The following is a 55,913-nucleotide window of genomic DNA, read 5'->3' on the forward strand; positions in this document are numbered from 1 at the left end:
GCTTTAATCCATGATCGAGTTGGGATACGTAACCACTGAATTCCTGGCCTAAAGTTAACGGCGTTGCATCTTGTAAATGTGTACGCCCAATCTTAACGATATTTGAAAATTCTTGAGACTTCTGATGTAAAGTTTCACGTAAAGCTTGAACTGCTGGAATCAGTAACTCATTGATCTGTAAACTAGCAGCGACATGAATCGCTGTTGGAAACGAATCATTTGTAGATTGAGCTCGATTAACATGATCATTTGGATGAACGGGTTTCTGTGCTCCAAGCGGATTACCCAGTTTTTGATTCGCAATATTTGCAATGACTTCATTACAGTTCATATTACTTTGAGTACCAGAACCTGTTTGCCATACCACTAATGGAAATTGACTGTCCCATTGCCCCGTAATCACTTCTTCTGCAGCACCCACAATATAATTCGCCAATTCAGCAGGAATCTGATTTAACTCAGCATTAGTAAGTGCAGCCGCTTTTTTGACCAGCCCCATACCACGGATCATCGCACGAGGAAGTCGCTCACCACCAATTTTGAAATTTTGCAAACTGCGCTGGGTTTGAGCCCCCCACATCGCATCACTTGGTACTTCTACATCACCCATCGTGTCGTGTTCTATACGTGTTTGCATATCAGCCTCAAATATTTCGCTATTTCTTGGAAGAATCATGTTTGATTCGGATTCATCCACCGTTGATTTGATGCTAATCAAAAAAACCATAAATGTAAATGATTATCATTTTAATTATTAAAGGTGCTTTGATAGTATCGCCATTGATCTTCAATCATTTGTTCTAGTGATCGATGTGCTTTCCATTTCAATAATTCAAATGCTTTTAAACTATTCGAACCAATTTGATCTAATTCTTGGAAAACATAATCAGTTTCCTCAATTCGAATTTTTGTTTCAGTCACTTTTTCTACCGTATTAATCAAGTTTTGAATTGAAGTTGGCTGACCTGCGATATCAAATGCTTCGCACGTTGATCTTTGATTAAATAACCACTTTAAAGTTGCAATGACTGCCTCGCACACATCAATGACATGCACAAAACTTCGTTCAACCGTTTGATCTTTTGTCTTGGCATTCTTTTGTAATTGAATGGAATCGCGCTGCATGGCTGCGATTTGTAACACCAAAGGCAAAATATTTTTAGGTAAAGGGGCAACCACTTCACCCAAAACTCCATGTTCAAAAGCACCAGCTACATTTGCTAGTCTCAGGATCGCAATACTCCATTCTTCGTCCGTTTTAGAGGTATCACGGATGATCTCTTCGATCATTTGCTGGGATTTAATATAAGGGTTTGGATTGGCAAAATTGAGAGGATGTTCTTCATTTAAATTCAAACTCGAAGTGCCATAAACCGCCATACTTGAAAGATGCAATAATGTTCGTACACCAGTTCGTTGCATTGCACGCATCAGACTCATAATGCAACTGACATTATCATTATAATATTCAAGCGGTTTTAAGCGAGACTCCTCTAAAGACTTAAATCCTGCAGTATGTATAACAGCACGGATTGAGTACTGCTCAAAAACTTTATTCAGAGCAGGCGTATTTCTAACATCTAGCTTTACAAAAGGTACATACATCCCAGAAATGTATTCAAGACGTTCAAGCGTTTGTAAATTCGCATTGGCAAGATTATCTACAATGACGACTTCTTGACCATGTGCCAATAAGCTTAAAACAACGTGTGAACCTATAAAGCCTAATCCACCTGTCACTAAAATCATTGTATACTACCTTTTTGTTTAAAAGCCTGAACAAGCTATTTTCAGTTTGATCACCCTATGCGAAGTTTTAAATGAGTACGTTATTACTAATTACCTCGGCACCTAGCTCAATCCATGCTTGGCATGCATTAGGACTCGCACAATCATTGCAAGCGAAAGGCGAAATTTTTCGAGTTTTCTTTTATCAAGACGGCGTTCAAGTTGCAAACAACTTACAGTGGTCGCCAGATGATCAAAGAAGTCTCACACAAGAGTGGCAAAAATTAAATATCAAACTTCCTGTTTGCGTAAGTGCTGCCCTAGCACGTGGAATCACTGATGCTGAAAATGCTCAACGCCATCACATTGAGTCCCATAATCTGGCTGAAGGTTTTCAGCTGGTAGGACTCGGTGAATTGGCAGATGCTGTCTCATCTTCAGCACGTCTAGTTCAATTCTAAATTATTCATTTTTCATTGATTGTTGCAATTGAAAGGTAAATTGTGTGAAATCTGTACTGGTTATATTAACCCAATCAAATCTCAACTCGCTACAAGTTCATGAGAGCCTTTCTGCAACCATGGTTTTAGCAACTTTTGGCGCTGAAGTAAAAGTTTTATTGCAAGGCGCAGCCTTAAGTTTACTCCGCTCCGAATTAAGCTTCGAACCCATTAAGCATGCGTTTAAACTGGCTTCTAACCTCGTCGATAGCTTTGAGTTTTACGATCTAAGCCCTATTTTGATTGAATCCAATCAACAAGATAATCCCTTTGTTCAACATACTACGCATGAAATTAAATTTATTGAATTCAATAAAGAGTTAATTCAAAGCTTTGACCATGTGCTGTATTGGTAACTCATATGACCGATAAAACGCTTTATTTAATACAATCTCAATTTGCAAATACTGAACATTGTATTCAACAGGTTCAAAAAACACTGGATACTAATGATGCTTTAGTGCTTATGGGGGATGCGGTGTTGGCATTGTTTACACCATCTGTACTTACGATTCAAAACAAGGTCTACGTTTTAGATCGAGATGCTGAGTTATTACCTTCGCATCTATTGAACGGCGAGTATTTTCAAATTGAAGTGATTGATTACACTACTTTTGCAGATATCATTCTGGGCTTTACACGCTGTATTAGCCTTAAATAAAACAAATTTATTGACTTAGGTTTTACCATGACCACTGAATTATCCCTTGAACTCGATCAAGATGGTCATTTAGTTGACTATACCATTTGGAATGAAAATGTAGCGCAAGTACTCGCGAATACGCTCGAGCTTGAGCTAACAGCTTGGCATTTCGAAGTATTGCATGCGGTGCGTCAGTTCTACGCTCAATTTGGTCATTCTCCTGCAACTCGTCCCTTAATCAAATTTTTAATGAAACACGTCAGCGCTGACATTGATAATGCAGTATTGCAAGAAAAGTTTAAAACAGGTCTAGTTGCTCGCCATCTAAGTCGATTAGCCGGAATACCAAAGCCTGCCAATTGTCTGTAAACCAAAACTACTTTTTGATTTACATAGCATATCGAGTCAGTTCGTAGCTTTAAAAAATGAATTAATCAGTGAAATAGACATTAAAAAACCCGCTATGCAGCGGGTTTAGACATCACCTAGACTAATGATGGTTAAGATGTCGCGTGTCAATCAGGGAAATTGGAATACGTCAACTCAACGCAAAAAATTATAATAAAGTTCGAGTTATCAATTCAGTCCAAATTCATATCAATATCTGACAAATTTGCTAGTTTGCGCTACACCAATCATCAATTGTCATGCCCGATTGTTGAAAACTCGTAGATTGCTGATTTAAATAAAATTGCGCAATACGTTTCATTACATGTGCTTGTTCAACTTGAATGAACTGGTCTGCTAAACCAACAATGTTTTGATAGGCCTTTAACCTTCCGCATAAAGCAAGTTGTTGCTCCATCGCTGTGGCTGTACTGTGTTCATCATCTAAAATCTGCTTGGTTTGTTCGATCAGCTGCATTTCATGATCTAGTTTTTGCTGATACACCATCTGTTGTGCATCAATCAAATCATTCGCTACAACCTGTTGTGATACAAAAAAACTTAAACCTACAAAAATCAACCTCACCCATAACATGCGCATTAGATTCCTAAATCAGGCTCAGCTTTCCAAACATCCTCATAATCATCTCGATCAATCATAAAACGGAAACCTGTTTCCAATGCAAGAAATGGAATGGCATCGGGTAAAATTTCTTCAAGCTCTTTCACCGTCATCGTCTCAAAAAAATCTTCGCCCTCGCCTAATTCACCGCCATAAATAAACCATGCCACTTTCTCACCAGGTTCAGGCTTATTACGCAAACCGACGATTGGCTCTTGATCTAAAGTATGCTTAGCCACAGCAACAACATCATCTTCATTCACTTTGATGTAAGCAGAATCAAACTCCTCACAGACTAATTTTTGCTCTTCAATAAAATCTTGCAACATGGATGATTCCATTTTCATCATAAATTCAGACCTAATTTTAAGCATAGTGTCGTATAAGCACAATCAATCCGACGAAACAATCTGTTTTTACAATGTTTTTTTTGCTATCTTGATTTTGTTACATATTCAAGATTAAATGGGGGGAATTTCATATGAGCAGCAATTCAAATATTTCAGCAACAAATACCGCTTCTCTACATGGTGGTAAACGTGCCAATGCAGGTCGAAAATCACAGTTTTCAGAAAAAACAGTAGTAATGCGTGTTCCTGAATCAAAAGTGATTCAAATTAAAGAATGGTTAAAAATACGACCTGAAGATGATTTCAATCAACAAATTGAAATTTCACCAATCCAATTTAGAACACGTTTAAAAATCGCCTATCCTATTGAATCTGTGGCAGCAGGCTTCCCTTCCCCAGCACAAGATTATGTAGAAGGACATATTGATCTAAATGAATACTTGGTTCACAACGTAGCATCTACTTTTATACTACGCGTAAATTCGTTATCAATGAAAAATGCAGGGATTGAAGTTGGTGATCAAATCTTGATTGACCGGAGTTTGAATGCAGAACATGGTGATATCGTCTTGGCGCTGATTAATAATGAATTCACAGTAAAAAGATTAATGTTAGAAAAACAAAATGATGGAACGATCCTTTTATGGTTAAAAGCAGAGAATCCAGACTACCCTGACATCTATCCTCGTAGCGAAGAACAAATCATGGTCTGGGGTGTAGTGACTTGTATTTTAAAAAAACTGAAATAAATTGATCTAAGCAGTTCACCCTACTCCTATGCAAAATATTTATCATCAAGAGATTTTTGCGCTCATTGATATTAATAACTGCTATGTCAGTTGTGAGCGTGTATTTAATCCAAGTTTAAATGGTCAACCGGTCGTTGTTTTAAGTAATAACGATGGTTGTGTCGTATCTCGTAGTGAGGAAGCGAAAGCTCTCAATATTGGCATGGCCGTGCCATGGTATGAAATTGAAAAAGATATGCTTAAGGCTGGTGTTAAAGTATTTTCAAGCAACTATGCCCTCTACGGCGATATGTCTAGTCGCTTTTTCACTATTTTAGAGCAACACTTTCATGCAGATTCAGATCTAGAGCCCTATTCAATTGATGAATGTTTTATTCGCCTAACACATTATCAAAGTCTTTTTGATTTAGAAAAATTTTGTCGAGAATTAGTCGACCGTATTCAACAATGGATCGGTTTACCTTGTTGTATCGGGATTGGTTACAGTAAAACACAAGCTAAACTCGCCAATCACTTTGCCAAAAAACGTTCTGGTTTTAACCGAGTGTGTTCTTTATTGGATTTGGATCCATGCAGTTTTGATCAATTACTTATAGAAACCTCAGTATCGGAAATTTGGGGCGTAGGTCGAAAAATTAGTAAACAACTTGAAAGTTACGGTATTTATAATTGCTATGACTTAACTTTTGCCAATGAACACTATTTGATGAAGCAGTTTTCAGTGCTCATGGGGCGTACCATTCGTGAGCTAAAAGGTCAGTCCTGTATTTCACTAGAAGATCCTGATTTACCGTCTAAACGAATCTTAGCATCACGAAGTTTTGCATCAGCATTAAAGGATAAAGCATTAATCAAGCAAGCCATGATTTTTCATTTAAGTCGGGCTCATGAGCGTTTAACCAAGCAAGAACAATTATGCGCCTGTGTCCATGTGTCTCTTTATGAAAAAATTCCAGTAAAACCATTCAAGAAATCACATTCTCATGTAATTGGTTTGGAATATCCGACGGATGATTTATTAATCCTGACCCATGCAGCACAACAGCAAATTGATGTTTTATTTAAAGAAAATATACGTTATGTAAAAGTTTCCGTCATGTTTTCTGCTTTGAGTGCTAAAAAAACACATACACATGACCTTTGGCAGCCTCATGATTTAATCCAGCAGCGAGATTCACTCATGACAACAATTGGCGCTATGAAAAACCGCTTTGGAAAGCATTGTATTCAAGTGGGCTATCATACCAATCAACAACAATGGAAAATGAAGCAATTACACCACTCTCCACGCTATACCACCTCATGGTCAGAAATGCTGACTATTGATGACTCACATATGGCGGTTACACAAAACAAATGAATACTTTTGGTCAATTCGGTTTAAAATAGCAGACTCGAAGAATTAAAAGAAAAATGTAATTTTTTAACATTGCCAATTGACTGCAAAGTTCTCAAAATACAGCTCATTGACGACATTGTTTTTTTGCTATTTTTGAAACAAAATATAAATGAAAAAGCTTAAAAACATGCCATAATATGCAAACTTTGCAGACATCTTGCAAGGTTATATTGCAACTTTCATATTGGAGCTGTCTTCATGAGTTCGACCATTTTGGTCATACATGGACCAAATTTAAATTTGCTAGGAAAGCGAGAACCTGAAGTTTACGGACATTTAACTTTAGACGATATCAATCATCAACTCATACAGCAAGCTCAAGAAAGTTCAATTCAACTTGAAACCTTCCAAAGCAATTGGGAAGGTGCCATTGTCGACCGAATTCATCAAGCCCAAATTGATGGTATAAAATTTATCATCATCAATCCTGCTGCACTGACCCACACCTCAGTAGCAGTACGTGATGCCCTATTAGGTGTTGCGATCCCATTTATTGAAGTTCACCTTTCAAATGTTCACGCACGTGAAGCATTTAGACACCACTCTTATCTCTCAGATAAAGCTGTCGGTGTCATTTGTGGACTAGGCGCACAGGGTTATTCATTTGCATTAACTCATGCCGTGCAAAAAATTCAAACTTCTACACATCTTTAACCTTAGGAATACGAATTCATGGATATTCGCAAAATTAAAAAGCTCATCGACTTAATGATTGAATCGGATCTTCAATCTATTGAAGTAAAAGAAGGTGATCAATCCATTGCTTTAGCGCGTCGTAATCCTATCGTAGCCGCTGGTGTTGCACCAATACAATCTGCTGCGCCAGAAGCTCCAGTTGTGAAACCAGCTTCTCGTGGTGCTGTTGAAACCTCACCAATGGTTGGCGTGTTCTATGCTGCACCAAGTCCAGGCGAAGCACCATTTGTAAATGTAGGACAAACTGTTTCAGCAGGCGAAACGCTTGGAATTATTGAAGCAATGAAAATCATGAACCCAATTGAGGCAACTCAAAGTGGTGTGATTGAAGAAATTTTAGTTAAAAATGGTGATGTAATCCAATTCGGTCAACCTTTATTCCGCTACCGCGCGTAATCGTTGGGGGTTGGTATGTTGCAAAAAGTTCTCATTGCCAACCGAGGTGAAATTGCACTGCGTATTACACGTGCTTGCAAAACACTCGGTATTAAAACAGTCGGTATCTACTCGGATGCCGATAAAGATCTCATGCATTTACGCTTTGTTGATGAAGCCGTTTGTATTGGTCCTGGTGCAAGTAGCGAAAGTTATCTAAATATTCCTGCAATTATTACAGCAGCGGAAGTGACTGGTGCAGATGCAATTCATCCAGGTTATGGCTTTTTATCAGAAAATGCTGAATTTGCTGAGATTGTAGAAAGTTCTGGTTTTATCTTTATTGGTCCACGTCCTGAACATATTCGCCTTATGGGGAATAAAGTGTCAGCGATTATGGCGATGCGTAAAGCTGGTGTACCAACCGTTCCAGGTTCAGCTCATGCTGTAACACCAAACAATGCCTTGGCCGAAGCAAAAGAGATTGGCTTCCCACTTATCGTTAAAGCTGCTGCTGGTGGTGGCGGTCGCGGTATGCGAATTGTTGAACGTGTTGATACACTGTTGGAGTCTGTACAAGCAGCTCAACGTGATGCTGAAATGTGGTTCGGTGATGATACGGTTTACATGGAACGTTTCCTTCAAAAGCCACGCCATGTTGAAGTACAGGTGATTGGCGATGGTAATGGTCACGCCGTACATTTATATGATCGTGACTGTTCATTACAACGTCGTCATCAAAAAGTTCTTGAGGAAGCTCCTGCTCCGAACCTTCCAGAAGAAGCTCGTGCTGAAATTTTAGCAGCTTGCGTAAAAGCATGCGAATTAATGCAGTATCGTGGCGCAGGCACGTTCGAATTCTTATTTGAAGATGGTGAGTTCTTCTTTATTGAGATGAATACACGTGTTCAAGTAGAACATCCTGTGACTGAAATGGTAACGGGTGTCGATATTATTGAACAACAGCTTCGTGTAGCCGCTGGTCTTGGTTTAAATCTAGAACAAGATCAAATCAAAGTACACGGTCATGCAATTGAATGCCGTATTAATGCAGAAGATCCAACCACCTTCCTTCCATCACCAGGTAAAATCGAGCAATTCTACACACCAGGTGGTGCAGGCATCCGTTTAGATTCTCATATCTATCCAGGTTATAGCATTCCACCTTACTATGATTCGATGATTGCTAAATTAATCGCACATGGTAAAGATCGCGAAACCGCTTTGGCTCGTATGAAACAAGCCTTAGATGAAATGATCTTAACTGGAATCAAAACCAATATTCCGCTACACAAAGATCTCATCCTTGAAGATAAGAACTTTGCAGAACAGGCTATGGATATTCACTACTTAGAGAAACATTTGTTGAAACAGGTACAAGGACATAGCGAAGCTGAGTAATTACAGCTTTACAAGATGAATAAAAAAGCCTCTTTTTCAAGAGGCTTTTTTATTATTGAAGAATAGACTGCAAAGATTTTAGCTTAAGGCAATATACGATTAAGTTTTGCAAAACATTGTCCACCCTTTTCAGATGCACAGAAATTGATTTGATTCGGATTGTCCCATTTTACAAAATATTGAGACAAATCTCCTGCCTGATCTACTTGATTACCAGAGCAGTCTTTTTCGTTGTTCTCATAATTGACTTGCATGACCAAGGTAGGCAACAAGCCCGAAGAGCTGTCTTGAGATGGTTGATACTCAAATAAACCGACCGACCACTCTTTAGCACTATTCACGACCACCTCATTGTTACCACGGAAATTATAATACTCAACACATTTTTTATTATTTGGAATTTCCATTCCCCATAAACCTAAAATTTCTGGGCGCATGTTGATTCGAATATTATTTTCAGGCTGTTGTAAATCAGCACCTTTAGCTTGCGCTTGGACATTTTGATCGGCAGAAGAAAAAGACGTCATTAATAAAAGTAAAGGTGCAAAAAAAACTGTTTTTTTCATACAACATCTATAGGTCAACGTTTAGAACTAAATTAGCACATTTCAGCAAGAAAACTCATAGAATTAACGTGATAAGAACAATTTTATATAAGAAAATGAATTCCCTATTGATGAACTTTAAATCATCAGCAGTTTAATGCGATCTATTGATTTATTAGTGCAAAAATATATTCTTATCAGAATAATATTCATTCTATACCTCACAGAAAGCTTAAAAATATAAGATTTTATGCAAGGGAATATACGTTAAGTATGACCATATGGATACGAACAGAGCTGATTAAAAACAATGCACAATCTTTTTGGATTGTCATGCTGATCATTACACTTTGTGCTTTGGCTGGAATACTTGGTCGACCTCTCTCATTTCTTGCAATTTTCTGGCCTGCAAATGCCGTACTACTTGGTCTTTTTTTAAGATTTAGTTATCTCAATAATCTTGGTGGCTGGCTTGGGGCCTTTTCTGGGTATATGCTTGCAGACCTAGGTACTGGCAACACTTTACAACTTACTTGGTTGTTAACTCTTGCTAACTTGCTAAACCCATTAGTGACCTTATACCTACTGAACCGATTAAAAATCAATTATCAAGAATTCAATAAAGGTCTTACATTTGTTTACTTATTTTTAATTAGTGCTTTTGGCGGGTGCCTAGCGAGCCCAACCTTTGCGATTTTAACCATCCCTTATGTTCCTAACAGCTTTATGGAACTCAGCCGTATTTGGGTTGATTTTGGCATGTGGTGGAGTGGTGAAATTCTTAACTTTGTCGCTTTTTTACCTATTGTTCTCGCATTACCAAACAAAACTACAGTTCAACAATATTTTGTAAATCAAAAAAATCAACGTTTAAGTTTGCCCTTTGTCTTACCCTTCATATTTGTCGTTGTATCTGTAATTCTAACTCACTTTTTTATTGGCCCTGGCGCCATCATGTTCCCGATCGGAGCACTCATCTGGGCAGCATTAACCTACAATTTATTGTTGGTTGCAATCATCAACTGCTTTGTATGTATGTTCTTATACAACAGCTTAAGTGCATATTATCTAACAGAATCTCCAGAAGCATTTATTTCGACAACACTGTCTGTTCGCATCGGTCTTTTCATGCTGGCTTTAGGCCCACTAACATTATCAATTATTAGTTTGAATCGCCAAAAGCTATATCACCAAATATTATATTTAGCGAACCATGACAGTTTAACAACGACTATGAATCGCCGATATTTTTATGAAGAAAGCGAAAAGACGATAGACTCAACTCATAGGGAGGCGAAATCCAATATTCACAGCGTGTCTATTCTACTACTCGATATTGACCACTTTAAAAAAATTAATGATCAATATGGACATGAAATAGGTGATATTGTTCTCAAAGACTTTAGCAATATCGTCAGATCTCAAATTAGATCAAATGATTTATTCGGTAGAGTTGGCGGTGAAGAATTTGCCATCTTAATTAAAGATAGTAACCTACCAGCCTGCATTAAAATCGCACAGCGTATATGCGACCGCGTGGCAGAAACACCGATTATGATCAGGCAAAATCAACATCTCAATATTAGTGTAAGCATAGGTTTAAGTTATCAACAACTTCCGTCTGGCACCCCATTCCAACAATTGATTAATCGTGCAGATGTTGCCCTTTATCAAGCGAAATCTAAAGGACGAAATAGATTATGCGTGGATCCGCAATTACTATTTACTCAAACATCATAAGTCACTATCTTGCTTCAGTGGGCTTGAGATTTGGTAAAGCGGATAAAAATATGAAACCAATCAACGTTGAAGCTCCTGCAATGATAAAAATATAGCTGCCAGAAATCAGCTCCCAATATTGTCCTGCCAATACGCTTCCAGATGCCACACCCAAGCCCCACATCGTACTATACAAAGCTTGAGCTCTACCCTGCTGCCCAGCAGAAAAGTGCTCAAAAATAATGCGCATCGCCAATAAGTGAAATAAACCGAAACTGAATGCATGCATTGTCTGGGAGAGAAATTGGAGAACAAAACTTTCAGGAAATAAACCAACAATCAAAAACCTAAGCCCAGTCATCCATAAACAGATCGCAACCAACTGACGCCATGTAAAACGATTTAAAAAAAATGATGCATAGGCAAACATCATGATTTCAGCAATAACACCTGTTGACCAAAGAAATCCTGTTGCTGTGGTACTAAATCCAGATGACTGTAAGTAATTGCTATAAAAACTATAGAATGGTGCTTGAGCAAACAACATAATGAACTCAATTAAGAAAATTGCTTTCACAACTGGTTGTTTTAAAACTGGAATAATGGATTCAAGTGTTTTTTGGGCTTTTGGTGCGCCCTTCGGTTCTTTTACTGTAAATGACCATAAGAACGCTAGAAATGAAATACTCAGTAATAAAATCGGGAGATACTGAATATCGATGATTTCAAGAATTAGACCAATAAAGAAAACACCAACAATAAACCCAATCGATCCCCATTTTCTCACTTTGCCATAAAGTTCATTTCGTTTTTCGCCTAACCAAAATAATGTAACGCCTTCAAATTGAGCAAGTATCGCATTTTGAAAAAAGCTGAAGATCAACATTAACAAGGCAATTGATTGAAAATTATTGGGTATAATAAAAATGAGGAACCATATACTCGCTTCCATCCATGTTGCGATTCGCACCAATAGCATTCTTTTACCCGTTTTATCCGCCACCCAACCCCAAATAAACGGCGCAAAAAAACGTGTCATGATTGCAATTGCACTAAGCCACCCAATCTCTAAAAAGCTAAATCCCTGATCTTGCAGATATAGACTCCAATACGGCATGAAGGTACCGACAATCGCATAGTAGAAAAAGTAGAATCCACCTAGTTTTGTTTTAATTGGCAACGCTTGTATCATATTGCAATTACCTGTATTTTCAATGATTTAATACTATTTAATAGTTGCATACATTTGTTACCACTTAGGTGTAATTGCACTTCATCAGTCTACAAATCAGTCTACAAATTTATTTTTTTGTAGACTCTTCATTTTTTGTAGACTGAAGATATTTACGTCTTAGAAAATAATTCTGTGATCATTTTCATCAGAATTAATTGTTAGTAAGTTACTAAAGAAATTTTATACTTTACCTATAAGGTTTCCTACCCAATTTTGCTATTTCTCTTTTTTGAGTATTCAGCGGATAGCATAACTTGCAAAGTATTGAAAAAATTTCAATCTATAGATTGTGTCGCACTAGACTGGGATAATAGAGTTTGATGAGGAGATTATTGCTAAATTGCTAATGTAAAAATTTATAACAATGCATGAGTAAGAGTTTTTATAAATTACAAATATATTAATTTAAATATTATATTAATAATCGATTAATATCAGGCACTCATAATAAATATTTCTAAAACTATAAATCTTGATACATATTCAGGGTATCTATTAAAAAATATAAGGCACATGCTGAGTTTGTCGATAATACTATTGACAATTCAAGGACAATCATTATGTCAAATTTCACAAAGTCAAGTGACTCTAAAACCCAGCAACAGAACCAGCAACAATCAAACCCTGTAGGCGATAATACGCAAAAAGCTCAGCAAGAAAAAAATAAGGAACAGCAATTAAATGCTGAGAACAGACAAACTAAAGATGCTCCGAAAGAGCATACTGAGGTTGAAGTTAAAAAATAACTTATAACTCAGAATTCTTAAATCATTTAAAAGGTTTAACTCCTTTTAGGTGATTAGGATAAATAATGAATATTGTTAAAGTTAAAGTCCATAAAATGTATGAAAACTTTCACAGAAATCCAGCTATTCAATATGTTGGGTTTTTTGATGATAATAATGTATTAATCAGCTTATACGATAACAATAATATTAAACTCATTAATAAAATCGGGACGTTGCAATGGGTAAGTATTGCTACCAATCAAGCTTACTTTGTTGAAATACCAGATCATATTAGTGCCGAGAATTAAACTCATGATGATTAAATACCCTCAAGTAATCCTCGTTTTTCACAAAGAGTCAAACCACAGTGATCGTAGATGTGCTTGGGCAAACTATAATTATCAAGGGAAACTAAATAACATTACGGATTTTTATGGCCAGAATTTATCTCTTTACGATGGCAATAAAGTTGTCATCGATGGTGATATTTGGGTTCTGGAAAGTCATCTACACAAGGTATATAGAGATAGAGGTCGCAAATGAAAAAAATTCTAAGTGCATTCGATTTAAAACGTAATTTATATTTCAGAAAATTAATGCTCGATGGTGATTACAAACAAAATGTATATGATTTAAAGCATAGGAATAATTATGATTTATATGTATATAAATTAATAGATAGTGAATCAGGCAGAAAACTGTACTTTAAAAATTTTGTTATATTTAAATAAATTAGCCCTCATTTAGAGGGCTGATGGATTTTAATAAATGCTTTAACTTTAGCTCTACAATCTGCGTATTGCTCAGAAGTATCAACAATCCAAATTAATGCCTCACCCATTTCGCCAGTCTCCAATTGCTTTAAATCTTGGCAATCAATTAATAGGCTTGCTGGAATTTGCGGTAGCGATGGCGGTTTGGGCGATACGCAAGCCGTCATCAGTAAACTTGCAATCAGTGTAAATGCGGTCAGTAATGATTTTTTGAGTCTCATGTCGAATATCTCTAAATTCAATTTTGATGTTGTTGCGTTCGGCTTCGAGTTCATTTTCAACAATGAATACTTTTGCTTTCCAAGCCTCTAAAGCGCTTTGGTAGGCTTCATTAACTTTGTTTATTCGCTCGACACATTCGGCATCAGCGCCATTAAATTTATTTTGCCAGTGACTTACACGCCATGACTGAATTCCAAGCCCAATAAGTGTGAGTAATAAAAAAGCCGTCAGGGCAATAATGACGGCTTCATAAAACTTTGTTATAAATCCTGTTATTAAATCTTTCATTGTGCCCCCATACATTTACTGTGACGTTCAAGCTGTCGAGTCCAAACGCCATAGCAGTTATTTGAACGAATAGAACAGTCACGCTTTGCTACGTATTTCCATTTGAGTAATGAGTCACAGGCAGCTTTATATTTTTTGGCTTTGAGGTTGCGCAACATCGATGAACTGGACCAGTTTGCGGTACCGTATTGATATGTGAAATCTAAATATAAATCGTATTCATCCTGTGAAATTGGTACATTCAATATGGTTTTATTGAATCGCTGTGCATCTTTATCCATGTGAAGCTTCAGATATTGAAGCGCAGTTTTACGATCAATTGCAGGATCTGTCATCTTGACTCGTACACCGTTTGGATAGACGGTGGTACCGTGGCCAATCGTTGGCACATCCCCCTTCACTGGAATAACAGGTTTTGCTGTATACCCTTCTTTTTTTGCTGTTGCTTCAACTTGTTGTTCACTTGGTCCAGTAATAAAAATGCCGCTTAATAAAGCGGCAGCAACAGTTGAACCAGCGACAAATAATTTAGTCTTGTTTTGCATCCCATTGCCCTCGCAATTTTGCAATTTTCAGTTCATGTTCTTCTTGCTCACGTTGATCTTTACGTTTTTGAAATTGCTTGTTTGATAAGTAGTTTGCAAAACTGATTGCAAGACCAGCCAGACCAATCAAAACACCAATTAAAAACCCCCAGTCCCAAGTAGCAAGCCAGGAAATAATCGTGATGCCTGTGCCTGCTGTAGTCGCTACTGGCCCAGAAGCATCCACCATTTGTGTCGCGTTCGACATTGTGCCCCCTTAAAATCGGCATTAAAAAAGCACCCGAAGGTGCTCTATGGTTGAAAACTTTAACTATCAGCAGTTGCCTGTGTGATTCGTGTTGAATAGTTCCACGAGGTCGGCTTCCATACATCCCGCGCAGCAACACGCACATAATATGTAGTCGTTGATTGCAAGCCGGTAATCGTGCAAGCATTTTCAGTACCTGTCCAACGTGCTGCCGTTGTATCAGGATCAAAGTTCGCATTGGTACTGATCCACACTTGGTAATCTTTCAGATCAGGCACTTCACTTGGAATCCAAGTCACTGTGATCGAATCTGCAGTTGCCGATGTGTACATGTTCAACAATTGTGGTGGCACTGGATTACTGATATTCAGCTCTGCAAAAGTGCTGACAATCGAACCGTTTTTACTTGCAACACGTACTGTATAAGCACGTTGAATACCATCGATTTTTGCTTCATCCATGCTGTATGAATAATCGGTATTCGTTGTATCAACGGTTCGAAGCAATACACCATTCGACCAAATCTGCACAATATAACCTGTCGCACCAGCTGCACTTTGCCATTGAACTTTAAAGCTTGTGCCTTCAAATGCAGACTGCAGCGATAAACCTTTAACACCTGCAGGACGACCACCATTGATTGTGTAACTGTATGCCGTCACTTCATCTAAGGTTTCTTCTTTTTGCTCAAGACCATTGAAGCTTGTGAACTTCAGATAAATCTGCTTACCAACCATATTTGAGTTGAAGTCATATTCAAAAATGGCTCGGTCAATTCGAACAAATGATTCACCTGCATTATGTGAGCTTGCATCATCGAAACGGCCACGAAGCATGCTACTTAATGTATAACGCCCTGATCCATCCAAGGTTGCATCGATATAGTTGATATATTCATCACCAACTTTACACAGTGTTGCATCAACTTCAGCGTCTTCAAGCGTACCACCAAAGATTTGACTAGAAGTATTCAATTGAACTTGCATCAATGTGTCATCTGCATCAATTGCTGAAACTAATGTACCGTAACGCGCTGAACCATAGATAGTGCCGATCATTTCATAAGTCGTATTGTCTATACTTGCCCAGACGTTACAGCCACCCCAATTAATACCACCTGACGCAGCTACCCAAATCTGATTTTTACCATCCGTCAATTCTAAAGGAGGCTCAAAAATTGCCGGTGCATTGACATTACCCGGTTCTTCATTGCCACCTTGGTACCCGTTTGATGATTGAAGATCGTACTCAACTGCTGAACGAGATCCGACAGCAAGTTCTTCAGCGGTAATCGAAAGCCCCCCCTCTTCATCTTCTTCGACACGAGTGATCCGTACTGGGAACTGATTCAAACCTAAAGATTCATCCGTAATCGTTACAATATCCATTGGCTCTAAACGGCAATACTTCCAACCTAACTCAAACTCATATTCATTTCGTACATACAGTTTTCGCTGTAACAACAATTGCACTGCATGACGGGCGATTTTTGGCTCACAGAAAAAGTCAAACTTAACGGGATCTTGTGTACGTAGCCCAAACATTTCAATATTGGCTTGATCCTTTGCTTCAACCGTTTCAGTGTTGTACTGGTTGAAGCGATTCACGTACTCAATTTGGCAGTGGTTGTATGCATCTGTATCACGGCTTCGACGTACACGTACCGGCTGATCTTCACCTAAGAAATCATCATCTGTTAAGTGATATACCGGTTCAAGATTTGGCGTATATGTCACGCCATTTCCTGTCACTGCACTGTCACCGTATGAACGGATTTTCAAACCGTCTGGACTCGGTACCACTGCACAATTCACTGCTTCCACAATCTCATTGATAATTTCAAATGCTTCACGTTGTTCTGTCAAAGCAGGACTGATCAACAAATTAGTGGCTGCACAATACGTTCGAAATTCAGATAAATCTGCCATATTCAAACTAGGTGCTGCACCATAGCGCGGATTGGTGATGAAATCTTCAATCACATCAGCAGGATTGGCATCATGAATTGTTTCTGAAAAGGTAATATCGCTAATCACTTCAAAATTATGATTCGATAATGCTGCACTACCACCAAGATCATAATTGGCACATGCCACATATCCAAGGAATGGATAATGCACTGCTTCATCTGGATGCTTTGATGCTAAATAGCCCCAAACTGGATTGTGATAACCATCGAATAATTCAAAACCGATTTGATCAATTGGCTTGAGTTGCACACCGCCTTCAGTTTTGGTGACGATCTGTTCTTTATCGCGCCATACAATCCCAATATCTTTGATTTTGTTTTCACATAGCCCAAGCATTAAAGATGCTGAATAGGTATATGTTGTGTTTTTAGTCTTTGTTTTACCACCTTTACCACCAGATTTTGTAGTAGTCGTATGAGCAGTCGCTTTGAAGTCTCCATACCAAAACATGTTCGCTGCAACACGATTTTTGCCATAGACCAACGGCTGTGTTAGACCATACGCAGATTGCTGAATGCGCATCGAATTGATGCGCTTATCAGACGTACTGATCGTCGTGCTTCCAAATACTCCACCCATATTATTCTTTTAGCCTCTTCATACGAAAAAAGCCCGCAATTCTGCGAGCTAGACTTCCCTTGGTACCATCCTGCAGGATAACCCCCTGATGGATGTATGAATGAATGATTGTTGGCCATTCGACGACAATTGCACCATGACTGATGCACTTGCCAAAATGATAAAGAACAATATCACCAGGCTGTGGCTCATCGACTTCATAGCACACAGATAAAACGTGCTCTAAATATCTTTGACCGAGCTGGTGCATGTGCCAGTCTGGTGGGTATGGTCGCGGATCTAAATGATCCATCAAGCCCACTTTTTCATAGACTTCACAGATTAACGTTCCGCAGTCCACACCGACACCTTTGACACGACCTTGGTGATGATAGGGTGTGCCGAGCCAGGTTCTGGCTTCAGCAACGGCTTCTAGGTTTTTCAATTGTTTATATCCAGCAAATAGCGTAACGTAGAATACAAGCAATCTGCTTGTTGAGCTGCTGAAATCCAAGACGAATGAACTATGTCTGTTGTCATAGGGTATTCATCCATCCAGCGCTCCAAGACACGCTCTTTAACTTCAAGACCGTATTCATCGACAACCTTGCTTGTGGCCTGTTCAAGCGTCATCCCCTCTTGTACATACTTATTAATAAGCAGGTTCTTGGCATCAACAATACGCTTATACGGTTCACGATATGGGCGAACTTGACGACTTCCGTAAATATTGTCAGTCCAAATACCAGTCGCAGCAATGACTACCTTGCCGCTATATTCAGGCTTTGTGAACTCTTGAATCAGGGCTTCATAGTATTCAATGTTCCACTTTCTACGTGCATCCATTGACCAAAACTTACTACCCTGCGTTGGCATAGAAACAATGAACACACAGTTAGGAAAGTCTCTCCACAATAAATCTTGCATAACCTTGATTCGAGCAATGATATTTGGAGTTGAGACCCCGTTCGCATAATCATTGACCCCCATAGGGAAAATGAAATAATCAAACTCATCATTTGCATTAAAGTCAGGGTTCGATGCAGCAAGATTCGCCATGTAGTTCTTAAAATCAATTCCCGCACCACCAACCTTGTTAGGGTTCCAGAAGGGGGAAGTGCTTGTTGTGAAATAAGTAACCTGCTGCCCACCATAACCTTCGGCTAAACAATTGACTGTGCGGTTCTCTTCAGGAGTATCACCGTAAATTGTCAAAGGAAAATTCTTTGTTCCAGCAAATAGCATATTCATGTCAGCTTGCTGCTCAAACAAATCTTTCAGATAAGGCGCAAACGAAGTCTTGCGTATAGATGAATCAGGTTCAATCTGAGAATCGCCGCAAATCATGGTGATTTTCCTACGCCCAGCACCATTGTTATTTGGTACAGATATAAGATCAAAGGTTCGCTTATTTAAAGCAACATAAGAGTTTAGTTCTCTAATCTCTGCTGTAATTGTTTCTGTTAAACCTGCTGCCGTTGGAGTCCACTGCAAGGCTCGTTCAGTCTGAAATGTACTGTAGATAAAAGGATTTGTTAAATTTGATGCAGGTTTAGCACCTTCGTACATAAACAATTCCGCAGTCGAGTTAACTGGATTTGCTCTAAAATTATCGTAGTACAGGTTCATCTGCACACCCACGGCGACAGGAATTAGCGGCGGCAAACTTAAATTAGTATTCACTTGTTTGTTAGTTTTTGGCTCACCACCAGCCGTCATTATAAATGTTGCATATTTACCAGCGGTCAAATTCTTAGAAATGTATTTGGCACCTATTGGTATTTCTGAGGGTGAAATCGTGACATTACCAACCTTAGACAAAGTTCCAACTATTGAGTAATTGTCATCAAAGAAAGCAATACCGCCCGATTCAGTATCGTCTGTTTGAATTTCAATTGGAAAATCTGAATTGAACGACACTGGCGATGTTATCCTGTACCCGATAAAGTATTCATAGACTGGGGCACCCTCACCGCCTGTTCTAATTCTTCCAGGATGAAGCATGAAATTTAGATCAGACATTTCGTACACAACATCTGTTGGTTGTTTTGGCTTTTCCACATGCAACTTGTCAATTACCGTGTATAGAGAAAACTTAACTTGCGAAACATCCGTGACACTTTGTGGAGCAACGTTTACCACAATGTATGCTTTATTCAGCGTGTTTGATGCAGTAGGAACGGGGTTTGTGCCTGAATTAACCAAACTTAAATTGCCAGACTCCATGTATAAAGTCTTGTTCTCAACTTCCGGTCGAGTTATTTTTACAGCCTTTTCACCAAACTCAATCGGGATTCGCACATGAAATCCACCAGCCACTACACCAGATTGATAATAACTACCTGCAATCAACTCAACATTTTTTTCAGAGTAAAACTTCTTTCTCCGAAAAGTAACTGGTTTGGACAAAGTCTCACTTAGCTCATCTATTGTCTGAGTGACTACAAAATTAACCTCATCAGTTGTTGTAATATTTGTATTTAATCCGAGATACGCTGCATTTGCGGGGATGTAAACTGCTTGCTCAGCTAGACCTGTCGCATTTCTGCGGGTTGTGGTCACAATTGCTTGCCCATTTTTGTCAAACCAGTACATCCCTCCATACTCTGAGTATTGGCTAATGCCTGTCACATACACATCAAAGTTAGGGTTGATTGGAATGAGTTCAGTACACATACCTGTAGCTGTTGGATCGTAAAACCCTTCAACAGTAGAAAAATAGCGTCCCACTTTTCGTGCAATATTGTTTTTATTGTGCACTTTTGTTTGAGATGTTTTTATTAATGCATTTTCACCAATAAAACGTCTTACGACATCTTTATCCTCTACACTTCCTGCTAATTCAGCCAACATATCTCGTACTTCTGAGTGTTTTTTATTACGATTACGAAAGTCGGCAGGTGATGGAATCGGCATAATCTTTACCCCATAAAAAACCCGCATATAGCGGGTATGGATCAATACAAATTTGGTTAAACAGCTGTTTCAGGTACCGGAATAAATGGCGCACCACGGAAACGACTGAAATTATTAAAACGGTTTTGGCATGTCTCAAGACGTTTATCACATCCAGGATAAACTTTGATTCTTTGCCCTGCCTGCGGTGCTTCCAACAATGGCAAAGTCAATAACAAAGCCCCAGATTCATGCATGCGAATGGTTCGCTTTAGACCTGCATTGCCACCGTCCAAGAATTCAATTACGCCTTGCGTGAACCAACCCTGTGGCTGATTCACCTGGCATAGGATTCGTGCTGTAGTACTGCCTGCCTCAATGGTTGTTTGCACAATGAAATTTTGACGCAATAGACCGCATGCCGTGTCAAATAGCGTATTGGTACAGCTTGGCTGATATAGGTTTCTTGGCATTTGCACGTTCAATTCGTCCAGATCTGACGCAACACTGGCTTGAATCGAATTACGATCTAAGTCAGGCTCAATGATTCGACCTTCAAACAACTTAATGGTGCCGGCACTGGTGTCCGTTGGTGTGTTCATGTCCATAAAAATACGTTCCAACTTAAATCGAGCACCATCTAATTGGCCATTATGAAACGCTTGAACAACGTTGATGCCGTTCCATTCATTATCATCAATACAATTAATTCTGATCGATAAATTATCAACCCCAATACCCAGTGACAGGCTAATTCTTTCACGACTGATGATGGGACCACTCGAACTATATGTTTGACCTGCAACTTTCAAATCAAAGTCATAATTCGTATATCGGAATTCATCACCTTGGATTGTCGTGATCGTATACAGATCTGCCATCACAAACTGATCAGCATCAAGCAATTCGATTAATTTTGCAGAAGCTGCTCTCATACTTTATTTCCTAGTGATCCGATCATGTCGACCTTATTGGCTTTCCATAACTTGCTCATAAAGTTGGTGTATTGCTGCTCATCATCAGCAAATCGACAGCGATAGTAATACGTCCCTTTCACCTCAAACTTATGACCTTGTTTCAAAGGCTTTGAAAGCGTAACCATGCCTGACTTGGTGACTTGAGCAGTTGTGTCATCCCAAAACAGATCATCGTCGTTATCACTCCAAAACTGCTGATTATCGTTATCGTTCCAAAACGTTGGATCGACCTGAAAAACAGTTTCTGTTTTGGTATGTGCCAAAGGGATCTGTGATGTATGCATCTGCCTATAGAGCTGATAACTCGTAGTAGTGCCATCACCTGCAAAAGTACATGAGTAATCACTATCATCAGGCATCTTAAAAAGAAAGGAATCGAATGCACCCTGGCGTTCTAAAAAGAAGCTTTCCAGTTGCTGTAGTTCATTCTTTCCTTTTGATTCACGCAGAAAAGCAAATGACATTGAGATTTCATATTTGGGAATGGCTTGATAACTTGCGCGAAGTTCCCGACCATTCACAGACGTCATTATTTTGGTATTAAAAATGGGAGTTTTTGACAACTCCCATTCAAGACCTGGTAATTCAGGAAATAATACATCAGACACAAAAAACCTCCTTAGGTACCGAAATTACGGCGATGGCCCTTTAATCCACTCGCCAATTCACGACCATGCTTTTCAAAGAAACGCTTTACGTCACGTGAGTCAAAGGCTTGAATTGAGAAATGGTTACTCACTTGCTGACTTGGAGTTTGAGGTGTGCCAAAGCCTCCATCTGCACTTAGAGACTTACCTAAGGCACGAATCGTATTTGCGTGCTGCTTAGGTAAAACCATTTCTTCTTCGTGAAGTTGTGTCATAGGGTTTACACCTGCAGGAATATCGTACCCGCCTCGAGCAGATGCTACTTTTCCAACAATTGCAGATACACCCGCGAATGCAGCAATACCAGCAGCCACACCCAATGCAGGACCTACGATTGGTATTGACGAAAGCGCAGCCCAAGCACCAGCCATAGCCTCCCAAGCCGACATCATGATTGACTTTAAGACTTCCATGAGCTTTAAACCTAAACGAGCTATTACACCTGTTGAAGTTGCAGCGGTTTTCATGCCTTCACCAGCCACCACGGCGCCAGTCTGTGCAGCTTGCCCAGCTACTTCAGCCGCCGTCTCTGATTTGATAAACCCTAATTTAATCGCCATACGAGTTGCTAAACTTGCAGCGTATTTTTTCAGTGGTTCACTAATCATGCTTTGAATAAATGCTCCTGCCAGTTCTGTAAAAATGGCATTCATGGCATTTTTCCAAGTCAGCGTGCCATTCATCATGGCTTGAATGCCTTTATCCCATAGACCAGACATTCGTGACGTTAGATTCCCAAACTTATCTTCAAAGTCTTTCATTTGAGCATCAGAAATCATGCCTGGTGCTTGGATATCAGACACCGATCTTTGATGATCTAATGCACTGATTTCATTGGTTACGCCACTTACCCCAGAACTATTCCCAGTGAGTTGACTTAGCTCTTGTTCAAGATCTAGGCGCTCCTGCAATCCAATATGCTTAATGGCATACAACTGTTCTTCAAGTTGCTTTGCAAGACGTACCTTTTCAACATTATTGATTCTTCCAGTATCAAGATCAGCATCCAAACGTGCCATTTCTAGCTCGAATATTTGCTGAGACAAAATCATCTTGCCTTGAAGCTCTTCCTCATGAAGTGCCTTGAGTTTTTCAAGCTGCTCAATTCGAATAGCTTTGATTTTGTCAGCGGCTTCCTGTTCAGCTTTGATTGAAAAAGCTTTCTTATCTTCAGCTGACAATATAGAAGAATCAATATCACTAAGTTCTTTCTTAAGATCTAAAGCAACCTGCTTGCTTTCATCAGCATATTTGTACTGTAAAGCAAGCTTGTTCTTTTCAGCTTCTTCAGCCTTACGGATTTGCTCCTGAAGTGATTTATCAAAATCTGAAGATTCAGTCCCTGCTTCTACACCGTTAACGCCAGCCATGTAACCCTTGACGTTTTTCACGTACTGGCGATTAATTGGACCAATACCGGTACCACGATCAACATTCCCTTCACCTGCATGATAAGCAGAAATAGCCTTGTTGATATCACCATACTTATCTAGCAAGAAACGCATGTATTTGGCTGCGCCTTCAGCAGCTTGTTTTGTGTCGAATGGATCAGATACGCCAAAGCGCTTGGCGGTCATATCCAGCATTTGAAAGTTGCCTTTCGCCGTACCGTATTTAGTCTGAACGCCTTCAACATTTCGACCCTTAGACTCTTGCATGTTAAGAGCTGATAGCATGCCACTCGGCAAGCCATACTTGGCTTCAAAGCCTGAATAGTTAAACTTTTCAGCATTCGCTTTTACACGTGCATTGACCTGCAAGATCTGTTGCTGTTTTTCAAGCTCCTTGGTTTGACGTTTTTGAGTCTCCTCAGCTTTCTTTTCAGCCTCCTCACGCGCTTCAGCTGCTTGTTTACGCTTCCAGTCCGCTTCTTCAGCCTGTTTAACAGCTTCAGGCATTGCACCGTCTTTAGCGGTGTATCCCATACCAGCCTTATCACGAGCATCTGCCATGTGCTCAGCACGCTCACGCGACACACCACCAACGTTCATGTTGTGTTGAATATAGCGTTCTCGTTCAGACTGTTTGTTAGATTCACGAACATAGTCCATCTGCTTTGCAGTCAAATTGGCTAATGCATTTGCTTTATCGTTGATGGAATTGGTGTGTTCCTTATTATCCTTAGTACCTTGTGTCACAACTTGGTTATAAGTCTTTAGAACACCCTGAGCATCAATGACTGCTTTACGCTCTTTAATGGCAGCCGCAGCGGTGTCATCAATGCTTTTTTTATGCTTAGCCTCAACCGTACTTAGGTTGTTAATACCAGTAGCAAGCTGATCAACAGAGATTCTTTTCTGCAGATAAAGATCATATAATTCTTTAGCTGCTTTTTTATCAGCATCTGATGCATCGGAATGATTAACAACCGCACGCACCAAGCCAAGTAATGCAATTTCCTGTTTACGGAAACCTTGCTCAGCTTTGGATAAATCTGCTGTAGCTTGTCGAGTCAATACACGCTGTTGAGCCTTATCAAGCTTTTCATATTCCTCACGAAGTTGAGCAACGGTTTTACCTTGTGTGCTTAAAGATGGAATTGATTCGTCACTGCTACGTTTCATATATAGAAATGCAGCACCCGCAGCCACACCTTGAAGTGCCAACATACCTAAGCCAGCAGGTCCACCGAGCAATGCTGAAGCACTACGTAAGACACCCATCGCCGTAGCTGTACGCATTGCCTGTCCTTGAAGCGCAGACAATTGCATCTGATATGCCATGCCTTGGGCTACGCCGATCACAAACTCTTTAGCCAATACGGCGCATTGAACAACCAGTTTAGCTGAAATAGCAGCACCTAAAGCGATGACTACAGCTTTGATATTGTCAAAGTTCTGCGCAATAGCAGTCACTGCAGGCGTTACTGAATTGATCAGCATTGCCTGGAAGCCTTGGAACTGAAGCTCTAGTGTGTAAAGGTTTTCTTTAGCCTTACCGAGGTTGTCCACCATATCCTTAGACATGATAGCGCCAGCATTCTTGGCTTCTTCACCCCATTTTTTAAAGCCTGCACCGCCGTCTTTGAGTAGTGGAATAAGCAAACTGCCATCATTGACGATCTGCTCCATGTAAGTGATAGTTTCAGCGTGCGATAAATTGGCTTTTTCCAATCCATCGTAATATGCCTGGATAACTTCTGGACCACTTAAATCTTTGAACATATCGATGGTCACACCAATTTTAGGCGCAACATTTTCAAAGAAGTCCATCATTTCGCCTTCACCACGGCGTGCTTCACCGAGCCGATCTAGCGCGTCCTTACCCATCATGCCGAACTGTTCTAATGACAATCCAGCTGTTTGAGCACCCTTGGCAAAGTATTGGAGGTCTTCTACCGATTCACCCAGCATGTCAGACATTTTCTGAACTTCTGAAGCGGTGCTAATTGCATTGCGAGTGAAACTGACCAATCCATCTACAGCTAAGGCAGAACCAATACCAGCAGCAATTTTTTTACCTAGGCCCAGCATCTGCGTTGAGATATTGCTTGAAAGATTATCGAAGGTCTTTTGCACACCAGACACGTCAATCTGAAAGTCCACTTTCTTACCTGTGACTTCAATCTCCTGCGCCGTATCTTTGACAATACTTTCAGCTTCATTCATGCCTTTTTTAAGTTCGGAAGTCTTCGCACCAACGTGCACTTCCACTCGATTGTTGCTCATAATTCCTTTCTCACAGGCATAAAAAAACCGCCGTGAGGCGGTATAGAAAATTTTCAGGTATTAAAAAGCACCCTAAGGTGCTTCTTTAAGTAAGTTTCAAAACTATGGGAGTTACTGTTTTGTTCCTAAGTACAGCACTGCGTTCTGTCTATTGCTATTTTCTGCTACTGCATAAAGTGATTTAATTGATGAATCATAATAAACCACACCCTTTACAGACTGTCCCGCTAAGACACAAGGTGAATAACCAAAAGCTAAATCAACATTGTAGTAAGGTGCATTTTCTTCAACTGCTATTTTCCCTGAGAACGTGCAGCCACTTTGTCCCTTACCTGAAATCACTCCCGTATTTGAAATTGTTAAGGTTGCTTCTTCAATACCTTCAACTATCGCTGATTGACCTATATAAGATCCTGCAATTGTCGTGAGATTGGATACCGAGTTATTTAATTCAGCATCATATAAAGTGTCAAATGTAACCTGATTTGAAGGCGTATAAGTGATCGTTCCATTTAGGCTCTTTTTAGTTTCAAAAGTACCATTAATAGATGTGTCGTAAACTGCACTACCACCAAAATAAAAGTCTTTGCCTTTATTCGCTTTTACTGTGTTACCAGAAACAATTAAGTCACCAGTCATGAAGCCAGTAATTCCGTTAGAATAAGGTGGTGTATATAAAAACCAGAATTTATTATTTTTATCCACCAATCCAACTACATTCTGTTCTTGATTGGTCTTTCCAGTATAAATACCTGAGACTTCAGCCTTAGAAACTGGTGGGTTGTTACCATCATTATTGGAAGATGAAGAATCACCCCCGCCACCTCCACCACAAGCAGCCAAAGTGAAAGCTAAAAAACTCACCCCTAATACTTTTTTCATGGTTATATCCAAGTTATTATAAAGTTCCCGCAAACTTTAACCAACAAAAAAACTTAAATCAATCAGGGCAACCTTAGCCACCCTGAGGAAAGTTCTGCAGATCCGCAAACAGATCATCTTCATCATCGCTTTGCGTATTATCTGAACCGGTACTGTCTTCAATCCCCATAAATGCCTCAAGGATCCGACACAGTCGTTGAATGCCAACATGGCTGGGAGGAAACTGCTTGTGATACGCATTCAATGATTTGACTCTTGGAAAATCCAATTCATTACGCACATAGTCGTAATCCTTGCCCAAAGTCAGTACCAAATGCGTGTACAGCTCCTCCCAGTCTATTCCCCCGAATCAGTGGCCTGCTCGTCTTCACCTGTATAAACCAGACCAGAAGCCCCCATGACCGTTTCAAATACAGCATTAACGTGACCAACATCAAGCAGTTCATCAGCAATAAATTCGCGGGTAATGTCAGGATAGTTACGCTTTAAAGAGCTATGTGCTACATCTGCCACTAAAGCAAAGTCACTTGGATCAAAGGTTTTAAGCTTTGGCATCAGCTTTTCAGCAGCACCCAAGGATAACGGCGCAAAAATCCAAATCTGGCCATTAATTTTAAGCGGATTACCACGTGGGTTTTCGACCTGGTTAAATTGCATATGGTATTACTCCGAAGTAGTCCATTTGAACACACGGCCTAAATCATCGGCCATTGGCTGGAATTCAAACTCAGGTAGATCGTAATCATCCTGTTTTGAGCTAAACGCAAGCTTATTGCTGACACAGCGGAAGAATTCAATTCCAAAGAATTTACCTTTGTAGTCACGCATCAGATCAACACTGAATTCAGGCGTATAACCCATATCCAAGTTACTTACCACACCTGATTTGGCACCTGCCACCATCGCTGTGTATTTAAAGCTGATAAATACCGTTTTACCCACATCAGCTGCTGCAAAGGTATAAACACCTGTCGCTTCATCCACACTATATTGACCTGCAACCGGTGCACTCGCCACACGCTTTAATGGAACTGCTTTGGCATCAGTTACGCCTAAATCTTTCAAGAATGTACCGCTGTTCGGAACGACTGGTGTTACAGATGCTGCAACGACTTCACCATTGATGGTTTGTGTGACTGCAGTAATACCACCTTCAGTGACCACGCCACCAAAGAAAATGGAATTCAGTAATGCGCCGTTGATGCGACCCATGGTTGCTTTACACTTAATCGAACCTTTACCGCGTGCGGCATCCACCGCGAACTGACCACGACCATAGAGTTCTTTTAAGTCATAGCTGATATCAACTGACGTTGACTGCAGTACGCCCACTTCAACGGGTGTGCCGTTGGTGATTGGATTACCATGAACATCCTGTAATGGTGTGGCAAAGATTTTACCGGCACCAAATAAATATTGAGCCATATCGACCTCTTAAAAATGAGAAAACCGCCGTATTGGCGGTCATGGAATTTATGAATTGCTTTAGGTAGTGGTGAGGATCCGTATCGGAATAATGGCAATCCCTTGGTCATCGAGCATGTTTTCAACTGCTTCAAAAACTTCGATCGTACCCTCGATCCAGCAATGCTCGACCAACCCCCCTAAGGTTTGGTATTCGCAGATATCAGGATGATCAGGCGCAAGCTTGGCACGCACCTCATCAATCATCTGATTTAACTGAACGCTCGGCGGTATCGTTGGATTTGATTCATGAATGTAAACGTACACTTCCGCTTCAAGTTCAACCTTGGCATCCAAGCCTTTCACTGGTGCTTCGGTTTGATTGCCTTGGGTCACGAATAACGCTGGTCGGTCATCAGGTGCAACATGATTGAAATGCTTTAAGCGTCGACTGGTGGTTTTAATCCCATCAATACATGAAAGTCGGTCAAACAATGCCTGGTAAATGGCTTCACTATTCACTGCTCAATCCCCTTTCAATTGCAGCATCAATATTCTTCGGCACGATCTTCGCCACGTCATCCAATGAATCACGCATAAAACGGCGTTCTCGAAAGTCTGCTTTACGCGAATGGGCTTTGATCATGATTTGACGTGGTGTGATCGGCTGACCAAAGACTTTCTTGATCATCCGAAGATGTGCCTTAATGGCCATTGCACCTTTAAGCCCAAATTCATGAGCAAAGGCATACGGTACCAAGGCACCACCAGCTCCGACTGTACCCTCGATCCAGTCCTTATCCTCTTCCACCTTGGATGAAACGGATCCTCTTAAACGTCCAGACTGCACATTCAGTCGCTGACCTGTCAGCATATCTTCCTGAATAGTTCGCTGAAGTTTAAGTGTGAGTGCATTTACCGTGCGCCGTATTTCAGCACGTACACGTTCATTGATCTCGTTAAAATCAACATCAGCATCAACACGGTAATCACTCATAAATCACCTACTTTGCAACAGTTTCCTTTTTAGGTTCTGCTTTGGTTTCAACCGCACGTTTAAAACCATGCGGTGCCAGAATGTGTGCAATATCGGTATCCGATTCAATCACACCTTTTTCAACCTTGTATGTGCTGCCTGCAATTTCAAGCGAAGTTGCTTTAAAGTTTTCAGGCGCTTGATATTTAAATGACATGCCTTGCTCCTAAACAACGAAAGCACCAACACCAATACGATTGGGATTGGTTCCATCATTGCCAACTGGAATTGAATTTTTTAATGCCAGGTAACGCTGACCATAAATACTTTGGTTATAAAATGCATCGGTACCCGAACGTGAAAAACTCACGCTCTGACCTGCAATAGTCATACTTGATGCATCTGAAAAGCTGTTACCTGACTTTGATTTATGTGCAACTCTGAGAATATGTGCTGCATATAGACCCACAGCACGTTCTTTCAGATCACCAAATTCAAGCGCCGTTACAACAAGACCAGCTTCTTCTAATGCATCGGCAATTTCAGCATCAGAAGTATTTAATAATGTTGTGTCGTACTTAAACTTTAATTTAAAAGCTTGTGGGTCCATAGTTCACCTTATTCAGTAGCTTGAGCAAGTTTTTCTTGCAGCTGTTCAAGGGTTTCATCGTCAGCAAAGGTGATTTCAAGATCAGTCAACGCTTTACGCACATCATCAATCGTGAGCTCAGCAGTTTTGGATTCATCCTTGCCTTTACCTTCATCAGTTTTACCTGATTGTGCACCTTTACCACGACCTGAAGCAGGTTTTTCAACCGCTTCTGCAATTTCTTCAACAGCCAGCTCACCAGCATCAATCAAATGCTTAGCAAACTTATTTTTTTGAAGTGCTTTGTGGTGATTGGCTTCAACTACTACGGCGATACCTTTAGGTAAAGTCACCAGGCCTGCAAAAACAAAAGCGGCATTAGAGCCGCTGTATGTGTATGAATATTTAGCCATGAGATTTTAATCCTTATGCATGGTCAAGGTAACGAAGTGAATCAACACGCTTCAGCCAAACACCTTGGTATTTGTAGTGGCCTGGCACAAGTACATCCAGGCCTTTCGGTTGCGCCGTCAGGAACTCAACGCTGTTACCTTTGAATTGAATACATGATGGATCACGGCGATAGATGATTGAACGGTCAGCGCCTGCAGTACCTTTGCCATTACCACGACCAGAACCACGAATCGTTAATGGCTTACCCTGAGTGGTGAAGATGTTGTTTTCTTCAATGTACTTCAGGAATGTTTTACCGCCTGAGTTTGGTACCACACGTGTTGAAAGGTGTGAGTACTGCGCTGATGCCATCAAGTAGGTATCAGGCTCTATAGACGCATCACCGTCAAACAGGTCTGCTGAGTCAGCCAGCGAATTATTGAAGTCGGATAAAACCTCTTCAATGGTCGCCGTAGACCAATCATGCTGCCCTGTCACAATAGTGACGCCTGTTTGGTTTAAGAAGCCATTCACCTGTTCAAGTTGACCACTCGCATTGGCTTTGGTGTAACCATACCAAGCCACATTCGACATGTGCTTTTCAGCTGCCAAATTTGCAGCCTGAACTTTATCCGCTTCAAGCGTGAGGTTCATTTGCTGTGCGGTCGCCAATTCAACCACTGAATATTGGTAGCCAATCACACCCACCTTCACAGGTAGGCTTACAGTATCGTATTCAACTTCTGCAAGCGGAATATCATCACCTGTACCAGCATAGTCTTCGCCGATACCCACGCCTTTTTTACGAGACAGAATTTCACCACCACCATAAACCGCATTTACATTGGTCACTGGGATGAACTTGGCATAGTCAAGGACCTGTGCCAGCTGTGGTGTAATTTCGTTTTGTTCTTCGATCTTTACGAAGAGCTGTGCCAATGCATCCATGTTGAACGCATCGCCAACTTGTGCCTGAATGGCATGTGAAATCGGCGTTAAACGCGCTTTCATTTTTGCTAATTTGCTCATGTGTTATTAAGCTCCACGAAGATTAAGAAGGGCTAAACCATCGGCACCTGTCATGGTTTCCCATGCTGCACCTGGTAATATTGTTCCGTCAGTTGCTGAGCTCGACAAAGAACCCAACGGCGCTGCTGTGGTACCGTTTGCAGTTTTTACATAAACCGCAGCAGTAATATCCGTGATTGGCGCTGTAGGCTTGACCCAAATTGCACCTTCAAACATCACAGGCAACATATCAGCCGCTTTATAGGCTTGTTTGCCAGCCGCCGTTTTGCCTGATTTACCAACGCCGTGGCGTACCACCACGCCAAAACGTGTCGGTGTAGCTCCTGTTACAGCCGTTACAGATTTACCATCGGTCGTGCGAACAACCACATCACCATCATTGACTAAAGTCAGACCTGAAAGCGGTAAAGACAGAACAACCTCTTTGGCAGTTAAACGGCCACGCTGACCGACCACCGCATTTAATTGCTGAACCATGATTCAAGTTCCCCTTAAATTGTTTTGTATGCAGCAGACTTGTCATAACCCTTATTTTCTTTAGGGTCCTGATTATTGTTTTGCTGTTGTTGCTGTTGTTGTAATGCATCACCGACTGCATTGCCTGGTGTGGTCGATTTCACGGCTGACAGTGCACGGAATACCGTGTCGATCTGCTCAGGTTTAGCATCACCGACGGCGACACCACCCAGTACAGCGGTCACCAATGTGTCACCTGCTTTGGCTGCAATCACATCACGTTTGATTTGCTCACATGAACAGCCTTCAGTTTTGATACCTGGTACCAATGCAACAGCATCCGCAACCACTGACGCACGTTCAGCCACGACCTGATCAAGTTTTTCAGGTGTCATTTGGTTTTTCTCAAGATCACCGACTTTTTGCTTCAGTTCTGCATTTTCAGTCTGCAAGGTATCAACCACCGCTTGTACAGCTGGCAATTCATCACCGATGGCAAATTGTTTATCACCGACTTTGAGTTTTGCTGCTTTCAAGTTTTCAAGCTGGTCTTCTTGTTGCTTTACAGCATCAGCTAGCGCTTGGTTGTCACCAATCTCAAAGCGAATACCGTTTACTTTAATTTCCATCTTCTTCCCCTTTGGGTTTGGTTTATGGTCACCGACGCGACAATCACCGCCACAGCGACCGTATTTCACCAGCGCCACGTGATTGCCTTTAAAATTGATAAATTTGGCTTGATACGGAGTACCATCTGGCGCCGTGCCTTGTTCAAGGACAAGATCAGCCGCATAGCCTAATGAGATCTCAACGCGCTCATTGTTTTGGATTAAACCGATACTGTTCTGGTCTTTAATGATCAGATCACCGACCAAGAAATCACCCTCTTGGCGCACGTTGAAGCATTCGCCAATGTGGTACTCCTTCCAGTTGGAAGCATTGATTTCATTCTTAGGTGGGTGATAGTCCGTAGCATCTACGCCGTCGAATGACTTTATGACTTGAGGATTAAATAAATCATCTGCTGCCACGTAGACATTGATGACTTGATCCGCTAAATAGCCTTCCAAATTTGGAAATTCATAAGCGTAGTACTGACGAACTTGAGGTGCTTTGGCCAAACGTACGTTGACGCATTTCAGATACCCTTCTTGAGTAAATGAGCGTGTACTTTCGCTTGGTGCAAAGTCACCAATTTTAAGTTGGTAGATGAGTTTCATAAATTGAGCCCATAAAAAAACCACCCGAAGGTGGCTCTTGTTTTATTTAGAATTGCGCTCTTTTAGAAAGTGCCTTCCTACGCGCAATGTATCTGTGCCATACAGCAAATCCAACACACTATCAAAACGCTTTGTGAATTCAGCAATATCCATTGTTGGATAAAATCCATGTGGTAGTGGTGTTGCGGTTAAAACACCATCTCGAGCATTTACATACCACGAGTTGTATTTACTATTTTGAAATTCCCGATTGATCTGCTGAGCCACTTGAATAACTTCTTGTGGGTAAGGTAAAGCTGCTTGTTTGATTTGCTCAATACGAGATTTCAATTCCATTGTTTCCAAGTAATGAACTGCTTCTGCAAAGTGAATATCTAAAAGCTCAGCATAACGTGGAATTTTGAAATGCCGATTATGTCGACTCCACATTTCAGCATATATTTTTCGATTTCCCTGTGAGCGACGATCTACAATTTCATGCAGTAGTGCTTGCTGTTCAGGTGAGATGGATTGGCGACTCTCAAGCTGCTTGGTAACAACTTCACGATCCAAAACATCCAGCACCCACTTACGAAATTGTTTGGCGATTGCTGTCTTAGAGAACATTGCGATTAGATGGCAGCCACGAAGAGAGAAAACACGAATTTCCCTTGTCTGTCCCTTCTCGGTCAATTTGACCGAACAGCTCATCGCTTGAGTAAACTCATCTTCATTGCGTGAATAAATGCGAGTTACACCACTCTGATCTGAGTAACCCAAAGCTTCGGCTAGTTCACTTGTTTTTAGCCAAACCTGACCACCCTGCTGAACAGGTGTAAAATTTACTTCGTTAAAACTTAATGCTAAACTAGACATAGTTAATACTCCTTCGTTAACAACACTAAAGCTCCGCTTCCGCCAAGAATCAGGGGCTTTTTTGTTGTCTGTTGATTTCATGCTTTCGCACTCTCTTTGTTTAATAGAAGCTCAACCGCCTTATTAATTAAATAATTCATTGAGCGTTCTTCTTTTACAGCCTTTTCTTTTAGTTGCTTGTGCAACTCAGGTGGAATTCGTACTGCTACCTGTGTATCTGAACGTGCCATTTAAATCTCCAATAAAGCACCGTGATCACATTAAAGCACACTGCTTTATTGATGTAAAGCACAGTGATGCAATATTATTCTTTATATCACTAGCAGAGTCTTTCGTACATGGCACGTAACGATCCACAAATGAACCTCCGTGTACCCATGGAGTTAAAAGAACGTATTGAAAAAGCAGCTCTTGAAAATGGTAGAACCATTACAGCGGAGGCGGTCTATCGCCTTGAAGAAAGCTTTTCTCAAAACCTATCTGCTGTTGAAAAAATACCTACCGAAGTTCTAATGATGGAGCTATCCAATCGCTTTAAAGGTTATTCCATTGTGGTTATGGATAATAAAGACATTAAAAAAGCACCCTAGGGTGCTTTTTTTAGTCGATCAAAATATCCTCATAATTCGGCAACGCCGTGCATCGGCATTTGATCTTCTGCCCAGGATGACCTCCCTTTGGCGGTGTATCCCATCGAAAGGTTTTACCATGATGGCTTCGGCATAACGGACGTACACGATCATCGTTGGAATCTTGCCAATCGTATGTTTCCACACCCATGGATTCCTGACGCTTCTTATTGATAGCGCCGTTGATCTTACCCATCTGATCGGCTGCAATCAGTCGTGCACGATTGTCTGTGCTATGACCGAGTTTTTTTATTTCCTGAGCCAGTTCCTGATTAGTTTGCCCTGTCTGCAAGGCATTCATCACCAATGCTTCAAGCTTATCAGTGTACTGACTTGGAATCGATTTAATCAAAGATACGTTTGCAGCAATCTGATTATCGATTTCATCCTGAATATCAGCGCCACGGAAAAACGGCGTAAGGTCCACACCAAGAATGGTCTTGGTATGACTAGCAATCTGCTTATCAACATCCTTGCTCGTATCCATAACCACTTTAGTGGCCAAAGATACCGACACTTCCATGGTGTACTTGACCATCTTTTCACGTAACGCCGTGAATATATCCGTCACCCAGCTATCACCAATGTTCTTCCCTACCGTAGGTAATACAAAATCCTTGGTTTGTTCCTGACAATATTTAGAGATTTCCAAAAGCTGACGTGTATAGAACAGCTCGACACGGCGATTGACTTTGACTGCCTTGGGCTTAGCCTTGCGTCCTTTCTTGCTTTTTTTGATCTGCTGAATTTGAGGCTTAAGGATCTGTATGATCGTCGTCATTTGGCTTCACCATGGTTTCCAGCAATTTGATGTGTTTTTCATCAATGACTGAATAAACGCCGTCGATATTAAGCTGACGGGCGATCTGCGGTTCAGTAATGATGCCCATATTGAGATACTTTTCATCACGCTCAGCATTGGCTTTTTCCACCTCCGCTCGGACTTTCGCATCCAATTGCCAAAGCGGATTAAATACGACATCCAGCTCAGGTATTTGACGCCCAAACGTGGACTGACAGATCACAGCGAGAAACTTCATCAAGATCGGCTTAAGGTCCCATTCCTGCTTAGTAGCAATCGAGTCGTAATAATTACGAGTGTCATGCTCACCAGTGGCATTCATGCCTGCAGGTGATTGGCCAAACAGAATCGTATAAGGGATATCTGCGGCACCCGCCGTCTGAACTGAGAATTCACGCATCATGTCAGGCAAGCCTGCGAAGTTATACGTCTTAGAACTGTACTCTTCCTCAGCATCAAGGACTAACATACCGTTCAGACTTTTCATCAAGCCTACAGACATGAAACGTTCCATGACGCCTTTCATATCCTCTCTAATCTTATCGACCAAGTTCGGCGTTTGAATGACATCAATCTTTGATTCATGAATAAGGCTAGCAGATCCACGCTTCACGCTGGCATGATCCAGCAGATCCTCATAGACTTCTTGCAGAATGCTTTGAGGCTCTTCATTCACCACATCAGCATGAGCAATGCGAATTAGACGAGTATGATGAATGCGCTTTTTCGCTTCATTCCCCATTTTCATTTCGTAAAATTCAGGCTGTTTTAGCAATCCACAGCAAGCCGACGGCGGTAAATAACTGTTTTTATCCGCCGTGATATATTTCTTTTTAACGACCGTGAAGAATTCCAAACGGCCTTGACCAAGTTTAGAAATATCTAAAGGTTGATCTAAGGCAGCACCGTCAGCTGTTCCAAGCAGGATGTACACAACGCCGTAGAGGCGAGAAAGGATCAAGCCTGATAAAAGCACATGCTCTAAGTGAAATGCCTTACACGCTTCTTCAAGGCGTTTTAAATCATCACCTTGAATGCCTTCATAGAACCAACCTGCACGAAGCATGTCCGATGCAGGACGATTGACAATACGGCGTGCAAGCCAGTTTTGATACACCGCTTCAAGTTGATCATCGTCAATGTCTTTACGGACAAACTTGCCACCTGTGGCTTTGTCACGCTCGGTACCAATATTGGATACCAAGTTTGTATATGCACCAGCATCGCCAATGGCGTTGATTGCCTGTTTTACTGCGTCAGCTACAAGCGTTTTAATTTTACCGCCTGTATCAGACTTTTTATCTTTAGCCATAAATACCTCTAATCAAATACAGTCGGCTTTTTCGCAAGTGAGTCATTAATCGCATCGATGGTCGGGTCCCATTGGTCATCGTGCTCATGTGTGAAGTCAGCTTTTAGGCCCTCGATTTCTTCAACATAATTCAATAACCACGGCGCACTCACAGGTAGAACGACACGGCGATCTTCAACATAGAACACCACATCCATAGTACGAGTCAGCTTGTCTGTATCACGCTGAATCGCTTTGATCGGTAATGTGGTTTCACGCGAAATGTTTTGAATCAGCATCGTTCCAGATGCTTTATCCTCAATGGCCATGTATCGAAGCTTGCCGATCTTGGTATTGCTTTCCTTGTGCTTATTGATGAAAGCCTTAGCTTCCTTAATCAGCTCAGGTGCTTCCCATTTGCCACGGCGCACGTCGATGATGTACAGGCGATTGTCATAACCAAGCCCTGCACATAAGAACACTGAATAGTCGTTATGCTCTTTGGTTTTTTGCGCCGTATCTGCCCATATCGCACGCCACTTGAGTACTGGTAACTCATGGTATCGATCAAACCATTCAGCCTTAACAAGGTCACCACCGAGCTTTTTAGGCTCTTGCTGGTACTGACTGCTGAACGTATAACGCGACACAGTAGCGCCGTCTTTATCCTGACCGCCTTTCTCTAACTGCAGTAATGACTGTAACGACTCTTTCAGTGGCCAATAACTCTGACGTCCTTTCTCATCACGTTCGACATCACGTGGCACTTTCTTACGAATATGCTCAGGCAATGAGTTGATATAGTCATCATCAATCAGTGCTGGTATCGAGATCTGATGCCATTTCCCTGGCACGTTGCCAGTCATCACAAAGTTGGTCGGATCCTCAACGTGTAAACGCTGCATGATCAGAATAATTGGTGTGGATGATTTGGCTTTACGTGAGTTGACTGTGTTCAGAATCTTACGATTTGCCTTGTTACGTGCCGTCTTACTAAATGCATCTTCAGGCTTGAGCGGATCGTCCAGGATAATCGCACCGGTAAATCCAGCATCTGCCAAAGTACCTGCACGGCGGCCCGTAACCTGACCACCCATCGAGGCGCTATACACATGCCCCGCTTCATAGCCGTCTACAGTCGTTTTCCAGCTTGCCTTAGCATCGGTACTGGTCGAGATCTTCACAGGCCATAAGCCCTGAAAATCGACCGATTTCACGATGTTTCGCGCCGTGGATGACACATCCTCTACAAGTGACTGCGAGAATGACAAATATAAAAATCGTGAACGCTGATTACGTGCGATACCACGTGCAATCAGATTGGTCAGTAATTCAGTCTTACCCGAACCTGGTGGAACGTTAATGACTAAGTTTTCAATGCGACCAGCAATGACTTCATCAATTGCCCATGCAATATATTCATGGTGCCAATTAACTGAGAACTTAAACCCCATACGAGGCATGAAAAAACGGCGTGTGAAAAACAAATGTTCACGTTCGCATTTCTCACGTTCTATCTTTATCTCAAGCGGTCTAGTATTTACTTTCGAGTTCATCTAACACCTGCTTCACTAATTCAGGGCTAGCATCCACGTAGGTAACATTTTCGCTTTGTAATGGTCCACCACCTGCGCCAGTCAATTCTGTTTTATTGGTGTACTTGCCACCGACGTCTTCAGCCACCTGTTTAAGAATGGTCAGCTGTAAAATCGGATTGCGTTTGTTCTGTGGGTTATTCAGTAAATTCTCATAATGACGTAAGCGCACGGCGAGATTCGCCAAGGGCATTTCATCTGTGTTTTTACGGAACTGCTCCCGGGTTTTATAAAATTCGTCAGCTAATGCTTTACTGAGGTTTTGCCCTGTCCGTTTAGTCGGGTCGTATGCCTCACACTGCTGACGTGAAATAGTGATGCCAAACTCTTGTTGGACAAGCTCAACGGTTTCAGTAGGTGTATTCCACTGCGCTAAGCTACGTACGATAAAGAGTTTGTGCTTTTGATTTAGCGTTGCCATTGCTCTTTATCCGTCCAACTTCGTCCAACTTAATGGACAAAAAATTTAAACGACCTTCAGGAAGCAAGTACCACACGCATGGTAAATATCGGCTCTTGAAATTTCAGGTCGCTGTTTCGCTGCATCAATCATGGTTTGAACTTCTTCGCTTGCACCATAACGGCGTACCACACCAGTGAATTCCTCCACGTCATGCCCTTTGATCTCAAGCTTTGGTAAACCTGTTTCACGGTTAAATTGTGGGATACCCCATTCATCACGCTTGTGTGCGATGTGGTAAAGCTCATGCTCAACCAGTGCACAAAATGCAATATCATTCGCCACCTGGGCAAATTTGGCATCAACCGTAACAAGGTATTCAGGAACTTGACCAAACCATTGTTCAAATTGTTCCTCTTGGCGTGCTTTCTTCCATCCACCCATATTGATCATGACTTTCTCAGCTTGACCAACGACAAAGCGCCCCTGTTTGATAAATCCGCCGTTTGCCCACATCACGGCGATCTGTGGCCAGTAAAATGAGTCCAGGTGAATATGATCAGGGTTAAATACTTCAGAATGTTCATTTAGGAATACCGCTTTAATCCATGCCCACAGTTCGGGTGCTGGGATAAAGTTAGGCGTATCTAAATCGAATATTTCTTTTGGTGGGTATGGTCGAACTGGTATGGCTTGTCCGACTTCATTCATAAATTTCACCCATTAAAAAACCTCCCGAAGGAGGTTTATAGAATTATTTAACCTTAGGTTTGAGAACCCTAAATATTGCTATTGGTGTAATGCCATAGGCTGTTTCAGGTCTTCCCGCAAACATCCTCACAACATTTAACATAGTCACAATACCATCACGAAATTCATTAGGTTCAGTATCATATGTAAATTGATCAAATGGGAGTGCGTCTAGAACACCTAATACGTGCCAATCTCCTGCTAGGAACTCGCCGTGTTTAAAATTTAAATCTAACGGACTACCAACAATTTCAGCCCGATTCAATGTCATCCAAACCTCATTACATAAATCAACGCCATTATCATTTTGTGTGCCTGTCTTATATAATAATTTTGCTTCCAATCCAAAAGGTATACCCTTAAATAAAGTAGTTACATCCTTCTGATTACTTTTAATTTCTTTGGCTAGTTTTCTACTTTCATGAGTATTTTTTTCATTTAATTCTTTTAGGTAGAAATTTAAGGCAGGCTCAACTAACCCCTTTGTCACCTCAATGTCAATTACACCTAGTCTACCCTTAAGTAAAACTAAATTTCCAAGCATCTCCTCACTTAATTCCTGATGAATAAAACCTAGTTCATCAAGCCTATCAATCATTTCACGAGGCATCGTTGGAATACCATCGTACAAATGTTCAGATGAACTAGCGGCTGAGTGATCAGTATTAACTTTACCACCTGCGACTGGAGGTAAACCTACTGAACCCTCTAATTTACGAACATCCGTAATTTGAGTTGAGCTTTTAAGACTGTTCAAAGCCCCCATTCCATTGAGCTGAGCGTAAAAAGATTTTATTTTAGGATTATCTAAATAGAAAAAATCAAAGATCGATTCTATGTCTTGTGATTCTTGCGCCACGGTTTATTTGCTCCTCAGCTTTTTTTCTATGTTCATTATACTGAGCAACACTTTCTTTCATAGCTTTTTTATAACATTCAGCAGCTTCCAACAAAATTTTTGCGGAATTGTTAACACGATCCTTTTGTTTTGCGCTATCAAACCCGAATAAGAAACTCATAAGGAAACTCCTTAGACAAAAATACCCTAACTATCAATTGACATCAGGGTTATCCACGACTATATGCATTTGAAATTATAATGTCAATCAAACCCCATCAAGGTTAATTAAACTTAATCAAATTATACTTAGAGTTACATTTATCGGTTTTGCAGTACGTTCCGTAAGTTTCGGATACGCTCCTTAAGCTCAATCATGATTTCATCAATCGCAATCATTTGATGACGCTTAAGTCCTGAACGGCTGAGGTTATGATATTTAGCCAGCTCCGCACAATAGAACTGTAAATCTTGTTTAGCTTGCACACGATCTGTCATATAAGTCCCTACCGCTTTAATACAATATTTCAAACAAAAGAAACCCCACTAACAATTACGTTAGTGAGGTTTAGTGCCGTAATAAGTTCGGCCAGTACTTCAAAAAGGGCTTGCTCTTACCTGCGAGCCCTTTAGGTTGGCATGGTGCAAATACATGCATGCGTTAGAAATTCAAGTTAGATGTTAAACATCCAGGTTTATTGGAAGGAAAACGCAATTCCGTATTTCAACTTGAACACTTCCGTATTGCTTACGGTTACAACCCAAGATCACATTAACACCCCTTTAAACTTGAAAAATAAAGTTAATGTAAGGGAATTTATTTATCGCTTTAACTTGTTAATTCAATGAACGATTAATTATGTTAATAATTTAAATGGCAAAAAAAAACCTCCTGAGTGAGGAGGTAAAATTGAAGAACAGGTTAGGTCCTGTGCATAAATGATATTCAATTTCTAAAAGCGTAGCATTAGCAATAAGTTACAATATTATATTAGAAGAATTCATTAACCTGAAGATTTTAATTCAAGCTGTCTATCATCTTGAGTAACCTTAATTTTAATATTTTGATAAGTACGCTTACTAGGATTCATAGCGGATCCCACCACCTCTTCAAAAAACCTTCTATCTTTCATTAACTCTGCATATAGCTTGTAGCCTATCAATATTCTTTCAGGTTTTTTATTATTCGCTAATGTTTCTTTAAAAATATTGTTTAACTGGTTTACATCTACCATAAATAAAAATTAGCTCTAAATTTAAGAAGCCCATTATGCCTTATTTAAAAGTACAAACAATGACAACTGCCTGTTATTAAAGCTTTCAGAACAAACAAACGTTTAAAACACTATACTTCGTAACTTTATCACCAAAAAAAAGAAATATTGATAACAAAAAAGCCCACCATTTGGCGAGCTTTTAAATCAACTTAATGCATAAACGTACACTTCGGTCACTATAGCTGAAATATGCCACAACCCTTGTACAAGGTCAAACATTCATCATTGTCTTTGAACAATATGTTCGTTAGTATTTTTAGTAACCTCATCTCGCTGCTCAATGATGTCTGATTACAAGCTAAACTTAAGTGAATATTTATCCACTGTTCAAGAAGTTATACGGGTCACCTTTGATGAACCTGTTTGGGTCAAAGCAGAGATAAGAAATTTAAATATTAAAAGCGGACATTATTATCTTGAGCTGGCTGAAAAAGAGGAAGGTTCAGACAAAGTGATCGCTAGTTGTAAAGCGACTATTTGGAAGTCTTCTGCTCAAAAGATGGTTCTAAAGTTCGAACGTGAAAGTGGTATTGAGTTATCTCGAGATCTTAATGTTCTGATAAAAGTTAAAGCCAAGTTTGACCCTCAATATGGTTTCTCAGTTAATGTAGAAGATATTGATTCAAGCTTTACGTTAGGTGATATAGCACGGCGCTATCAGCAGACATTAGAAAAATTACAAACCGAAGGTCTTGCAAATAAAAATAAACAGCTACCTACGCCGTTTGATATTCAAAATGTCCTGGTCATTGCACCTGAAAATGCTGCAGGTCTAGGCGATTTCAAAAAGGATGCTGACGCATTAGACAAAGCCGGTGTCTGCCATTTCGTTTATCACAGTGCAACTTTCCAAGGCTGTACAGCTCCAACAAGTATCCGAGATTCTTTAATAACTGCCCTTAAGCAATGGGTCAAAGATTATGAAGTTGCCCCTGATCTCATCGTTCTTATACGCGGTGGTGGATCTGTAAATGATTTAGCATATTTAAATGATTTTGATTTGGCAGCTCTGCTTTGTAAGCGTTCCGTCCCTATCTGGGTTGGTATTGGCCATGAAAAAGACCGAACGATTTTAGATGAAATTGCACATCGATCTTTTGATACACCCAGTAAAGTCATTGGAGGTATACGTAATTTGATTGTAGAGCGTGTCCAGGATGTATCTGATTCTCTGCAAACTATTAAGTTGTTATCTCAGCATCAGATCACGGCGTATCAAAGCCAGAATGATCAATACTTAAAGTCAATCAAGACACTGGCGAATAATCAAATTAGTTTAACTCATCGAAATTTAGACTTAATTAAAGACACCACTCAATATTTAGCACAGCAACAGGTTAAGCTGGCTTCTCAGCAAGTTGAATCTTTCATGCGCGAAACATTACTTCAGAATCCCAAAAATGTTATGGCCAAAGGTTTTGGTATCGTCCGTAGCCAAGGCAAAGCCATACGTTCTATTCAACAAATATCAGGTGATAGCATTCAAGTAGAATTACAGGATGGTATTATCAATGCCAATGTGACTCAGGTATCTAGCAATGACTAAGAAAGAATTAACGTTTAAAGAAGGCTATGAAATTCTCAAAAAGAACGCCGAGCTCCTTGAGTCTCAAGATGAACCAGATATTGATAATTTGATGAAAATTGTTGAAGAATCGATGTCAGCATATAGAGCCTGTAAATCACGTGTAGATGCTGTGCAAAATGCTTTGAATGAAACTTTCAAAGATTAATTTTAAATAAAAATTAAGAATTACATTGAGAACTTAACTTGAAAACAAATTTTAATTTAGACCTTGCCTTATTTTTTACATCCTTATCAATAATTCTATATTCATGTGGTTATTTTTATATACAAGCATATGTAAAATATTTCGATTACTCTCATGAAGCATTAGGCTTTGATTTTCAAAATTATTTAGTTTATGGTGGCTTACAAGGTTTTCAAGTAATTATTTTAGGTATATTAGTTCCTATAACTTTATCTTTAATAAATAAATTTATCGGTGAAAACATCACCAAATCCATCACCAAATCATTTAATTATTTGTTAATTTTCGCACTAACCTCCATTTTCAAAATTACACTTAAATCCCTTAATTTTATTTACACTCCAGTAAGAGCACTATCAAATTTTATATATAAATTCCCTCGACTTTCCAACATTATTGATTTTTATATTTTTATATTTTTACTAATAATTTCTTCTCCTTTAATTATACTTATATTTTTTTTAAAGTTTATTATTCGAAGAATTAAGCCATCAATTTACCGTACACACAGATTTGCAAAACGTGAAGTCAACTGGGATAACACTATTGATACACCTAATATTGACAAAGGTTTTAGAGAGCTTTTAGCCCATTACTTAACTTCAATCTTGATATACGCAATTTTTATTTTATCAATATATTATCTTATGGATGTTGAAAAAGATGGCTACGATGACGCTAAAAAAATGATAAATAATGGGCCTATTATTATGGCACAAATTAAAGATGATAAAATAACTGAATGGTATAAAGTTAATAAAATAAATGAACCAAATATTAAAAATATAAAAATCTTAAAATGTGGAAAATCAAAATGCTTAATTGCAGTAAAAATTCCTAGTCAATATTATTTTACCGAGCAAAACCTTTTAGCTTCAAAATTGTATCTAATTACCACAATTAACAACGATAGCTATTCTGTCACATATTAAAAATAAATTAACTGTTAAAGCTAAGTGCCTTACAAGGCACTTTCATCTTTAAATGAAATAGGTTGTCTTAAAAATTTTTATTAATATTTAATAAATCCATACCGACTATGCAATGCAGCTAAACCGCACTTAACATCCATTCTTGAATCTGCTTGAGTACGATTTTCACGTACCATTTCAGACCAAGAATTCCCATAAAAATATCGATCAATAACTGCATCCATCCAATCATCTAAAATTTCAGATTGTCCCTGCATATCTAATATTAAACGCTGTACGGCGCGTGCTTCATTATCATCAATCTGACACACAATTTTTGTCTGCTTTAATTTTGGTAATTGATAATCACCAGTCAGGAAGTCAACAATGATTTTTGATTCCTGTAGATTGGTCAGTTTTTTCTGTTTTCTTTTCTTAGTGGCATGATCCATGGCCACTGCAATCGGATTAATACTTTGGCTACATGTACCACTAACTGAATTCATCCATGCGCCAAATTGGTGTAACCATCCTTCTAAATCAAAACGTGACCAATCTATTGTTTGTAAAATATGTTGTTTCGTTGCCTCTGCTACGACCATTACTATTCCCCTACCATCTTCTCAATTTGTTGTATTGCTAAACCTGATTTCACTTGTTCTGTACTAAACCGTATTACCTGGTAACCCATCATTGTTGCTGCGTTGTATTTTTCCATATCGTCGATATAACCTTTGCCTCTAGTGTGTCTACCTCCACTCCATATCCCACCTTCAACCTCGATCAATATTTTTTTGCAGTTTAGATGGAAATCAGCTCTCCATTTACGTTTGGGATGGAACCTAAACTCTCTCTCAAATTCGATTCTGTGCGCCTTAAGTTGTAAAGCTAATATCGACTCTCCCATACTTTCAGTTTGCTTATCACGGCGCGGAGATTTTGACTTAATTAAATTTTTACTTTTTGAGCCGTACAAGCTTTTATATTCAGCAAGGGAAATACTTGTCATACTGATTTTCCAAAAGCGATATCAGCAAATAATTCCCTTGCTGATTTGCTCAATCTGAATCCCTGCGGAGTTTGGCCATCCTTTTCCACGAGCCCCCAATTCGCTAGTCCATTCAAATAACGTTGCAGGCTACGGATTGAAATTCCCATGTTCGGTTGAATCTCATCGAAAATTTGTTTCACAGAGATTCTTCCATTCGTTGAAGACATGATTCTCAAGATCATCAGGTTTGTAATCGTGCGATCAGCTTCAGTCACGCTGCACCTCCCATTAGCACGCCGTTGAAACCTACTTGTTTCAAATAGGATTCCCACTTTTTCGCCTGTTCAGGTTTTTCAAGTTTCATTGAGATACGAGCTGCAAGTTTTTCATAGGACTCACCTGGCTCAGCGTATTTACCAGCAAACTCTGGATGCTTAGCTAATTTCTGAGCAAACACCTGAATCTGTTTGTCAGTGAGGTATTTTGGTTCTGCAGTAGAATTTAATTTCTGATGGCCATTGGAATTTATATACTTGGTGCGGTATGCGTTGATCAACCAATCTGCAAAATGGAAATTCATCAATTCATCACAGAGATTCTTTCCAGCGTTGTATATTTCAAATGCACGTTTTTCACGATCACCCCAAGTTGCGTTCATGAGCATTTCAAAATCCAAATCAGGATCAGCCAAAAAAATTTCTTCACGAAGTTTTTTGAAGCAAAGCCACCCTTTTTTATTTTTAGATTCTAATGGGAGATTCATTGGGAGATTCTGTGTCCCGTTAACGGCACTATTCAAAGTCCCGTTAACGGCACTATTCAAAGTCCCGTTAACGGAATCATTCCGTTTTTGGTACTGTTCCGTTTCTGGCACTATTTCAGGCAAATTTTTTTCCTGTAATTGTGCCGTTTTAGGCATAGTTTCACGGCCATTTACGCCATTTAGTCGATAGACTTTTACACGCTTCGTTGAACCTTTTCGTTCTCCAGTATCTGAGATCAAATGATCTTCCAGAAGTTCAGCAATAATCTTAAGGACGGTTTTACGCTCAAGACCGGTATCTTTCTCAAGGCGTTGCATACTTGGATAGCAGCAATGGTCTTCACCGGCACGATCGGCCAATGAGAGTAAAATGAGGCGTTTCAGTGGTATACGACAACCACCTTTCTTTTCGCTCAATTCCACTCTCCAAGCCCAGTTTGTTGCATCTAAGCTCATATTATTTCCCGTCCCAGTTTGCATTACTTTCTATCAGTAGCTTTAAATATCTTTTGATATGGCGCATGAACACCACCACGTCGCCTGCAAAGATTTCCTGATCTAAATTGTTTCGAGTGGGTTGATGTGCTAAATTTGATTTCATATTCATATTTGATTTACCTCGAATTGAATAACCTGAAGAAGCCTGACCTCGACCGTCAGGCTTTTTCGTCTACGCATGCATGAATTTGCGAATCCAGCTTTGCTAAAAATAAATGCAGTTGATGTATGACTTTAGACATGTCCAAGGCTTCTCCTTGCGTAATACGTCCATCTGCCATCATTTCTCTAAAGACTTCACATACATCCCCACCGCCCTTACCAATGCTTAAAACTAGATCTGTTAGCGCCGTATCTCTACATTCAGGAATCTGAGGCAAATCTATCGAGACCTTTCCATGTTCGGCATTGAATGCTTGCAAAATTCTGCAATCCCCTGTGATCGCGATTAACTTTGAAGCTTCGACAAGCGTTAGATGATGTGTTTCCGTATTTGGATTGACTTTACTGTTCAACACAGCAGGACTTTTAATGCCAAGGCGTGGCGCAAGTGCATTTGCTCCGCCTGGATAATCGTGAACTGTGTTATATGCAGCATCAGTGATGTTCATTCGTATTCCCTTTGAACGTGTTTTTAGGCAGATGCTTTATTACTATTTTGGTTGTTTACTTCATTTCTAGGAATCAACCCAAAATGTTGCAAAATCTCGGTTTCCGATACTTGACCATTACTTGCTTGAGCCAAAGATTTTCTAAGATTTTTTCTTGGCTCTTTATAGCCATAAAGTAAATGTGTTTTTAAATAACCCACTGTAGTACCAGCATTTTTTGCATAGATCTCTAAATCACTAGGATTTAATTCATTAATAAAATCTCTAAAATTCATAGATTGACCCTCTCATATGAATTCAAATATTACCTTTTAGGTAATGTAAATACAACCTTTTTTCTTGTTTACCTTTTTGGTGATAAATCTACAATTGATAAGTGTGTCTCGTCACACTGAAATAGGAATACTATGGACAGCAAATCAATCAGATACAAAAACACTCGCATCCTTGTTGATCAAGTCGGCGGAGTATCCAGTTTTGCTGAGAAAATTGGTAAAGGACAATCCCAAACCAGTCAGTTCGCAGGTACAAATCCTATAAAAGGAATTGGTAATAAGGTTGCTCGTGAAATCGAAGATGCATTCGATAAACCACATGGTTGGTTAGACATTCCGCATGTCGATGAAAAAGCAATATTAGAACCAAATATTTCTACCCCAATCCCTATCGCTGGTCGCCTAGTTCCAGTTATTTCGTGGGTACAAGCAGGAACTTGGACTTCAGTTGACTCAGTACCTAATGGCACACAATTTGAAGAATGGTTACCCCCTAACCCTAAATGCGGAAAGAATGGGTATGGATTGGAAGTCGTCGGAGAATCTATGATGCCTGACTTTAGACCAGGCGATAAGATTTATGTAAATCCTGATTTTCAAACGGCGGATTTGAGAACTGGTGATCTTGTAATCGTTGCTTGTGAAGGTGATGCTGAAGCAACATTTAAAAAACTAATATTAGAAAGCGGCAATGTTTACCTTCAACCTTTAAATCCTCACTGGCCAGAACAAACTATCGCACTAGTCGATGGCTGTAAGTTGGTTGGTAAGGTAGTTGGGTTGTATCGGGATGTTTAAATCAATTTTTTGAACTATTAAGAAATTATATTATTTAAAACTTTATATGGTAGAGAAAATGTCAAATCTTCAGCAAGAAATCGATAAAGCTAGACTACAAGTAAATACTGACTCATATCCTATGTCCATAGGCGAATTAGTGAACTTATACGACGATGGTGAACTAGATATACATCCAGAATTTCAACGTGTTTATAGATGGTCTGACGAGCAAAAAAGTCGTCTTATTGAATCTATTCTTTTAGGTATTCCTCTCCCATCAATTTTTGTTGCTCAAAGAAAAGATGGTATTTGGGATGTTGTTGACGGTTTACAAAGAATATCAACAATTCTTTCATTTTTGGGAAAACTAAAAGATGAAGACGGTAGAGTCAAGAAACCCTTAATTTTACAGGCTACTAAATATCTACCATCATTGAAGGATAAAGTTTGGGAAAATATTCATAATCCTGATCAAGAACTTGATATTGAAATCAAGAGAATATTTAAACGAGAAAAAATTGATATTAAAATTATTAAAAGAGAAAGTGACAATGATACTAAATTTGAGTTATTTCAAAGACTTAATACAGGAGGTTCAAAACTTTCTGATCAAGAAGTACGTAATTGCATGCTATTAATGCACAATAAAAAAGCATTCTTTTGGTTAAAAGATCTTACGACTAATGAATCATTCAAAACAACGCTACCTATATCTGAAAAGCAATCTGAAGAATCTTACGACACTGAACTTGCATTAAGATTCTTTATATATAGAAATAGCAGTGAAGCCATTAGAAGAGAACATACGGATGTTGGGCCTTATTTAAATGCTGAAATGATCAGATTATTCGATGATAAACAAAATTTTAATTTTGATCATGAATTACAAATTTTTCGAAAAACATTTGCTATCGCAGAACAGGCTTTAGATGATGAAGCTTTTAAAAAATTTAATCATACTAAAGGAAAATATGAGGGAGCTATCTCATTACCTGTTTATGAAGCTGCTTCATTTGGTCTATCCAAATTGATTGAAAACACAGATTTTGATGATAATAAACTTGTTGAAATATTTATAAATAAAACTAAAGAGTTAACAAAAGACCAAGAATATATACAAGTACTTCAAAGTCGAACTCGACCTATAGATAGAATGGTTGAGATGTCTAAAATTGCAACACGGATATTTAAATGAAAATCCGAACATCTTTAGAATTACAAGATAGTTTGCATAAGGATATTAAATGGCGTAAACGAGAGTTTACGACTCTTAACTTAATGATACAGTCTAGCCGTGGTCATGAAAAGGCAATTTTAATCAGAGCTGCAATTGTTTTGTTATATTCACATTGGGAAGGTCATATCAAACATTGTGCCCTAGCTTATATAAATTACCTTAATAATAAAGGCTTGCCATTTAATAGACTTAAAGAAAATTTTCTTTTTTTAAGTATCCCTGACAAATTTAGAAAAGGATTTTCAATTAATAAAATTTCCTCATTATTAGATTTAAATGACTTTGTTAACAATCCTCCAGCACAAAACTTCAAAGTTGATGAAAATATTGTTGTTTCTACAGATTCAAATTTAAAATACCCTGTTTTACTTAATATTTTGCAACAGTTGGGTTTGGATTCAGCACCTTTTGAACTTAAAGAGCATTTCATAGACTCCAAGTTATTACGTTGTCGTAATGCTATAGCTCATGGTGATAATTTAGGGGCGCAAGATATTGAAGAAACTTTTGAGGAAATAAAAAAAGAATTGCTTACTATGATTGAGTTGTTCCAAAACTTAATATTTAAAGCAGTAGAAAATCAAGAGTACTTAAAATAAAAATCCACTCCATTGGATTAGTCATCAAAATGATTCATCCAATGGAATATCTTTAATTACCTGAACAGTTAAATGTCGTAACCGAATTCTTTTATTTAAAAAATCATTTATAGCATCCGACTTGAGTAACTTTAAAAGTTTTTTGCAATCTCTCAAAGAATTATTTCTGGGCTTAATTACTATTAGGTGGTTTTCTATTGCTACCATAGACTTAAGATTAATAATTGTTGCTGTGGCCCTATATTTATCCCCTGGACTAGAAGTTCTTTTAATAATTACAAATGGTGGTGAAATCACTTTTCCTTGAAATCTCCTTGTTTCACTAATGGAATCTAAAACCTCCCATCCTGGTGTGTTTTTGGAATGAAAATAAGGGTACTCATTACCTTGTTCAATATCTCTATAGCCAACTAGAGGGCCAATACAAACATCGAACCTCGTTGATAAGGCTTTATAATTGCCTAAATCCTCCTGCCATGAAATTAACTTATGATTTTCTTCTTCCGTAATTATCCCGGATAAAATAAAAACATCAACATCAGTTTTAGTATTAAATCGCCCCCATTGAATACATTTTGCAGACATGTTAAGAGAACAGAAATTGCGAAATAAATTATATCGACTCCCTGAGCGCAATACTTCTGGCAAAATTGCAACTACAACACAATTTTTCGGTAAAATTCTTAGATATAGATCAAAAACTATACCTGCAGCATTTATTTTACCTTGTTTCCAATAGTTTTTATTTGGTGATTGCCAAATTGAAAATGGAGGATTCATTGCTACATGAGTTATTTCTTTTAAATCTGCCTTAGTAACTATTAATGCATCCATTACTTTTATATTTTTAAAGTATGATATTGCTTGCTCAATTGAACAATTTTTTTGAACTCCGCGATTTAATGCTTCAATAATTAATCTTAGTTTAGTCGCCTCAATAAAAGATTCATGTATATCAAAGCCCCATAGAATTTCACCCCATTCCTCAAGTGTCTCACTTAAAGTATCTCGCACTCCGAGTTTTCTGGAACACTCAATTAATAAGTTCCCTGCTCCACATGTTGGATCCAAAACTCTTGATTTTGAGGTTAATGCTTTATCAAATGAATTAATTGTCTTCGTTGCTAGTATTTGTCCCGTAAAAAAACTTCCAGCTTCTCTCATCTGCTCTAGAGGAAGACATTGTCTTAAAACTGTATCTATAGAATCTAAGTCAACAATTGACTTGATAGATTCTAATGAGGAATTATCAATCAGATACCTAAGATTTTGATTGTGAATGTAAAGTTGGTTCATCATCGAATACTGCAGGAGCTTATAGCATTTATACCATTTTTATGAAAAAAAAACTACAATTAAAGCATTGAATATAAAAGACTTTTAAATAACATAAACTGCAGTTAAAACAATATATTAGCTAAATAAATTTAATGATTTAGCTTTATATAAATTAATCTAGGCATTTAAAAAATATGAATAGTAATCCTTTTTGGTTTTCTTTTGCCTATTACAAAATAAAAACACCTTAAAGATAATAAAAAGATAATTTAATAGTTGCAATTAATTACCTTTTAGGTAATATTTATCTCACAGACAACAAAAAAGCACCCCTGCCTTCGAAATCATGGGTGCTTTGCATCACTGCGAGATCAATTATGAATTTAAATTTCACACCATTCAATACCGTCGCCGTAAGTTTATTGGTATCTACTGTAACAATTGGTGCAGTAGTATTCACAAATCAACCAGACCCTTTGGACTTAAAGCTTAGCTATTCAAGCTATGTACCTAATCAAACATCTGTCGCAGCCCTAAAATTGACCTCTGAAACGACTGGCTACGCTGTAATACGTTTTGATGAATACACACTCGACATGTCATTCGACTATGAAAAATTCACGAATGATTACGGCGTACCTGGTAGTGAATTTGATGATGCAATGATTACATCGCTGACGATCGATAAAATTCACGATGTATTAGGTAATTCAGTATCAGATTTCACAGATCACAATGACCATTACAACATTAATCAAATGCTGATTACTCACATGCATAAGAATCGCATGTTAGGGGGTGTGTAATGGCCCTTCCTATCATTGAAGCGAACCAAACACTATTGGTTCAAGCCATCATTGTTTATCTCTATGCGGATCCAGGACTTGGGAAAACTTCAATTGGATTTACAGGTGATAAAGCAATTTCCTTTGACTTTGATAAAGGTGCACATCGTACTGGTGAGCTTCGTCGTGGTGCAGTAGTTCAAGTTCAACAATGGTCAGATGTAGCAAATCTTACACCTCAAGATTTAGCACCATATAACACAGTGGTTATTGATACTGTTGGCGCCATGCTTGAGAGCATCAAGACACACTTGGCTTTGAACAATACCAACAAACAAAAAGATGGTTCACTCAAACTTAAAGCTCAAGGTCTGGCCAACAATATTTTTAAGCAATACGTGAACACCTTAATCGCGTCAGGAAAAGATGTGGTTTTTATTGCACATGCTTCTGAAGATCAAAACGGCGATCAAATTGTATATCGTCCTGATCTAGGCGGTAAGAACCGTAACGAGCTTTATCGAATAGCTGACATTATGGGTTATTTAACGACTGTGACCACTGGTGAAGGTAAAAATGCACGTGTCATTAGCTTTAAGCCTTGCCCAACTCATCATGCAAAAAATGCTGGTGGCTTAGGTGGTGAAACTGGTGAGGTGTGGGTACCTGACTTAAAACAGAATCCTACATTCTTGGCTGACATCATTAAACAAGCTAAAGACCATATCAACAGAATGACACCTGAGCAGTTGGAAACTATCAAAGCGGATGAAGACTTTGAAAATTGGAAACAAAGTTGCACTGAAGCTCAACATGCTGGGGATTTAAACCAACTCACTGAATCATTACCTCAGGGCCATCGGTATGTAATGGATATGTGGTACGCCGTTCAACTTCGGGCAAAAGAATTAGGCTGTCCTTACAACAAAGATGAAAAGAAATGGCTCAATCCACCTGAATTCAATGGCATTTCAAATGAGCAACTTGCTCATCTTCAAGACTTCATTGCAGAACGTGGCTTAGACACGAAAACCGTTTGTGAATACTTAGGCTTAGATGCCTTGGCACAGATTGAGGTAAAGCAATTTGCAGCGGTTAAAGTCGAAATAGATAACTATGCGAAAAGTATGGTGAAAACATGAAATTTAATTATTCCTCTATTACCCGAACACTGACAGTGTTCGGGACGCGAATGACCCATATTTTCGAAAATGTTGGTATTGGTGAAATTGATACGTTGGTCATCAATGCAAAGTTTAAAGAAGCGACTTGGAGAAAGTAATGAAAAAAAATTATGTATCAGATTTGCAAAATGAAAAACAAATACAACTAACTGAGGTGTTTTCATGGCTTTGAAAAGTTTAAAAAATATCAATGAGGATGAACGATCTAAATTATTAAAACCTTTTTTAGATGCTCCAGATGATCAAAAGTTTGGACAAGATTTGGTAGCTCTATATTTAGATTGTTCGCCTTGGACTTTAGCTAGAATGCGCTGTGATGGGTCTGAACTTCCCTACACCAAAATTGGTCGTAGAGTTGCTTATAGAAAAGCTGATGTACTCGCTTTTGAAAAAAGAAGAACTGTCACCTGCACAGCACAATACGCATAATTTAAAAGGCAGGTTTATCCTGCCTTTAATTGTTTGAGTCTTTCATCCCAGACACTTTCGTAGTTAAAACAATCAATTTTTCCTTGGTATACAGCCTCAATCATATTCATGGAAGCTCTTAATTCCTCCATCGGTATTTGTACATATCCACCTGTGACATCTAAACGCGGTCTAGCAGTATGGTTAAGCAGTCGTTTAGTCACATAGATGTTAAATCTTAGTAAATTACATATCGTCGCGAATGTGCGTCTAAAATCATGCATCGATACATAAAAATTAACTTGGGTACCTATTTTCTTGAGTGCAGTATCTACTACAGTAGCGTGAATATTATGAGAAGTTGGAAGTTTAGTCGCTGGGAATACCCAATCATTTTCTTTTAGTAAGTATCTTTCCTTTAGTATAGACAGTAAATGATCCCCTACTGGAAATTCATGATTAGAACCATTTTTCGTGTCTCTAAAAATAACTATACCTTCTTTAAAATTTACATCTTCCCATTTAAGACCGCAGACTTCTTGGCGACGGCAACCGGTATACATGGTAAATAAAATGATATCTCTATGCGTGTTGGATCGTGCTGTATTTTCTAGATTAAGCTCATCCTCATAATTTAAAACGGCGTTGTAGTACTTATGAATGATACTTTTATCTAAATGCCTATCACGACTTTCAATCTTATTCCAACCTTTAGTTACGGCAATAATATCTACTGGATTGCTTTTTAAAATTGGATTTTCATCGGTAGAATAAAGCACATGAATATATTTCCAGACTGTGCCTAGCAATGAAATTGCACCATTGGCTGATGACTTGCTGAGCTCAGATACTTCGATAAATTTATCCAGGACTTCTTTTTTTGTTATTTCGAAGAGCTTACGATCTGACCACTTTAAGTATAAATCAAAGTATTTTTTATACTGTCTAATTGTTTTAGGTTTGAAATCATTTCTATCAATGTAAATTTTTAATGCTTCATCCACAGTGATATTTAAAAAATTATTTACGCTTACTTTTTCATTTGGACTAATGTATTCCCCATTGGAGATTTGAGCCAAAATCATTTGGGCTTTTGCTCGAGCAGAATTTACGGATATTTCATTCGCTTTCCCAATCACGACTCGATAAAGTTTCCCCTCGTGTCTACGTTCAACAATATAGGATTTTGATTTCGTGGTGACTCGAATCGCGAAACCGATCAAATCTTTATCTCTGATAATTTTTTGACCAGAATCCGTCAATGGGATAGCATAAACATTAGACTTGTTGAGTTTCATGATTAATCCAATAAACCTTCAGTAAGTTTATTAAATCATGCTTCTCAACAGTCTACAAATAGTCTACACGTGATTTTTTAAGACTTTTATAGCATCGTTAAAATTAATATAAACTACTAATAAATATATAATTTTAAGTTAAGAATAATCCACAATGGTGTTATAGAAAAAGTAGAATCCACCTAACCTACTTTGGATTGGGAATGTTTGGTGCATATTGAACCGTGCTTAATTTCGAATAGAACTATATTATAAAATAGATAATGAATAGTGATGAGAATAAGAAAGGCAGCTCAAGGCTGCCTTTAAATTAATTCAGTGCGATGACTTTAACTAAGATTGTTTGTGATTCTTCAAAGTCATCAAATATTTGCTTTCGATTAAGTTCTTTTGACTTCACTTTAAACTCATGATTCTGGTACTGAATGACTGATGGAATTGAATCGAAATACGCATAGTCTGCCTCGATGGTTTCTTCAAACAATGGAGTGCCCAATTGATAGTCTTTGCTCTTCAGCACCACATATTTCACAGTCGTTTTCATTTCATACTCTTTTATTAACGCTTTATTTTTAGTTATATCACCTTTTGAAAAGTGTTCAATCAAAAATAGAAACGTTTGACCATAAAGGACTCAATCAATTATTTTTTACCACCTTTAAACTTAATTCAAGCAACCTGACAAGCATCACAAAAAGAATAATAGCAAAACACGACAATAAATATATATTTTTTTGATAACTGGTTAACATTTATATGGATTGTATGCTAAATTTAGTATATACAAAAACAACATCTATTTAACTGGTTGATAATAATGAAAGTTCAATTTATATCTATTCTTACTGCTCTTTCACTGAGTGGGTGTATCGTTGTATCCAATAAACCAAATGCAAGTTCTGCAAAAGCTTATGCATCTAATGTTATTGATTTTAAACCTTCAGAAAATGCCAAGCGAATTGAAACACGTGGTCAGGTGATTTGTGAACCATCAAAACCATGTACTGAGTTAACATTTGATTGGAAACAGCAGAGCAATAATTTATTTAGAGTACATACCAATCTATTTGATCGAAAATCTTTTGATATCAAGCAAGTGATTTTCACGCTAGATGGTCAAACTTATCCTTACACAACTTTAACTCAAACCAATACACGATCAGTCAACAATTCCGATCTCATTAACTCTTCAAATTACATTGATGTACCAATGAATTTTGTCGTTATGTTTGATCAGTCTAAATCTATCGATATTGCTGTAGTGACAGATC

The 55,913-nt window shown here is 39.1% G+C and carries 71 protein-coding genes (2 of these 71 cut by a window edge); 24 read left to right on the plus strand and 47 right to left on the minus strand.

The window, feature by feature from the left end; all coding sequences use genetic code 11:
- A protein-coding gene (gene fumC, locus AC1M9K_RS00250) for a class II fumarate hydratase (RefSeq protein WP_035267804.1) crosses the window boundary here: on the minus strand, positions 1–637 show its 5' portion. 758 nt of this gene lie to the left of the window's left edge; 637 of the gene's 1,395 nt are visible here — the first part of the coding sequence; it begins with the start codon at positions 635–637; its stop codon lies beyond the left edge, outside the window.
- Positions 638–747: 110 nt separating this feature from the next.
- Positions 748–1,749, minus strand: coding sequence for an NAD-dependent epimerase/dehydratase family protein (locus AC1M9K_RS00255; protein WP_481588133.1), 1,002 nt, complete (start codon positions 1,747–1,749; stop codon positions 748–750).
- 71 nt (positions 1,750–1,820) lie between these two features.
- On the opposite strand from AC1M9K_RS00255, the gene tusD reads away from it, so the two are divergent.
- Genes tusD through AC1M9K_RS00275 form a run of 4 tightly spaced genes read left to right on the plus strand, consistent with a single transcriptional unit; the run spans position 1,821 to position 3,240 of the window.
- Entirely contained in the window at positions 1,821–2,189 is a 369-nt protein-coding gene (gene tusD, locus AC1M9K_RS00260) for a sulfurtransferase complex subunit TusD (RefSeq protein ID WP_035267807.1), read from the plus strand.
- A gap of 44 nt (positions 2,190–2,233) precedes the next feature.
- The gene (locus AC1M9K_RS00265) at positions 2,234–2,584 is read left to right on the plus strand and encodes a hypothetical protein (RefSeq protein ID WP_179998005.1); all 351 of its coding nucleotides are present in this window, start codon (positions 2,234–2,236) and stop codon (positions 2,582–2,584) included.
- A 5-nt stretch (positions 2,585–2,589) separates the two neighbouring features.
- On the plus strand, positions 2,590–2,889 hold the full coding sequence (locus AC1M9K_RS00270) for a DsrH/TusB family sulfur metabolism protein (protein WP_035267811.1): 300 nt from the start codon (positions 2,590–2,592) through the stop codon (positions 2,887–2,889).
- 27 nt (positions 2,890–2,916) lie between these two features.
- Entirely contained in the window at positions 2,917–3,240 is a 324-nt protein-coding gene (locus AC1M9K_RS00275) for a TusE/DsrC/DsvC family sulfur relay protein (RefSeq protein ID WP_035267814.1), read from the plus strand.
- Between the two features lie 247 nt (positions 3,241–3,487).
- Here AC1M9K_RS00275 and AC1M9K_RS00280 read toward each other — a convergent pair whose 3' ends face one another.
- Positions 3,488–3,859 carry a hypothetical protein gene (locus AC1M9K_RS00280; protein ID WP_051586583.1) on the minus strand — a complete coding sequence of 124 codons (372 nt, stop codon included), beginning with the start codon at positions 3,857–3,859 and terminating at the stop codon, positions 3,488–3,490.
- Positions 3,859–4,209, minus strand: coding sequence for an immunity protein Imm33 domain-containing protein (locus AC1M9K_RS00285; protein ID WP_035267817.1), 351 nt, complete (start codon positions 4,207–4,209; stop codon positions 3,859–3,861). The genes AC1M9K_RS00280 and AC1M9K_RS00285 overlap by 1 nt, the downstream gene beginning before the upstream one ends.
- A gap of 152 nt (positions 4,210–4,361) precedes the next feature.
- On the opposite strand from AC1M9K_RS00285, the gene AC1M9K_RS00290 reads away from it, so the two are divergent.
- The 5 genes from AC1M9K_RS00290 to accC all read left to right on the plus strand — a co-directional run bounded on the left by AC1M9K_RS00290 (position 4,362) and on the right by accC (position 8,850).
- Positions 4,362–4,979: a LexA family protein gene (locus AC1M9K_RS00290; protein WP_257219868.1), complete on the plus strand. Its 618-nt coding sequence runs from the start codon at positions 4,362–4,364 to the stop codon at positions 4,977–4,979.
- Positions 4,980–5,007: 28 nt separating this feature from the next.
- Complete coding sequence (locus AC1M9K_RS00295) at positions 5,008–6,339, plus strand: Y-family DNA polymerase (RefSeq protein WP_035267823.1); 1,332 nt, start codon at positions 5,008–5,010, stop codon at positions 6,337–6,339.
- A 237-nt stretch (positions 6,340–6,576) separates the two neighbouring features.
- The gene (aroQ, locus tag AC1M9K_RS00300; RefSeq protein WP_035267826.1) at positions 6,577–7,032 is read left to right on the plus strand and encodes a type II 3-dehydroquinate dehydratase; all 456 of its coding nucleotides are present in this window, start codon (positions 6,577–6,579) and stop codon (positions 7,030–7,032) included.
- Between the two features lie 18 nt (positions 7,033–7,050).
- Positions 7,051–7,470, plus strand: coding sequence for an acetyl-CoA carboxylase biotin carboxyl carrier protein (gene accB / locus AC1M9K_RS00305; protein WP_035267829.1), 420 nt, complete (start codon positions 7,051–7,053; stop codon positions 7,468–7,470).
- A gap of 15 nt (positions 7,471–7,485) precedes the next feature.
- A complete protein-coding gene (gene accC / locus AC1M9K_RS00310) occupies positions 7,486–8,850 on the plus strand; it encodes an acetyl-CoA carboxylase biotin carboxylase subunit (protein ID WP_035267832.1) in 1,365 nt (454 codons plus the stop codon).
- 83 nt (positions 8,851–8,933) lie between these two features.
- Here accC and AC1M9K_RS00315 read toward each other — a convergent pair whose 3' ends face one another.
- Entirely contained in the window at positions 8,934–9,416 is a 483-nt protein-coding gene (locus tag AC1M9K_RS00315; protein WP_035270703.1) for a hypothetical protein, read from the minus strand.
- 252 nt (positions 9,417–9,668) lie between these two features.
- Between AC1M9K_RS00315 and AC1M9K_RS00320 the strand changes: the two genes are divergently transcribed.
- A complete protein-coding gene (locus AC1M9K_RS00320) occupies positions 9,669–11,135 on the plus strand; it encodes a GGDEF domain-containing protein (protein WP_481588134.1) in 1,467 nt (488 codons plus the stop codon).
- A gap of 4 nt (positions 11,136–11,139) precedes the next feature.
- On the opposite strand, the gene AC1M9K_RS00325 is transcribed toward AC1M9K_RS00320, so the two are convergent.
- Positions 11,140–12,303 (minus strand): MFS transporter, encoded by a 1,164-nt coding sequence (locus tag AC1M9K_RS00325; protein WP_179998280.1) that lies wholly within the window; start codon positions 12,301–12,303, stop codon positions 11,140–11,142.
- A gap of 605 nt (positions 12,304–12,908) precedes the next feature.
- Between AC1M9K_RS00325 and AC1M9K_RS00330 the strand changes: the two genes are divergently transcribed.
- Both AC1M9K_RS00330 and AC1M9K_RS00335 read left to right on the plus strand, forming a co-directional pair.
- Positions 12,909–13,094, plus strand: a complete 186-nt coding sequence (locus AC1M9K_RS00330) for a hypothetical protein (RefSeq protein ID WP_481588135.1) — start codon at positions 12,909–12,911, stop codon at positions 13,092–13,094.
- Between the two features lie 65 nt (positions 13,095–13,159).
- Complete coding sequence (locus AC1M9K_RS00335) at positions 13,160–13,384, plus strand: hypothetical protein (protein ID WP_481588136.1); 225 nt, start codon at positions 13,160–13,162, stop codon at positions 13,382–13,384.
- Positions 13,385–13,951: 567 nt separating this feature from the next.
- Here the strand turns inward: AC1M9K_RS00335 and AC1M9K_RS00340 are convergent.
- The 23 genes from AC1M9K_RS00340 to AC1M9K_RS00450 form a co-directional block, all read right to left on the minus strand.
- Positions 13,952–14,359, minus strand: a complete 408-nt coding sequence (locus tag AC1M9K_RS00340; protein WP_481588137.1) for a hypothetical protein — start codon at positions 14,357–14,359, stop codon at positions 13,952–13,954.
- Positions 14,356–14,904, minus strand: a complete 549-nt coding sequence (locus AC1M9K_RS00345; protein ID WP_481588138.1) for a glycoside hydrolase family protein — start codon at positions 14,902–14,904, stop codon at positions 14,356–14,358. The genes AC1M9K_RS00340 and AC1M9K_RS00345 overlap by 4 nt, the downstream gene beginning before the upstream one ends.
- Positions 14,888–15,151 carry a phage holin family protein gene (locus AC1M9K_RS00350; protein WP_048882812.1) on the minus strand — a complete coding sequence of 88 codons (264 nt, stop codon included), beginning with the start codon at positions 15,149–15,151 and terminating at the stop codon, positions 14,888–14,890. The genes AC1M9K_RS00345 and AC1M9K_RS00350 overlap by 17 nt, the downstream gene beginning before the upstream one ends.
- 59 nt (positions 15,152–15,210) lie before the next feature.
- On the minus strand, positions 15,211–17,700 hold the full coding sequence (locus AC1M9K_RS00355) for a phage tail protein (RefSeq protein ID WP_481588139.1): 2,490 nt from the start codon (positions 17,698–17,700) through the stop codon (positions 15,211–15,213).
- Position 17,701: 1 nt separating this feature from the next.
- Positions 17,702–18,124: an NlpC/P60 family protein gene (locus tag AC1M9K_RS00360; protein ID WP_481588140.1), complete on the minus strand. Its 423-nt coding sequence runs from the start codon at positions 18,122–18,124 to the stop codon at positions 17,702–17,704.
- Positions 18,121–20,595 carry a hypothetical protein gene (locus AC1M9K_RS00365; RefSeq protein WP_481588141.1) on the minus strand — a complete coding sequence of 825 codons (2,475 nt, stop codon included), beginning with the start codon at positions 20,593–20,595 and terminating at the stop codon, positions 18,121–18,123. The genes AC1M9K_RS00360 and AC1M9K_RS00365 overlap by 4 nt, the downstream gene beginning before the upstream one ends.
- A 56-nt stretch (positions 20,596–20,651) precedes the next feature.
- Positions 20,652–21,509 (minus strand): DUF2163 domain-containing protein, encoded by an 858-nt coding sequence (locus AC1M9K_RS00370; protein WP_481588142.1) that lies wholly within the window; start codon positions 21,507–21,509, stop codon positions 20,652–20,654.
- The gene (locus tag AC1M9K_RS00375; protein WP_481588143.1) at positions 21,506–22,159 is read right to left on the minus strand and encodes a DUF2460 domain-containing protein; all 654 of its coding nucleotides are present in this window, start codon (positions 22,157–22,159) and stop codon (positions 21,506–21,508) included. The genes AC1M9K_RS00370 and AC1M9K_RS00375 overlap by 4 nt, the downstream gene beginning before the upstream one ends.
- An 11-nt stretch (positions 22,160–22,170) precedes the next feature.
- Positions 22,171–25,866 carry a lytic transglycosylase domain-containing protein gene (locus AC1M9K_RS00380; RefSeq protein ID WP_481588144.1) on the minus strand — a complete coding sequence of 1,232 codons (3,696 nt, stop codon included), beginning with the start codon at positions 25,864–25,866 and terminating at the stop codon, positions 22,171–22,173.
- A gap of 111 nt (positions 25,867–25,977) precedes the next feature.
- Positions 25,978–26,748, minus strand: a complete 771-nt coding sequence (locus AC1M9K_RS00385) for a hypothetical protein (RefSeq protein WP_481588145.1) — start codon at positions 26,746–26,748, stop codon at positions 25,978–25,980.
- Positions 26,749–26,821: 73 nt separating this feature from the next.
- On the minus strand, positions 26,822–27,049 hold the full coding sequence (locus tag AC1M9K_RS00390; protein WP_481588559.1) for a hypothetical protein: 228 nt from the start codon (positions 27,047–27,049) through the stop codon (positions 26,822–26,824).
- Between the two features lie 35 nt (positions 27,050–27,084).
- Positions 27,085–27,405 (minus strand): hypothetical protein, encoded by a 321-nt coding sequence (locus tag AC1M9K_RS00395; protein WP_481588146.1) that lies wholly within the window; start codon positions 27,403–27,405, stop codon positions 27,085–27,087.
- A gap of 6 nt (positions 27,406–27,411) precedes the next feature.
- Complete coding sequence (locus AC1M9K_RS00400; RefSeq protein ID WP_481588147.1) at positions 27,412–28,173, minus strand: hypothetical protein; 762 nt, start codon at positions 28,171–28,173, stop codon at positions 27,412–27,414.
- A 60-nt stretch (positions 28,174–28,233) separates the two neighbouring features.
- Positions 28,234–28,674, minus strand: a complete 441-nt coding sequence (locus tag AC1M9K_RS00405) for a hypothetical protein (protein ID WP_481588148.1) — start codon at positions 28,672–28,674, stop codon at positions 28,234–28,236.
- Positions 28,667–29,149, minus strand: coding sequence for a hypothetical protein (locus AC1M9K_RS00410; RefSeq protein WP_481588149.1), 483 nt, complete (start codon positions 29,147–29,149; stop codon positions 28,667–28,669). Before AC1M9K_RS00410 ends, AC1M9K_RS00405 begins: the two co-directional genes overlap by 8 nt.
- Before the next feature lie 7 nt (positions 29,150–29,156).
- On the minus strand, positions 29,157–29,345 hold the full coding sequence (locus AC1M9K_RS00415; protein WP_481588150.1) for a hypothetical protein: 189 nt from the start codon (positions 29,343–29,345) through the stop codon (positions 29,157–29,159).
- Positions 29,346–29,354: 9 nt separating this feature from the next.
- Complete coding sequence (locus AC1M9K_RS00420; protein ID WP_179998030.1) at positions 29,355–29,738, minus strand: DUF4054 domain-containing protein; 384 nt, start codon at positions 29,736–29,738, stop codon at positions 29,355–29,357.
- Between the two features lie 8 nt (positions 29,739–29,746).
- Positions 29,747–30,130, minus strand: a complete 384-nt coding sequence (locus AC1M9K_RS00425; protein ID WP_481588151.1) for a hypothetical protein — start codon at positions 30,128–30,130, stop codon at positions 29,747–29,749.
- A 13-nt stretch (positions 30,131–30,143) separates the two neighbouring features.
- A complete protein-coding gene (locus AC1M9K_RS00430) occupies positions 30,144–31,139 on the minus strand; it encodes a DUF2184 domain-containing protein (RefSeq protein ID WP_481588152.1) in 996 nt (331 codons plus the stop codon).
- A gap of 6 nt (positions 31,140–31,145) precedes the next feature.
- A complete protein-coding gene (locus AC1M9K_RS00435; RefSeq protein ID WP_481588153.1) occupies positions 31,146–31,616 on the minus strand; it encodes a structural cement protein Gp24 in 471 nt (156 codons plus the stop codon).
- A 14-nt stretch (positions 31,617–31,630) separates the two neighbouring features.
- On the minus strand, positions 31,631–32,815 hold the full coding sequence (locus AC1M9K_RS00440) for a DUF2213 domain-containing protein (protein WP_481588154.1): 1,185 nt from the start codon (positions 32,813–32,815) through the stop codon (positions 31,631–31,633).
- Between the two features lie 42 nt (positions 32,816–32,857).
- Positions 32,858–33,670, minus strand: a complete 813-nt coding sequence (locus AC1M9K_RS00445; protein ID WP_481588155.1) for a BRO-N domain-containing protein — start codon at positions 33,668–33,670, stop codon at positions 32,858–32,860.
- Positions 33,671–33,747: 77 nt separating this feature from the next.
- Entirely contained in the window at positions 33,748–33,900 is a 153-nt protein-coding gene (locus AC1M9K_RS00450) for a toxin-antitoxin system HicB family antitoxin (protein WP_481588156.1), read from the minus strand.
- Positions 33,901–34,008: 108 nt separating this feature from the next.
- On the opposite strand from AC1M9K_RS00450, the gene AC1M9K_RS00455 reads away from it, so the two are divergent.
- The gene (locus AC1M9K_RS00455; protein ID WP_481588157.1) at positions 34,009–34,260 is read left to right on the plus strand and encodes an Arc family DNA-binding protein; all 252 of its coding nucleotides are present in this window, start codon (positions 34,009–34,011) and stop codon (positions 34,258–34,260) included.
- 10 nt (positions 34,261–34,270) lie between these two features.
- Here AC1M9K_RS00455 and AC1M9K_RS00460 read toward each other — a convergent pair whose 3' ends face one another.
- The 9 genes from AC1M9K_RS00460 to AC1M9K_RS00500 all read right to left on the minus strand — a co-directional run bounded on the left by AC1M9K_RS00460 (position 34,271) and on the right by AC1M9K_RS00500 (position 41,210).
- Positions 34,271–35,080, minus strand: coding sequence for a phage head morphogenesis protein (locus AC1M9K_RS00460; protein WP_481588158.1), 810 nt, complete (start codon positions 35,078–35,080; stop codon positions 34,271–34,273).
- Positions 35,055–36,413, minus strand: coding sequence for a DUF1073 domain-containing protein (locus AC1M9K_RS00465; protein WP_481588159.1), 1,359 nt, complete (start codon positions 36,411–36,413; stop codon positions 35,055–35,057). Before AC1M9K_RS00465 ends, AC1M9K_RS00460 begins: the two co-directional genes overlap by 26 nt.
- A gap of 8 nt (positions 36,414–36,421) precedes the next feature.
- Positions 36,422–37,948 carry a phage terminase large subunit gene (gene terL / locus AC1M9K_RS00470; protein WP_481588160.1) on the minus strand — a complete coding sequence of 509 codons (1,527 nt, stop codon included), beginning with the start codon at positions 37,946–37,948 and terminating at the stop codon, positions 36,422–36,424.
- The gene (locus AC1M9K_RS00475) at positions 37,926–38,408 is read right to left on the minus strand and encodes a DUF2280 domain-containing protein (RefSeq protein WP_168396906.1); all 483 of its coding nucleotides are present in this window, start codon (positions 38,406–38,408) and stop codon (positions 37,926–37,928) included. The genes terL and AC1M9K_RS00475 overlap by 23 nt, the downstream gene beginning before the upstream one ends.
- 45 nt (positions 38,409–38,453) lie before the next feature.
- Entirely contained in the window at positions 38,454–39,098 is a 645-nt protein-coding gene (locus tag AC1M9K_RS00480) for a putative metallopeptidase (RefSeq protein ID WP_481588161.1), read from the minus strand.
- A 43-nt stretch (positions 39,099–39,141) separates the two neighbouring features.
- The gene (locus AC1M9K_RS00485; RefSeq protein ID WP_481588162.1) at positions 39,142–39,996 is read right to left on the minus strand and encodes a DUF6414 family protein; all 855 of its coding nucleotides are present in this window, start codon (positions 39,994–39,996) and stop codon (positions 39,142–39,144) included.
- Positions 39,959–40,156 carry a hypothetical protein gene (locus AC1M9K_RS00490; RefSeq protein ID WP_481588163.1) on the minus strand — a complete coding sequence of 66 codons (198 nt, stop codon included), beginning with the start codon at positions 40,154–40,156 and terminating at the stop codon, positions 39,959–39,961. The genes AC1M9K_RS00485 and AC1M9K_RS00490 overlap by 38 nt, the downstream gene beginning before the upstream one ends.
- Before the next feature lie 140 nt (positions 40,157–40,296).
- Complete coding sequence (locus AC1M9K_RS00495) at positions 40,297–40,473, minus strand: hypothetical protein (protein ID WP_481588164.1); 177 nt, start codon at positions 40,471–40,473, stop codon at positions 40,297–40,299.
- Between the two features lie 506 nt (positions 40,474–40,979).
- Positions 40,980–41,210, minus strand: a complete 231-nt coding sequence (locus AC1M9K_RS00500; RefSeq protein ID WP_179998039.1) for a hypothetical protein — start codon at positions 41,208–41,210, stop codon at positions 40,980–40,982.
- Positions 41,211–41,535: 325 nt separating this feature from the next.
- On the opposite strand from AC1M9K_RS00500, the gene xseA reads away from it, so the two are divergent.
- Genes xseA through AC1M9K_RS00515 form a run of 3 tightly spaced genes read left to right on the plus strand, consistent with a single transcriptional unit; the run spans position 41,536 to position 43,956 of the window.
- Positions 41,536–42,798: an exodeoxyribonuclease VII large subunit gene (gene xseA, locus AC1M9K_RS00505; RefSeq protein ID WP_481588165.1), complete on the plus strand. Its 1,263-nt coding sequence runs from the start codon at positions 41,536–41,538 to the stop codon at positions 42,796–42,798.
- Entirely contained in the window at positions 42,791–42,985 is a 195-nt protein-coding gene (xseB, locus tag AC1M9K_RS00510; protein ID WP_481587462.1) for an exodeoxyribonuclease VII small subunit, read from the plus strand. Before xseA ends, xseB begins: the two co-directional genes overlap by 8 nt.
- A gap of 38 nt (positions 42,986–43,023) precedes the next feature.
- On the plus strand, positions 43,024–43,956 hold the full coding sequence (locus tag AC1M9K_RS00515) for a hypothetical protein (protein WP_481588166.1): 933 nt from the start codon (positions 43,024–43,026) through the stop codon (positions 43,954–43,956).
- 80 nt (positions 43,957–44,036) lie between these two features.
- On the opposite strand, the gene AC1M9K_RS00520 is transcribed toward AC1M9K_RS00515, so the two are convergent.
- The 6 genes from AC1M9K_RS00520 to AC1M9K_RS00545 form a co-directional block, all read right to left on the minus strand.
- Positions 44,037–44,537 (minus strand): hypothetical protein, encoded by a 501-nt coding sequence (locus tag AC1M9K_RS00520; protein WP_481588167.1) that lies wholly within the window; start codon positions 44,535–44,537, stop codon positions 44,037–44,039.
- Between the two features lie 2 nt (positions 44,538–44,539).
- A complete protein-coding gene (locus AC1M9K_RS00525; protein WP_481588168.1) occupies positions 44,540–44,944 on the minus strand; it encodes a DUF559 domain-containing protein in 405 nt (134 codons plus the stop codon).
- A complete protein-coding gene (locus AC1M9K_RS00530; protein ID WP_179998045.1) occupies positions 44,941–45,201 on the minus strand; it encodes a helix-turn-helix domain-containing protein in 261 nt (86 codons plus the stop codon). Before AC1M9K_RS00530 ends, AC1M9K_RS00525 begins: the two co-directional genes overlap by 4 nt.
- On the minus strand, positions 45,198–46,145 hold the full coding sequence (locus AC1M9K_RS00535) for a helix-turn-helix domain-containing protein (RefSeq protein WP_481588169.1): 948 nt from the start codon (positions 46,143–46,145) through the stop codon (positions 45,198–45,200). Before AC1M9K_RS00535 ends, AC1M9K_RS00530 begins: the two co-directional genes overlap by 4 nt.
- A gap of 200 nt (positions 46,146–46,345) precedes the next feature.
- Positions 46,346–46,798 (minus strand): phage regulatory CII family protein, encoded by a 453-nt coding sequence (locus tag AC1M9K_RS00540; protein ID WP_481587469.1) that lies wholly within the window; start codon positions 46,796–46,798, stop codon positions 46,346–46,348.
- A gap of 23 nt (positions 46,799–46,821) precedes the next feature.
- Positions 46,822–47,073: a hypothetical protein gene (locus AC1M9K_RS00545; protein ID WP_481587470.1), complete on the minus strand. Its 252-nt coding sequence runs from the start codon at positions 47,071–47,073 to the stop codon at positions 46,822–46,824.
- Positions 47,074–47,205: 132 nt separating this feature from the next.
- On the opposite strand from AC1M9K_RS00545, the gene AC1M9K_RS00550 reads away from it, so the two are divergent.
- From AC1M9K_RS00550 to AC1M9K_RS00560, 3 genes are read left to right on the plus strand one after another with little or no spacing between them, the layout of a single operon-like run.
- Positions 47,206–47,871: a LexA family protein gene (locus AC1M9K_RS00550; RefSeq protein ID WP_481588170.1), complete on the plus strand. Its 666-nt coding sequence runs from the start codon at positions 47,206–47,208 to the stop codon at positions 47,869–47,871.
- 58 nt (positions 47,872–47,929) lie between these two features.
- Complete coding sequence (locus AC1M9K_RS00555) at positions 47,930–49,048, plus strand: GmrSD restriction endonuclease domain-containing protein (protein ID WP_481588171.1); 1,119 nt, start codon at positions 47,930–47,932, stop codon at positions 49,046–49,048.
- Positions 49,045–49,689, plus strand: a complete 645-nt coding sequence (locus AC1M9K_RS00560; protein ID WP_481588172.1) for an MAE_28990/MAE_18760 family HEPN-like nuclease — start codon at positions 49,045–49,047, stop codon at positions 49,687–49,689. Before AC1M9K_RS00555 ends, AC1M9K_RS00560 begins: the two co-directional genes overlap by 4 nt.
- A 24-nt stretch (positions 49,690–49,713) precedes the next feature.
- Here AC1M9K_RS00560 and AC1M9K_RS00565 read toward each other — a convergent pair whose 3' ends face one another.
- The gene (locus AC1M9K_RS00565; RefSeq protein ID WP_481588173.1) at positions 49,714–50,988 is read right to left on the minus strand and encodes an N-6 DNA methylase; all 1,275 of its coding nucleotides are present in this window, start codon (positions 50,986–50,988) and stop codon (positions 49,714–49,716) included.
- Positions 50,989–51,344: 356 nt separating this feature from the next.
- Here AC1M9K_RS00565 and AC1M9K_RS00570 point away from each other — a divergent pair, with 356 nt between their 5' ends.
- The 4 genes from AC1M9K_RS00570 (at position 51,345) to AC1M9K_RS00585 (ending at position 53,365) form a co-directional block, all read left to right on the plus strand.
- Positions 51,345–51,773 (plus strand): hypothetical protein, encoded by a 429-nt coding sequence (locus tag AC1M9K_RS00570; protein ID WP_481588174.1) that lies wholly within the window; start codon positions 51,345–51,347, stop codon positions 51,771–51,773.
- Positions 51,773–52,894 (plus strand): ATP-binding protein, encoded by a 1,122-nt coding sequence (locus tag AC1M9K_RS00575; protein WP_481588175.1) that lies wholly within the window; start codon positions 51,773–51,775, stop codon positions 52,892–52,894. Before AC1M9K_RS00570 ends, AC1M9K_RS00575 begins: the two co-directional genes overlap by 1 nt.
- A complete protein-coding gene (locus AC1M9K_RS00580; protein WP_481588176.1) occupies positions 52,891–53,034 on the plus strand; it encodes a hypothetical protein in 144 nt (47 codons plus the stop codon). The genes AC1M9K_RS00575 and AC1M9K_RS00580 overlap by 4 nt, the downstream gene beginning before the upstream one ends.
- 64 nt (positions 53,035–53,098) lie before the next feature.
- Positions 53,099–53,365 carry a helix-turn-helix domain-containing protein gene (locus AC1M9K_RS00585; RefSeq protein ID WP_481588177.1) on the plus strand — a complete coding sequence of 89 codons (267 nt, stop codon included), beginning with the start codon at positions 53,099–53,101 and terminating at the stop codon, positions 53,363–53,365.
- A gap of 14 nt (positions 53,366–53,379) precedes the next feature.
- Here the strand turns inward: AC1M9K_RS00585 and AC1M9K_RS00590 are convergent, their stop codons facing one another.
- A complete protein-coding gene (locus AC1M9K_RS00590) occupies positions 53,380–54,642 on the minus strand; it encodes a tyrosine-type recombinase/integrase (protein WP_481588178.1) in 1,263 nt (420 codons plus the stop codon).
- Positions 54,643–54,952: 310 nt separating this feature from the next.
- On the minus strand, positions 54,953–55,186 hold the full coding sequence (locus tag AC1M9K_RS00595; protein ID WP_035270711.1) for a hypothetical protein: 234 nt from the start codon (positions 55,184–55,186) through the stop codon (positions 54,953–54,955).
- A 273-nt stretch (positions 55,187–55,459) separates the two neighbouring features.
- Here AC1M9K_RS00595 and AC1M9K_RS00600 point away from each other — a divergent pair, with 273 nt between their 5' ends.
- Positions 55,460–55,913, plus strand: the 5' portion of a protein-coding gene (locus AC1M9K_RS00600; RefSeq protein WP_092766323.1) for a hypothetical protein. It continues 95 nt past the right edge of the window; only the first 454 of its 549 coding nucleotides appear in the window; its start codon is at positions 55,460–55,462; its stop codon lies off the right edge, out of view.

This window comes from Acinetobacter sp. 24-47-67 (assembly GCF_056779735.1).

Coding starts and splice junctions, on each gene's coding strand:
- AC1M9K_RS00255 (WP_481588133.1), bottom strand. CDS start 1,749: ATGATTTTAGTGACAGGTGGATTAGGCTTTATAGGTTCACACGTTGTT.
- tusD (WP_035267807.1), top strand. CDS start 1,821: ATGAGTACGTTATTACTAATTACCTCGGCACCTAGCTCAATCCATGCT.
- AC1M9K_RS00270 (WP_035267811.1), top strand. CDS start 2,590: ATGACCGATAAAACGCTTTATTTAATACAATCTCAATTTGCAAATACT.
- AC1M9K_RS00275 (WP_035267814.1), top strand. CDS start 2,917: ATGACCACTGAATTATCCCTTGAACTCGATCAAGATGGTCATTTAGTT.
- AC1M9K_RS00280 (WP_051586583.1), bottom strand. CDS start 3,859: ATGCGCATGTTATGGGTGAGGTTGATTTTTGTAGGTTTAAGTTTTTTT.
- AC1M9K_RS00285 (WP_035267817.1), bottom strand. CDS start 4,209: ATGTTGCAAGATTTTATTGAAGAGCAAAAATTAGTCTGTGAGGAGTTT.
- AC1M9K_RS00290 (WP_257219868.1), top strand. CDS start 4,362: ATGAGCAGCAATTCAAATATTTCAGCAACAAATACCGCTTCTCTACAT.
- AC1M9K_RS00295 (WP_035267823.1), top strand. CDS start 5,008: ATGCAAAATATTTATCATCAAGAGATTTTTGCGCTCATTGATATTAAT.
- aroQ (WP_035267826.1), top strand. CDS start 6,577: ATGAGTTCGACCATTTTGGTCATACATGGACCAAATTTAAATTTGCTA.
- accB (WP_035267829.1), top strand. CDS start 7,051: ATGGATATTCGCAAAATTAAAAAGCTCATCGACTTAATGATTGAATCG.
- accC (WP_035267832.1), top strand. CDS start 7,486: ATGTTGCAAAAAGTTCTCATTGCCAACCGAGGTGAAATTGCACTGCGT.
- AC1M9K_RS00315 (WP_035270703.1), bottom strand. CDS start 9,416: ATGAAAAAAACAGTTTTTTTTGCACCTTTACTTTTATTAATGACGTCT.
- AC1M9K_RS00320 (WP_481588134.1), top strand. CDS start 9,669: ATGACCATATGGATACGAACAGAGCTGATTAAAAACAATGCACAATCT.
- AC1M9K_RS00330 (WP_481588135.1), top strand. CDS start 12,909: ATGTCAAATTTCACAAAGTCAAGTGACTCTAAAACCCAGCAACAGAAC.
- AC1M9K_RS00335 (WP_481588136.1), top strand. CDS start 13,160: ATGAATATTGTTAAAGTTAAAGTCCATAAAATGTATGAAAACTTTCAC.
- AC1M9K_RS00340 (WP_481588137.1), bottom strand. CDS start 14,359: ATGAAAGATTTAATAACAGGATTTATAACAAAGTTTTATGAAGCCGTC.
- AC1M9K_RS00345 (WP_481588138.1), bottom strand. CDS start 14,904: ATGCAAAACAAGACTAAATTATTTGTCGCTGGTTCAACTGTTGCTGCC.
- AC1M9K_RS00350 (WP_048882812.1), bottom strand. CDS start 15,151: ATGTCGAACGCGACACAAATGGTGGATGCTTCTGGGCCAGTAGCGACT.
- AC1M9K_RS00355 (WP_481588139.1), bottom strand. CDS start 17,700: ATGGGTGGAGTATTTGGAAGCACGACGATCAGTACGTCTGATAAGCGC.
- AC1M9K_RS00365 (WP_481588141.1), bottom strand. CDS start 20,595: ATGCCGATTCCATCACCTGCCGACTTTCGTAATCGTAATAAAAAACAC.
- AC1M9K_RS00370 (WP_481588142.1), bottom strand. CDS start 21,509: ATGAGAGCAGCTTCTGCAAAATTAATCGAATTGCTTGATGCTGATCAG.
- AC1M9K_RS00380 (WP_481588144.1), bottom strand. CDS start 25,866: ATGAGCAACAATCGAGTGGAAGTGCACGTTGGTGCGAAGACTTCCGAA.
- AC1M9K_RS00385 (WP_481588145.1), bottom strand. CDS start 26,748: ATGAAAAAAGTATTAGGGGTGAGTTTTTTAGCTTTCACTTTGGCTGCT.
- AC1M9K_RS00395 (WP_481588146.1), bottom strand. CDS start 27,405: ATGCAATTTAACCAGGTCGAAAACCCACGTGGTAATCCGCTTAAAATT.
- AC1M9K_RS00400 (WP_481588147.1), bottom strand. CDS start 28,173: ATGGCTCAATATTTATTTGGTGCCGGTAAAATCTTTGCCACACCATTA.
- AC1M9K_RS00410 (WP_481588149.1), bottom strand. CDS start 29,149: ATGAGTGATTACCGTGTTGATGCTGATGTTGATTTTAACGAGATCAAT.
- AC1M9K_RS00415 (WP_481588150.1), bottom strand. CDS start 29,345: ATGTCATTTAAATATCAAGCGCCTGAAAACTTTAAAGCAACTTCGCTT.
- AC1M9K_RS00420 (WP_179998030.1), bottom strand. CDS start 29,738: ATGGACCCACAAGCTTTTAAATTAAAGTTTAAGTACGACACAACATTA.
- AC1M9K_RS00425 (WP_481588151.1), bottom strand. CDS start 30,130: ATGGCTAAATATTCATACACATACAGCGGCTCTAATGCCGCTTTTGTT.
- AC1M9K_RS00430 (WP_481588152.1), bottom strand. CDS start 31,139: ATGAGCAAATTAGCAAAAATGAAAGCGCGTTTAACGCCGATTTCACAT.
- AC1M9K_RS00435 (WP_481588153.1), bottom strand. CDS start 31,616: ATGGTTCAGCAATTAAATGCGGTGGTCGGTCAGCGTGGCCGTTTAACT.
- AC1M9K_RS00440 (WP_481588154.1), bottom strand. CDS start 32,815: ATGAAACTCATCTACCAACTTAAAATTGGTGACTTTGCACCAAGCGAA.
- AC1M9K_RS00445 (WP_481588155.1), bottom strand. CDS start 33,670: ATGTCTAGTTTAGCATTAAGTTTTAACGAAGTAAATTTTACACCTGTT.
- AC1M9K_RS00450 (WP_481588156.1), bottom strand. CDS start 33,900: ATGGCACGTTCAGATACACAGGTAGCAGTACGAATTCCACCTGAGTTG.
- AC1M9K_RS00455 (WP_481588157.1), top strand. CDS start 34,009: ATGGCACGTAACGATCCACAAATGAACCTCCGTGTACCCATGGAGTTA.
- AC1M9K_RS00460 (WP_481588158.1), bottom strand. CDS start 35,080: ATGACGACGATCATACAGATCCTTAAGCCTCAAATTCAGCAGATCAAA.
- AC1M9K_RS00465 (WP_481588159.1), bottom strand. CDS start 36,413: ATGGCTAAAGATAAAAAGTCTGATACAGGCGGTAAAATTAAAACGCTT.
- terL (WP_481588160.1), bottom strand. CDS start 37,948: ATGAACTCGAAAGTAAATACTAGACCGCTTGAGATAAAGATAGAACGT.
- AC1M9K_RS00475 (WP_168396906.1), bottom strand. CDS start 38,408: ATGGCAACGCTAAATCAAAAGCACAAACTCTTTATCGTACGTAGCTTA.
- AC1M9K_RS00480 (WP_481588161.1), bottom strand. CDS start 39,098: ATGAATGAAGTCGGACAAGCCATACCAGTTCGACCATACCCACCAAAA.
- AC1M9K_RS00490 (WP_481588163.1), bottom strand. CDS start 40,156: ATGAGTTTCTTATTCGGGTTTGATAGCGCAAAACAAAAGGATCGTGTT.
- AC1M9K_RS00495 (WP_481588164.1), bottom strand. CDS start 40,473: ATGACAGATCGTGTGCAAGCTAAACAAGATTTACAGTTCTATTGTGCG.
- AC1M9K_RS00500 (WP_179998039.1), bottom strand. CDS start 41,210: ATGGTAGATGTAAACCAGTTAAACAATATTTTTAAAGAAACATTAGCG.
- xseA (WP_481588165.1), top strand. CDS start 41,536: ATGTCTGATTACAAGCTAAACTTAAGTGAATATTTATCCACTGTTCAA.
- xseB (WP_481587462.1), top strand. CDS start 42,791: ATGACTAAGAAAGAATTAACGTTTAAAGAAGGCTATGAAATTCTCAAA.
- AC1M9K_RS00520 (WP_481588167.1), bottom strand. CDS start 44,537: ATGGTCGTAGCAGAGGCAACGAAACAACATATTTTACAAACAATAGAT.
- AC1M9K_RS00525 (WP_481588168.1), bottom strand. CDS start 44,944: ATGACAAGTATTTCCCTTGCTGAATATAAAAGCTTGTACGGCTCAAAA.
- AC1M9K_RS00535 (WP_481588169.1), bottom strand. CDS start 46,145: ATGAGCTTAGATGCAACAAACTGGGCTTGGAGAGTGGAATTGAGCGAA.
- AC1M9K_RS00540 (WP_481587469.1), bottom strand. CDS start 46,798: ATGAACATCACTGATGCTGCATATAACACAGTTCACGATTATCCAGGC.
- AC1M9K_RS00545 (WP_481587470.1), bottom strand. CDS start 47,073: ATGAATTTTAGAGATTTTATTAATGAATTAAATCCTAGTGATTTAGAG.
- AC1M9K_RS00550 (WP_481588170.1), top strand. CDS start 47,206: ATGGACAGCAAATCAATCAGATACAAAAACACTCGCATCCTTGTTGAT.
- AC1M9K_RS00555 (WP_481588171.1), top strand. CDS start 47,930: ATGTCAAATCTTCAGCAAGAAATCGATAAAGCTAGACTACAAGTAAAT.
- AC1M9K_RS00560 (WP_481588172.1), top strand. CDS start 49,045: ATGAAAATCCGAACATCTTTAGAATTACAAGATAGTTTGCATAAGGAT.
- AC1M9K_RS00565 (WP_481588173.1), bottom strand. CDS start 50,988: ATGATGAACCAACTTTACATTCACAATCAAAATCTTAGGTATCTGATT.
- AC1M9K_RS00570 (WP_481588174.1), top strand. CDS start 51,345: ATGAATTTAAATTTCACACCATTCAATACCGTCGCCGTAAGTTTATTG.
- AC1M9K_RS00575 (WP_481588175.1), top strand. CDS start 51,773: ATGGCCCTTCCTATCATTGAAGCGAACCAAACACTATTGGTTCAAGCC.
- AC1M9K_RS00580 (WP_481588176.1), top strand. CDS start 52,891: ATGAAATTTAATTATTCCTCTATTACCCGAACACTGACAGTGTTCGGG.
- AC1M9K_RS00585 (WP_481588177.1), top strand. CDS start 53,099: ATGGCTTTGAAAAGTTTAAAAAATATCAATGAGGATGAACGATCTAAA.
- AC1M9K_RS00590 (WP_481588178.1), bottom strand. CDS start 54,642: ATGAAACTCAACAAGTCTAATGTTTATGCTATCCCATTGACGGATTCT.
- AC1M9K_RS00595 (WP_035270711.1), bottom strand. CDS start 55,186: ATGAAAACGACTGTGAAATATGTGGTGCTGAAGAGCAAAGACTATCAA.